Origin of the sequence: Ruthenibacterium lactatiformans (assembly GCF_000949455.1) — a bacterium.
Taxonomy (GTDB): Bacteria; Bacillota; Clostridia; order Oscillospirales; family Ruminococcaceae; genus Ruthenibacterium; species Ruthenibacterium lactatiformans.
Window position 1 is genome coordinate 171,222 of record NZ_JXXK01000002.1, and the last position, 56,403, is coordinate 227,624.

General features: G+C 56.6%; 57 protein-coding genes and 3 pseudogenes (2 of these 60 running past the window's edge). 3 read left to right on the forward strand and 57 right to left on the reverse strand.

Going from position 1 to position 56,403, the window contains the following annotated elements; all coding sequences use genetic code 11:
* Positions 1-77: the 5' end (the start) of a LysR family transcriptional regulator gene (locus tag TQ39_RS02780; RefSeq protein WP_009326080.1), read on the reverse strand. 775 nt of this gene lie to the left of the window's left edge; only the first 77 of its 852 coding nucleotides appear in the window; the start codon lies at positions 75-77; the stop codon falls past the left edge of the window.
* Positions 78-187: 110 nt separating this feature from the next.
* Between TQ39_RS02780 and TQ39_RS02785 the strand changes: the two genes are divergently transcribed.
* A complete protein-coding gene (locus TQ39_RS02785; protein ID WP_050004473.1) occupies positions 188-1,039 on the forward strand; it encodes an aldo/keto reductase in 852 nt (283 codons plus the stop codon).
* A 55-nt stretch (positions 1,040-1,094) separates the two neighbouring features.
* Here TQ39_RS02785 and guaA (TQ39_RS02790) read toward each other — a convergent pair.
* From guaA (TQ39_RS02790) to rpsL, 9 genes and pseudogenes are all read right to left on the reverse strand, one after another.
* Positions 1,095-2,102, reverse strand: a pseudogene (gene guaA, locus TQ39_RS02790) (glutamine-hydrolyzing GMP synthase); the annotation flags it as partial.
* A gap of 86 nt (positions 2,103-2,188) precedes the next feature.
* Positions 2,189-2,384 (reverse strand): annotated as a pseudogene (locus tag TQ39_RS22065) (glutamine amidotransferase-related protein); the annotation flags it as partial.
* Positions 2,385-2,531: 147 nt separating this feature from the next.
* Positions 2,532-4,073, reverse strand: a complete 1,542-nt coding sequence (gene guaA / locus TQ39_RS02795) for a glutamine-hydrolyzing GMP synthase (protein ID WP_009323176.1) — start codon at positions 4,071-4,073, stop codon at positions 2,532-2,534.
* 143 nt (positions 4,074-4,216) lie between these two features.
* Positions 4,217-4,417 carry a helix-turn-helix transcriptional regulator gene (locus TQ39_RS02800; protein ID WP_009323177.1) on the reverse strand — a complete coding sequence of 67 codons (201 nt, stop codon included), beginning with the start codon at positions 4,415-4,417 and terminating at the stop codon, positions 4,217-4,219.
* A gap of 3 nt (positions 4,418-4,420) precedes the next feature.
* Positions 4,421-4,792, reverse strand: a complete 372-nt coding sequence (locus tag TQ39_RS02805) for a DUF3796 domain-containing protein (protein ID WP_050004475.1) — start codon at positions 4,790-4,792, stop codon at positions 4,421-4,423.
* Positions 4,793-4,948: 156 nt separating this feature from the next.
* Positions 4,949-6,151: an elongation factor Tu gene (gene tuf / locus TQ39_RS02810; protein WP_009323179.1), complete on the reverse strand. Its 1,203-nt coding sequence runs from the start codon at positions 6,149-6,151 to the stop codon at positions 4,949-4,951.
* Positions 6,152-6,259: 108 nt separating this feature from the next.
* Positions 6,260-8,386 (reverse strand): elongation factor G, encoded by a 2,127-nt coding sequence (gene fusA / locus TQ39_RS02815; protein ID WP_050004476.1) that lies wholly within the window; start codon positions 8,384-8,386, stop codon positions 6,260-6,262.
* 28 nt (positions 8,387-8,414) lie between these two features.
* Positions 8,415-8,885 (reverse strand): 30S ribosomal protein S7, encoded by a 471-nt coding sequence (gene rpsG / locus TQ39_RS02820; RefSeq protein ID WP_009323181.1) that lies wholly within the window; start codon positions 8,883-8,885, stop codon positions 8,415-8,417.
* Between the two features lie 126 nt (positions 8,886-9,011).
* Positions 9,012-9,440 carry a 30S ribosomal protein S12 gene (gene rpsL, locus TQ39_RS02825; RefSeq protein ID WP_009323182.1) on the reverse strand — a complete coding sequence of 143 codons (429 nt, stop codon included), beginning with the start codon at positions 9,438-9,440 and terminating at the stop codon, positions 9,012-9,014.
* Between the two features lie 376 nt (positions 9,441-9,816).
* Here rpsL and TQ39_RS02830 point away from each other — a divergent pair, with 376 nt between their 5' ends.
* Positions 9,817-10,497, forward strand: a complete 681-nt coding sequence (locus TQ39_RS02830; protein ID WP_009323183.1) for a pirin family protein — start codon at positions 9,817-9,819, stop codon at positions 10,495-10,497.
* Positions 10,498-10,622: 125 nt separating this feature from the next.
* Here the strand turns inward: TQ39_RS02830 and rpoC are convergent, their stop codons facing one another.
* From rpoC to TQ39_RS02885, 11 genes are all read right to left on the reverse strand, one after another.
* Entirely contained in the window at positions 10,623-14,156 is a 3,534-nt protein-coding gene (rpoC, locus tag TQ39_RS02835; protein ID WP_009323184.1) for a DNA-directed RNA polymerase subunit beta', read from the reverse strand.
* Positions 14,157-14,239: 83 nt separating this feature from the next.
* The gene (rpoB, locus tag TQ39_RS02840) at positions 14,240-17,953 is read right to left on the reverse strand and encodes a DNA-directed RNA polymerase subunit beta (RefSeq protein ID WP_009323185.1); all 3,714 of its coding nucleotides are present in this window, start codon (positions 17,951-17,953) and stop codon (positions 14,240-14,242) included.
* 256 nt (positions 17,954-18,209) lie between these two features.
* Positions 18,210-18,629 (reverse strand): RrF2 family transcriptional regulator, encoded by a 420-nt coding sequence (locus TQ39_RS02845; protein WP_050004477.1) that lies wholly within the window; start codon positions 18,627-18,629, stop codon positions 18,210-18,212.
* 208 nt (positions 18,630-18,837) lie between these two features.
* On the reverse strand, positions 18,838-19,926 hold the full coding sequence (gene rpoD / locus TQ39_RS02850; RefSeq protein WP_009323187.1) for an RNA polymerase sigma factor RpoD: 1,089 nt from the start codon (positions 19,924-19,926) through the stop codon (positions 18,838-18,840).
* Between the two features lie 63 nt (positions 19,927-19,989).
* Positions 19,990-21,744: a DNA primase gene (gene dnaG, locus TQ39_RS02855; protein WP_050004478.1), complete on the reverse strand. Its 1,755-nt coding sequence runs from the start codon at positions 21,742-21,744 to the stop codon at positions 19,990-19,992.
* Between the two features lie 48 nt (positions 21,745-21,792).
* Positions 21,793-21,999 carry a DUF6440 family protein gene (locus TQ39_RS02860; RefSeq protein ID WP_009323189.1) on the reverse strand — a complete coding sequence of 69 codons (207 nt, stop codon included), beginning with the start codon at positions 21,997-21,999 and terminating at the stop codon, positions 21,793-21,795.
* A gap of 18 nt (positions 22,000-22,017) precedes the next feature.
* Positions 22,018-23,016, reverse strand: coding sequence for a deoxyguanosinetriphosphate triphosphohydrolase (locus TQ39_RS02865; protein ID WP_040909912.1), 999 nt, complete (start codon positions 23,014-23,016; stop codon positions 22,018-22,020).
* Between the two features lie 135 nt (positions 23,017-23,151).
* On the reverse strand, positions 23,152-23,775 hold the full coding sequence (locus TQ39_RS02870; RefSeq protein ID WP_009323191.1) for an IMPACT family protein: 624 nt from the start codon (positions 23,773-23,775) through the stop codon (positions 23,152-23,154).
* A complete protein-coding gene (locus TQ39_RS02875; RefSeq protein WP_050004479.1) occupies positions 23,759-24,298 on the reverse strand; it encodes a P-loop NTPase family protein in 540 nt (179 codons plus the stop codon). Before TQ39_RS02875 ends, TQ39_RS02870 begins: the two co-directional genes overlap by 17 nt.
* 68 nt (positions 24,299-24,366) lie before the next feature.
* Entirely contained in the window at positions 24,367-24,570 is a 204-nt protein-coding gene (gene rpmE / locus TQ39_RS02880) for a 50S ribosomal protein L31 (RefSeq protein ID WP_009323193.1), read from the reverse strand.
* 179 nt (positions 24,571-24,749) lie between these two features.
* On the reverse strand, positions 24,750-26,462 hold the full coding sequence (locus tag TQ39_RS02885) for a phospho-sugar mutase (protein WP_050004480.1): 1,713 nt from the start codon (positions 26,460-26,462) through the stop codon (positions 24,750-24,752).
* Between the two features lie 224 nt (positions 26,463-26,686).
* On the opposite strand from TQ39_RS02885, the pseudogene TQ39_RS02890 reads away from it, so the two are divergent.
* Positions 26,687-27,733 (forward strand): annotated as a pseudogene (locus tag TQ39_RS02890) (YifB family Mg chelatase-like AAA ATPase); the annotation flags it as partial.
* Between the two features lie 67 nt (positions 27,734-27,800).
* Here the strand turns inward: TQ39_RS02890 and TQ39_RS02895 are convergent.
* From TQ39_RS02895 to TQ39_RS03065, 36 genes are all read right to left on the reverse strand, one after another.
* Complete coding sequence (locus tag TQ39_RS02895) at positions 27,801-28,076, reverse strand: phage holin family protein (RefSeq protein ID WP_050004481.1); 276 nt, start codon at positions 28,074-28,076, stop codon at positions 27,801-27,803.
* Positions 28,077-28,078: 2 nt separating this feature from the next.
* A complete protein-coding gene (locus tag TQ39_RS02900) occupies positions 28,079-28,336 on the reverse strand; it encodes a hypothetical protein (protein WP_009323680.1) in 258 nt (85 codons plus the stop codon).
* A 4-nt stretch (positions 28,337-28,340) separates the two neighbouring features.
* On the reverse strand, positions 28,341-29,264 hold the full coding sequence (locus TQ39_RS02905) for a M23 family metallopeptidase (protein WP_050004482.1): 924 nt from the start codon (positions 29,262-29,264) through the stop codon (positions 28,341-28,343).
* Positions 29,261-29,599, reverse strand: a complete 339-nt coding sequence (locus tag TQ39_RS02910; protein ID WP_156146183.1) for a tail fiber assembly protein — start codon at positions 29,597-29,599, stop codon at positions 29,261-29,263. The genes TQ39_RS02905 and TQ39_RS02910 overlap by 4 nt, the downstream gene beginning before the upstream one ends.
* A gap of 58 nt (positions 29,600-29,657) precedes the next feature.
* Entirely contained in the window at positions 29,658-30,542 is an 885-nt protein-coding gene (locus TQ39_RS02915) for an RNA-directed DNA polymerase (protein WP_050004484.1), read from the reverse strand.
* A 448-nt stretch (positions 30,543-30,990) separates the two neighbouring features.
* Positions 30,991-33,120 (reverse strand): hypothetical protein, encoded by a 2,130-nt coding sequence (locus TQ39_RS02920; protein ID WP_050004485.1) that lies wholly within the window; start codon positions 33,118-33,120, stop codon positions 30,991-30,993.
* A 13-nt stretch (positions 33,121-33,133) separates the two neighbouring features.
* Positions 33,134-33,538 carry a hypothetical protein gene (locus TQ39_RS02925; RefSeq protein ID WP_050004486.1) on the reverse strand — a complete coding sequence of 135 codons (405 nt, stop codon included), beginning with the start codon at positions 33,536-33,538 and terminating at the stop codon, positions 33,134-33,136.
* 33 nt (positions 33,539-33,571) lie between these two features.
* Positions 33,572-34,207 (reverse strand): hypothetical protein, encoded by a 636-nt coding sequence (locus tag TQ39_RS20650; RefSeq protein ID WP_156146157.1) that lies wholly within the window; start codon positions 34,205-34,207, stop codon positions 33,572-33,574.
* Between the two features lie 13 nt (positions 34,208-34,220).
* A complete protein-coding gene (locus TQ39_RS02930) occupies positions 34,221-34,718 on the reverse strand; it encodes a hypothetical protein (protein ID WP_050004487.1) in 498 nt (165 codons plus the stop codon).
* Positions 34,715-35,143 carry a hypothetical protein gene (locus tag TQ39_RS02935; protein ID WP_050004488.1) on the reverse strand — a complete coding sequence of 143 codons (429 nt, stop codon included), beginning with the start codon at positions 35,141-35,143 and terminating at the stop codon, positions 34,715-34,717. The genes TQ39_RS02930 and TQ39_RS02935 overlap by 4 nt, the downstream gene beginning before the upstream one ends.
* Positions 35,140-36,801 (reverse strand): hypothetical protein, encoded by a 1,662-nt coding sequence (locus tag TQ39_RS02940; RefSeq protein ID WP_050004489.1) that lies wholly within the window; start codon positions 36,799-36,801, stop codon positions 35,140-35,142. Before TQ39_RS02940 ends, TQ39_RS02935 begins: the two co-directional genes overlap by 4 nt.
* Positions 36,798-37,202 (reverse strand): hypothetical protein, encoded by a 405-nt coding sequence (locus TQ39_RS02945; RefSeq protein ID WP_050004490.1) that lies wholly within the window; start codon positions 37,200-37,202, stop codon positions 36,798-36,800. Before TQ39_RS02945 ends, TQ39_RS02940 begins: the two co-directional genes overlap by 4 nt.
* A 4-nt stretch (positions 37,203-37,206) precedes the next feature.
* Complete coding sequence (locus TQ39_RS02950; protein WP_050004491.1) at positions 37,207-39,735, reverse strand: phage tail protein; 2,529 nt, start codon at positions 39,733-39,735, stop codon at positions 37,207-37,209.
* Positions 39,736-39,737: 2 nt separating this feature from the next.
* The gene (locus tag TQ39_RS02955) at positions 39,738-40,289 is read right to left on the reverse strand and encodes a Gp15 family bacteriophage protein (protein WP_050004492.1); all 552 of its coding nucleotides are present in this window, start codon (positions 40,287-40,289) and stop codon (positions 39,738-39,740) included.
* Positions 40,286-40,732 carry a hypothetical protein gene (locus TQ39_RS02960; RefSeq protein ID WP_050004493.1) on the reverse strand — a complete coding sequence of 149 codons (447 nt, stop codon included), beginning with the start codon at positions 40,730-40,732 and terminating at the stop codon, positions 40,286-40,288. Before TQ39_RS02960 ends, TQ39_RS02955 begins: the two co-directional genes overlap by 4 nt.
* Positions 40,733-40,747: 15 nt before the next feature.
* The gene (locus TQ39_RS02965) at positions 40,748-41,194 is read right to left on the reverse strand and encodes a hypothetical protein (protein ID WP_156146159.1); all 447 of its coding nucleotides are present in this window, start codon (positions 41,192-41,194) and stop codon (positions 40,748-40,750) included.
* Positions 41,195-41,274: 80 nt separating this feature from the next.
* The gene (locus tag TQ39_RS02970; RefSeq protein WP_050004495.1) at positions 41,275-41,691 is read right to left on the reverse strand and encodes a hypothetical protein; all 417 of its coding nucleotides are present in this window, start codon (positions 41,689-41,691) and stop codon (positions 41,275-41,277) included.
* Positions 41,684-42,049 carry a minor capsid protein gene (locus tag TQ39_RS02975; RefSeq protein ID WP_050004496.1) on the reverse strand — a complete coding sequence of 122 codons (366 nt, stop codon included), beginning with the start codon at positions 42,047-42,049 and terminating at the stop codon, positions 41,684-41,686. The genes TQ39_RS02970 and TQ39_RS02975 overlap by 8 nt, the downstream gene beginning before the upstream one ends.
* The gene (locus tag TQ39_RS02980; protein ID WP_050004497.1) at positions 42,049-42,360 is read right to left on the reverse strand and encodes a DUF6751 family protein; all 312 of its coding nucleotides are present in this window, start codon (positions 42,358-42,360) and stop codon (positions 42,049-42,051) included. The genes TQ39_RS02975 and TQ39_RS02980 overlap by 1 nt, the downstream gene beginning before the upstream one ends.
* The gene (locus TQ39_RS02985; RefSeq protein WP_050004498.1) at positions 42,360-42,734 is read right to left on the reverse strand and encodes a head-tail connector protein; all 375 of its coding nucleotides are present in this window, start codon (positions 42,732-42,734) and stop codon (positions 42,360-42,362) included. The genes TQ39_RS02980 and TQ39_RS02985 overlap by 1 nt, the downstream gene beginning before the upstream one ends.
* 10 nt (positions 42,735-42,744) lie before the next feature.
* Positions 42,745-43,566 (reverse strand): hypothetical protein, encoded by an 822-nt coding sequence (locus TQ39_RS02990; protein WP_050004499.1) that lies wholly within the window; start codon positions 43,564-43,566, stop codon positions 42,745-42,747.
* 15 nt (positions 43,567-43,581) lie between these two features.
* Entirely contained in the window at positions 43,582-44,145 is a 564-nt protein-coding gene (locus TQ39_RS02995) for a phage scaffolding protein (protein ID WP_050004500.1), read from the reverse strand.
* 236 nt (positions 44,146-44,381) lie between these two features.
* Positions 44,382-44,630: a hypothetical protein gene (locus TQ39_RS03000; protein WP_050004501.1), complete on the reverse strand. Its 249-nt coding sequence runs from the start codon at positions 44,628-44,630 to the stop codon at positions 44,382-44,384.
* Positions 44,627-46,369: a phage minor capsid protein gene (locus TQ39_RS03005; protein WP_050004502.1), complete on the reverse strand. Its 1,743-nt coding sequence runs from the start codon at positions 46,367-46,369 to the stop codon at positions 44,627-44,629. The genes TQ39_RS03000 and TQ39_RS03005 overlap by 4 nt, the downstream gene beginning before the upstream one ends.
* Complete coding sequence (locus TQ39_RS03010; protein WP_050004503.1) at positions 46,369-47,871, reverse strand: hypothetical protein; 1,503 nt, start codon at positions 47,869-47,871, stop codon at positions 46,369-46,371. The genes TQ39_RS03005 and TQ39_RS03010 overlap by 1 nt, the downstream gene beginning before the upstream one ends.
* Positions 47,868-49,121 carry a phage terminase large subunit gene (locus tag TQ39_RS03015; protein WP_050004504.1) on the reverse strand — a complete coding sequence of 418 codons (1,254 nt, stop codon included), beginning with the start codon at positions 49,119-49,121 and terminating at the stop codon, positions 47,868-47,870. Before TQ39_RS03015 ends, TQ39_RS03010 begins: the two co-directional genes overlap by 4 nt.
* Positions 49,105-49,491: a hypothetical protein gene (locus TQ39_RS03020; protein ID WP_156146161.1), complete on the reverse strand. Its 387-nt coding sequence runs from the start codon at positions 49,489-49,491 to the stop codon at positions 49,105-49,107. Before TQ39_RS03020 ends, TQ39_RS03015 begins: the two co-directional genes overlap by 17 nt.
* A gap of 398 nt (positions 49,492-49,889) precedes the next feature.
* Positions 49,890-50,300: a hypothetical protein gene (locus TQ39_RS03025; protein WP_050004506.1), complete on the reverse strand. Its 411-nt coding sequence runs from the start codon at positions 50,298-50,300 to the stop codon at positions 49,890-49,892.
* Positions 50,301-50,676: 376 nt separating this feature from the next.
* Positions 50,677-50,856, reverse strand: a complete 180-nt coding sequence (locus TQ39_RS03030; RefSeq protein ID WP_009323062.1) for a hypothetical protein — start codon at positions 50,854-50,856, stop codon at positions 50,677-50,679.
* Positions 50,853-51,137 carry a hypothetical protein gene (locus tag TQ39_RS03035; protein ID WP_009323061.1) on the reverse strand — a complete coding sequence of 95 codons (285 nt, stop codon included), beginning with the start codon at positions 51,135-51,137 and terminating at the stop codon, positions 50,853-50,855. Before TQ39_RS03035 ends, TQ39_RS03030 begins: the two co-directional genes overlap by 4 nt.
* Before the next feature lie 161 nt (positions 51,138-51,298).
* Positions 51,299-51,757: a RusA family crossover junction endodeoxyribonuclease gene (locus tag TQ39_RS03040; RefSeq protein WP_050004507.1), complete on the reverse strand. Its 459-nt coding sequence runs from the start codon at positions 51,755-51,757 to the stop codon at positions 51,299-51,301.
* A 51-nt stretch (positions 51,758-51,808) separates the two neighbouring features.
* Positions 51,809-52,492, reverse strand: a complete 684-nt coding sequence (locus TQ39_RS03045) for a DUF6291 domain-containing protein (protein ID WP_050004508.1) — start codon at positions 52,490-52,492, stop codon at positions 51,809-51,811.
* Between the two features lie 14 nt (positions 52,493-52,506).
* Positions 52,507-53,046 carry a hypothetical protein gene (locus TQ39_RS03050; RefSeq protein ID WP_050004509.1) on the reverse strand — a complete coding sequence of 180 codons (540 nt, stop codon included), beginning with the start codon at positions 53,044-53,046 and terminating at the stop codon, positions 52,507-52,509.
* Position 53,047: 1 nt separating this feature from the next.
* Positions 53,048-53,749, reverse strand: a complete 702-nt coding sequence (locus TQ39_RS03055) for an MBL fold metallo-hydrolase (RefSeq protein WP_050004510.1) — start codon at positions 53,747-53,749, stop codon at positions 53,048-53,050.
* Between the two features lie 12 nt (positions 53,750-53,761).
* The gene (locus TQ39_RS03060) at positions 53,762-54,784 is read right to left on the reverse strand and encodes a hypothetical protein (RefSeq protein ID WP_207641396.1); all 1,023 of its coding nucleotides are present in this window, start codon (positions 54,782-54,784) and stop codon (positions 53,762-53,764) included.
* Positions 54,785-54,868: 84 nt separating this feature from the next.
* Positions 54,869-56,403 carry the 3' portion of an ATP-binding protein gene (locus TQ39_RS03065; protein ID WP_082052100.1) on the reverse strand. Its footprint extends 424 nt past the window's final position, so 1,535 of the gene's 1,959 nt are visible here — the last part of the coding sequence; its start codon lies off the right edge, out of view — the gene reads right to left on this strand; it ends in the stop codon at positions 54,869-54,871.

A 56,403-nucleotide genomic window follows, 5' to 3' on the forward strand; every position in this document is an offset into this window, starting at 1 on the left:
AGTTTCTCCGCCGCCCCAGACAACGTGCCCTGCCGGGAAAAGGCTATAAGCTGCTCCAATAAATAAAGTTCCATCATAGGCCCCTCTCAGTATTTGTTTTAATTATAGCATATTTGGAAATAAATATTGTACTTTCCCAAAAATTCTTGCTATCATGACATCATAAAATTCAAGGAGGTTCTCCCAAATGGATGATATCACTCTGAACAATGGCGTAAAAATGCCCCCGGAGGGTTTTGGTGTCTTTCAGATTCCCGGCCCTACACAGTGTGAGCAGGCGGTTCTGGACGCTATCAGTTTCGGTTATCGCCTAATCGACACCGCCGCCGCCTATATGAACGAGCAGGCGGTAGGTGCCGCTCTGAAGAAATGCGGCGTTCCCCGTGAAGAACTGTTTGTCACCACAAAGCTGTGGGTGCAGGATGCCAGCTACGAAGGAGCGAAGGCGGCAATCCAGCGTTCCCTGGACAACCTGAGTTTGGATTACTTGGATTTATATCTTATTCACCAACCCCTTGGCGACTATGTAGGGGCTTACCGTGCTATGGAGGAAGCCTACCAAAAGAAGGAGCTCCGAGCCATCGGCGTATGCAATTTCTATCCCTCCCGGCTAGCCGATCTGTGCGAAACAGTAGACGTGATCCCCGCCGTTGACCAGGTAGAGCTTCACCCTTTCTTCCAGCAGGAGGATGCCTTGGCACTAATGAAGGAGTACGGTGTCGTTCCCGAAGCCTGGGGGCCTTTTGCCGAGGGTAAGTTCGGCATTTTTACCCACCCGGTTTTAACGAAGATTGGGAGCAAGTACGGCAAGTCCGCCGCCCAAGTGGCCCTGCGTTGGAATGTTCAGCGGGGAGTAGTCGTTATCCCGAAGTCCGTTCACAAGGAGCGCATAGAGCAGAATCTTGATATTTGGGACTTCCAGCTCTCTCAGAAAGACATGGAGGAAATCTCCGGGTTAGATGTGGGGCATAGCGAGATCGTCAGCCACGATGATCCCGGCTTTATCAAAATGCTCCATGGCTTGAAGATACACGACTGACAAGAGCAGAAGAGCAAAATACAGGAGGCCGGCATCCACCGGCCTCCTGTATTTTTCATTCCCACTCAATCGTCCCGGAGGGCTTCGGTGTCAGGTCGTAAAGGACACGGTTCACACCTTTCACTTCGGATGTGATGCGCTGTGTGATTTTCTGCAGCAACGCAAACGGCACATCCTCCACCGTGGCGGTCATTGCATCCACGGTATTTACCGCACGCAGAATGACCGGCCAGTCGAAGGTACGCACTCCCTCATGCACACCCACTGACTTGAAATCGGGCACTACCGTGAAATACTGCCACACCTTGCCCTCCAGGCCCGCCTTTGCAAATTCTTCCCGCAGGATCGCGTCGGATTCCCGCACAGCCTCCAGCCTGTCGCGGGTGATTGCGCCCAGACACCGCACGCCAAGGCCCGGGCCGGGGAACGGCTGACGGTATACCATGCTGTCGGGCAGGCCCAACGCCTTACCACAGGCACGCACCTCATCCTTAAACAACATTTTCAGCGGTTCCACCAGCGCGAAATCCAAATCCTCCGGCAGGCCTCCCACATTGTGGTGCGACTTAACAGCTTTCACTGTTTTCGTTCCGCTCTCAATGATATCCGGATAAATCGTGCCCTGCGCCAGGAAATGGATGCCGTCCAGCTTGCGTGCTTCTTCTTCAAACACACGGATAAACTCCGCGCCGATAATCTTGCGCTTCTGCTCCGGCTCGGCAACGCCCGACAGTTTATTCAGGAAGCGGTCCACCGCGTCCACATAAATGAGGTTGGCGTCCATCTGGTTGCGGAACACCTCCACAACCTGCTCCGGTTCTCCTTTGCGCAGCAGACCATGGTTTACATGCACGCACACCAGCTGCTTGCCGATGGCCTTGATGAGCAACGCCGCCACGACCGAGGAATCCACGCCGCCGGACAATGCCAGAAGCACTTTTTTATCTCCCACCTGTCGGCGGATCAGCTCGACCTGGTCTGCAATGAAGTTCTCCATGTTCCAGTTGGGCTGCGCACCGCAGGCATCGAATACAAATTCGGACAGGACGGCTTTCCGCTGCGCCGCATCCGTGGGCCACGGCGCGCCGCCTTTGTGGCCAGGCTGTAAAAGCGGCAGGCCGCAGCCATAGATATCGCTGCACGCGTCGATCTCCACACCGTCCACCACATGGTTGGGGCCGCCGTTCAGAATAATCCCCTTTACATTGGGCAGCGCATTCAACTCCGCCAGTGTAATATCGTGGGGATAGATCTCACTGTACACTCCCAACGCGCGAATCTCCCGGGCAAGACGCGGGTTTTCCTCGCTGCCCAGGTCCAGAATCACGATCATGTCCTGCTTCATGGATAGAAGCCTCCTCCGGCAATATTTTTTTATTTTACCACGATTCGACGCTTTTCCGCAACCTGCCCGGAAGAAAAGCACCTTTTGGCCCAAGCGCTGCAGCCAAAAGGCCGCAAAGGGCTTTTCTGCGCTCTTTGCGGCCTTTTCTCACTCGAATTCCACCGTCGCGGGCGGCTTTCCCGTACAGTCGTACAGCACACGATTGATGTGCGGCACCTCGTTCACGATCCGGCTGGTAACCGTGTCGATGACCTCCCAGGGCAAGTGCGCGGCTTCTGCCGTCATAAAATCTGCCGTAGTAACAGCACGCAGCGCAACAGCATAGTCATAGGTACGTTCGTCGCCCATCACGCCAACGCTGCGCATGTTTGTCAGTGCCGCAAAATACTGGCCAAGGCCCTGCGCCACGCCTGCCTTTGCGACTTCCTCGCGGTAAATGGCGTCCGCATCCTGCAAAATTGCGATTTTCTCCGGCGTCACCGCGCCGATGATGCGGATGGCAAGGCCTGGTCCGGGGAAAGGCTGGCGGCTGACCAAATGCTCCGGGATTCCCAGCTCGCGGCCCGCGTTGCGCACTTCGTCCTTGAACAGGTCGCGCAGCGGTTCGATAATCTCTTTGAAGTCCACATAGTCCGGCAGACCGCCTACGTTATGGTGGCTCTTGATGACCGTGGATTCACCGCCCAGGCCGCTTTCCACCACATCCGGGTAGATTGTTCCCTGTACCAGAAAATCCACTGTTCCGATTTTTTTCGCTTCCTCTTCAAATACGCGGATGAACTCTTCGCCGATGATCTTTCGTTTTTGCTCCGGTTCCTCCACGCCCGCCAGCTTGTCATAAAAACGCTGCCGCGCGTTTACACACACAAAGTTCAAATCGTACGGTCCCTCCGGGCCGAACACCGCGCACACTTCCTCACTTTCATTTTTTCTCATGAGGCCGTGATCCACGAACACACAGGTAAGCTGCTTGCCCACAGCTTTTGCCAGCATGACGGCCGCAACAGAAGAATCCACGCCGCCCGAAAGTGCACACAGCACGCGCCCGTCTCCGATTTTTTCCCGCAACATGCGAATGGACTGTTCCACGAAAGAATCCATCTTCCAATCGCCCGTACAGCCGCACACATTATAAATGAAATTCGAGAGCATCTTTGTACCCTCCTGCGTGTGCAGGACCTCGGGATGAAACTGCAGCGCATACAGACGCTTTTCCGGCTGCTCCATCGCCGCGGCCGGGCAATTTGCACTGTGTGCAGAGATAACAAAGCCCGGAGCAACCGATTCGATATAATCCGTGTGGCTCATCCAGCATACTGTGCTGGATGAAATATCCGCGAAGAGCTTGGACGCAGGATCGACAAACACCTCTGTTTTGCCGTATTCACGCACAGGTGCTTTACACACATGGCCGCCCAACAGATGCATCATAAGCTGGGCGCCGTAGCAGATACCCAGTACAGGGATGCCCAAATCAAACACCTCTGTGCTGATGGCAGGAGCCCCATCTTCATAGGCGCTGTTGGGTCCGCCTGTAAAGATAATTCCCCGCGGTCGCTTCGCTTTTATAACATCCAACGCTTTCGTATAAGGAACGATTTCGCTGTACACATGGCACTCGCGCACGCGCCGCGCGATCAACTGATTGTACTGGCCGCCAAAATCGACGACGATCACTGATTCGGACATAAATTCCTCCCCCAAAATTCTTCCCACTCTGTACAATGTTTTTTCTTAGTATAGCACATCAGGCATGAAATTGCGTGCAGAAAATAACCGCGTTTCCCACCGGATTCCTAGTTATTTTACCAAATCTCACGCAGCTTCATCCGTCATTCAAACTCAAAAAGCGATTCAATGGGCGCACGCACGGCACGCGAGATCTCAATAGCCAACTTCAGAGATGGATTGTACTTTCCGGCTTCCAGACGAATGATCGTTTCTCTCCTGACATGCACACGGAATGCCAACTCCTCTTGCGTCATTCCCGCAAGCTGGCGGTACTTTTTCAAATTACAAACAAAGCCGTCCACGGTTCACGCCTTCCTGTCCAGGTAATAAGTAAGAGCTGGAGCCGCCACAGAGCACACCGAATACCCCAAAGCCCCGAACAAAAGCACCGTATCCCGGCCAATCCCCTGCCTGTCCAGCAAAAACAGAAGCAAAAAACTGAGCAGTGCAAACAGGCCTCCCACAATACGCATAGCGCGCGTTTCATTTTCCACAAGGCGCTCATCTGCCGGCTCTTTATACAGCAATCCCCAGAAAAACCAGGCAAAAAATGCGAAGAAAACAAAAAACAGATAATTCCGTCCGCCCCCGTGCTTCGGCAAGAAGCCGAGGAAGCCCAAAAAACCCATGCAGCCCATCCAGGGCTTGACTTGAAAATTGCGGTGTGCCTTTTTCATTTCAACTTCCCCCTAAAAGTGATATATTTGTACCTTTCAGTGATAAATATATCACTTTTTCATTGAAAAAGCAAGCCGCTGAAATAAAAACTCCCCGGTGGTTTTTCTACAATAAAAAAGCGCCCGCTTCTCAGCAGGCGCTTTTTTCAGAGATAATTACTCGTTGATCTTCGTAACAACGCCGGAGCCAACGGTACGGCCGCCTTCGCGGATAGCGAAACGGAGACCTTCCTCGATAGCGATCGGGGTGATCAGCTCAACATCCATGGAGACGTTGTCGCCGGGCATGCACATCTCGGTGCCTTCCGGCAGCGTGATGACACCGGTCACGTCCGTAGTGCGGAAATAGAACTGCGGGCGATAGTTGTTGAAGAACGGAGTGTGACGGCCGCCCTCTTCCTTTTTCAGGATATAGACCTGGCCGGCAAACTTGGTGTGCGGATGAATGGAACCGGGCTTGGACAGAACCTGGCCGCGCTCGATCTCATTGCGCTGGATGCCGCGGAGCAGAGCACCCACGTTGTCGCCAGCCTGAGCGAAGTCCAGCAGCTTGCGGAACATCTCAAGGCCGGTAACGGTGGTCTTACGCTTCTCTTCGACGAGACCGACGATCTCGACTTCCTCGCCAACCTTGATGACGCCACGCTCCACACGACCGGTAGCAACAGTGCCGCGGCCGGTGATGGTGAACACGTCCTCAACAGGCATCAGGAACGGCATATCCTCTTTGCGGTCGGGAGTGGGGATATAGCTGTCCACAGCCTCCATCAAATCGAGGATGCACTTGTACTCGGGGGCGTTGATGTCCGTGGAGCTGGACTCCAGAACCTGCAGAGCAGAACCGCGGATGATGGGCGTGTCGTCGCCGGGGAACTCATACTCGGTCAGCAGCTCACGGATCTCCATCTCGACGAGATCCAGCAGCTCTTCGTCGTCCACCTGGTCGCACTTGTTCATGAACACGACGATATAGGGAACGCCGACCTGACGGGAGAGCAGGATGTGCTCACGGGTCTGGGGCATGGGGCCGTCGGAAGCAGACACGACCAGAATCGCGCCGTCCATCTGAGCAGCGCCCGTGATCATGTTCTTCACATAGTCGGCGTGGCCCGGGCAGTCAACATGGGCATAGTGACGGTTGTCCGTCTCGTACTCCACGTGAGAGGTGTTGATCGTGATGCCGCGCTCGCGCTCCTCGGGAGCCTTATCGATGTTGGCATAATCGGTGAACTCGGCGTCGCCCTTCATGGCCAGCACCTTCGTGATGGCAGCGGTCAGGGTCGTCTTGCCATGGTCAACGTGACCAATGGTGCCGATGTTGATATGCGGTTTGTTACGCTCAAATTTCGCTTTCGCCATTGTTATTGTCCTCCTTTGTTTTGAGACCGTTTCTTAAGGCCATTGTACTAAATGCACCCTAAAAAATCAAGTGTTTTATTTGTTTGCCAGAGGCTGGCGGAAAGAGGCTTAGCCCTCTTTCTTTGCACGGCCCGCCATGATGCTCTCGGCGATGCTCTTGGGCACGTCGATGTAGTGGCTGGGCTCCATGGAATACTGGCCGCGGCCCTGCGTTTTGCTGCGCAGGTCGGTGGCGTAACCGAACATGTTGGACAGCGGAACGAGCGCATCGATCTGCTGCGTGCCGCTGCGGGACTCGGTGCCCTGGATCTGGCCGCGCCGGGCATTGATATCGCCGATAACGTCGCCCATATACTCGTCGGGCACGATGACGGCAACCTTCATAATCGGCTCCAAAATAACGGGATCCGCCTTACGCATAGCCTCTTTGAAGGCCATGGAACCGGCGATCTTAAACGCCATTTCGGAGGAGTCGACCTCATGGTAGGAACCATCGTACAGCGTGACCTTGACGTCCACAACGGGATAGCCTGCAAGCACGCCGGCCTGCATGGCGCCCTGGATGCCCTGGTCGATGGGGCCGATGAACTCTTTCGGGATGGCGCCGCCAACGATGGCGTTGACGAACTCATAGCCCTTACCTGCTTCGTTCGGCTCGATTTTGATCTTGACGTGACCGTACTGGCCTTTACCGCCGGACTGACGCGCGTACTTGGTGTCCTGGTCGGCGGGACGGCGGATGGTCTCGCGGTAGGCAACCTGCGGGGCGCCCACGTTGGCCTCCACCTTGAACTCACGCAGCAGGCGGTCGACGATGATCTCCAGATGGAGCTCGCCCATGCCCGCGATGATGGTCTGGCCGGTCTCTTCGTCGGTATAGGTTCGGAACGTGGGGTCCTCCTCAGCCAGCTTTGCCAGCGCGATGCCCATTTTTTCCTGGCCGGCCTTGGTTTTCGGCTCAATGGCCACACGGATAACGGGCTCGGGGAACTCCATGCTCTCCAGGATAACCGGATGCTTTTCGTCGCACAGCGTGTCGCCCGTGGTCGTGTTCTTCAGGCCCACAGCCGCCGCGATGTCGCCGGCGTAGCAGATATCGATATCCTGACGGTGGTTGGCGTGCATCTGAAGGATGCGGCCCATGCGCTCGCGGTTGTCCTTCACGGAGTTGTACACCGTGCTGCCGGCTTCGACAACACCGGAGTAAACGCGGAAGAAACAAAGCTTACCCACGAACGGGTCGGTCGCGATCTTGAACGCCAGCGCCGCGAAAGGAGCATTGTCGTCGGAAGGACGGGTCTCCTCTTCCTCGGTGTCGGGGTTTACGCCCTTGATGTCCTCGATGTCGGTCGGAGCCGGCATGTAGTCCACGATGGCGTCGAGCAGCTTCTGCACGCCCTTGTTTTTATAGGAAGTGCCGCACACGACCGGAACGATCGTATTGGCGATGGTCTCCTTGCGGATGGCCGCTTTCATCTCGGGGATGGTGAGCTCCTCACCGTCGAGATATTTCATCATCAGCTCTTCGTCGTTTTCGGCGATGGCTTCGATCAGTTCGCTGCGGTATTTCTCAGCCAGCTCCTGCATATCCTCGGGGATCTCCTCCACGCGGATATCCTTGCCCAGGTCATCGTAATAGACGTAGGCTTTCATCTCAAGCAGGTCGATAATGCCCTTGAACGTCTCCTCCTTGCCGATGGGAAGCTGCAGGGGGATGGCGTTCGCCTTCAGGCGGTCCTTGATCATGTCCAGCACGTGATAGAAATCCGCGCCCATGATGTCCATCTTATTGACGTAGATCATGCGGGGGACATGATACTTGTTGGCCTGATGCCACACGGTCTCAGACTGAGGCTCAACACCACCTTTTGCGCACATAACGGTAACGCTGCCGTCCAGTACACGCAGGGAGCGTTCCACCTCAACGGTGAAGTCCACGTGGCCCGGGGTGTCGATGATGTTGATTCTGTGTCTGTTCTTTTTGGCAAGGGCCGGGTCGTTCTGATACTCGGTATGGCTCCAATAGCATGTGGTGGCAGCGGAAGTGATCGTGATGCCACGCTCCTGCTCCTGCGCCATCCAGTCCATCGTCGCAGCGCCGTCGTGCGTCTCACCGATTTTGTGGTTGATGCCTGTATAGAACAGGATGCGCTCGGTGGTCGTGGTCTTGCCTGCGTCGATATGGGCCATAATGCCGATGTTTCTGGTCATTTCCAGAGAAACGTCTCTTGGCATAGTTTCCTCCTAAAAGTTAAGACACAGATTAATATCTGTAATGAGCAAACGCCTTGTTGGCCTCTGCCATCTTGTGGGTATCCTCACGCTTTTTGCAAGCGTTGCCGTTGCCGTTGACGGCGTCCATGATCTCGCCGGCCAGACGCTCACGCATGGTGCGCTCGCTACGGGCACGGGCATAAGTGGTGAGCCAGCGCAGGCCCAGTGTCTCGCGGCGCTCGGGGCGCACTTCCATCGGCACCTGGTAGGTGGAACCACCCACACGGCGCGCCTTGACCTCAAGCACCGGCATGATGTTCTCCAGGGCTTTTTCAAAGCTCTCGAGCGGGTCGTTACCGGTCTTTTCCTTCACGATATCGAACGCATCGTAAACGATTTTCTGCGCGACGCCCTTTTTGCCGTCGTACATGATGTTGTTGATCAGACGTGTCACCATTTTGGAATTATACAAAGGATCCGCCAAAACGTCACGCTTTGCAATATTACCTCTTCTGGACATCTTTCTTCCCTCCTTCATAAAATGATATCATCGGTACTCGAAAGTAATAAAACTCCCGTACTGTCCCGCGAAAAGGTTACTCTATATGAATAAGCCTTCAAGGGGCATTGTACATTTCAGTGTTTTTTACTTTTTCGCGGCACCGGCCTTGGGGCGCTTCGCACCATACTTGGAACGGGCCTGGCCACGGTTGGCAACACCCTGGGTATCGAGCGTACCGCGGATGATGTGGTAACGCACGCCCGGGAGGTCCTTAACACGGCCGCCACGAATCAGTACGACGCTGTGCTCCTGCAGGTTGTGGCCGATACCCGGAATGTACGAAGTAACTTCGATACCATTGGAGAGACGAACACGAGCGACCTTACGAAGAGCAGAGTTCGGCTTTTTCGGGGTCATGGTACGAACGGCGGTGCAAACGCCACGCTTTTGCGGGGAGTTCTGGTCCGTGTAAGCCTTCTTCTGGGAGTTGTAGCCTTTCAGAAGGGCAGGAGCCGTCGATTTCTTCACCAAGACCTCGCGGCCTTTGCGCACGAGCTGGTTAAAAGTAGGCATGATTTTCCTCCTTTCAAAAAATAATATCCGGGGAAAAAACTTCCCCTGTATGTGAAAGCGGCAAACCGCTTACCACCAAGGTTTCGGGGCGTCCAGGCTCGACAAAACGCGCCTGCGGCGCAACATTTATATTTTACACGGTTTGGATGGTCCTGTCAACAGAAAGCACCGGTGAAATTCAGCATTTTGCATGATTTTTACACGTTTTTTTCTGCATGTCCCCTTTTGCGCCTCAGATAAGGTAATTTTACCACATGCCGTCCCCCCGCTGCAATACTCTGTGACAGTGTTGCCGAAAAAAACGCGCACCAAACATACTGTCTCCGTTTGCCGCGCCGCTTTTTGGGCAACCTATGAAACAGAAGGAGGCATTCCCATGCTAAAAAAGATCAGCCGGGCGCGGCTGGACGCCCTGCGGCAGGGCTGGCTGGAAAGCCGCCGCCACCTGCCCGCCGCCCGTTTCGGCCCCCTTACTGCGCTGGACGACAGCCTCATTCGCCCGCACACGGGCTTCAACACACATCCTGACAAGAATGAGGTACTGCTTTATTATATTGCAAACGGTGAGCTGACCCACGGCGACAGCCTGAACAATCACAGTGTCCTGCGCCGGGGCGAAGCGCTGTGCCTGCACACGGGCACCGGGCTGCGGCACAGTGAGCTCAACCAGAGCAGCGCGCCGCTGCGTCTGGTCCGGATGGCTTTTTCGCCTGCACGGCCGGGCGGCGCACCCAACTATGGAGAGCAGCGCTTTTTGTGGGAAAATCGTGTGAACCGGTGGCTTTTGCTGGCCTGCGCCGCTCCAGAACCGGACAGCGGTCCACTGTTCCTCAGCGCGGATGCCAACGTCTATGCGGCAGACCTCACCTGCGAAGCCCGTCTCGCTTTTCCCATTGAGCCGGGGCGGCAGGTATATTTGCTGGTTGTGGAAGGTGCTGCCGAAGTGAACGGCATCGTGCTGGAGGACGGCGACGCGCTTTCTGCTTTTGGTGAACCGCTGCAGCTTTCCGCCCTTCCCCGCGCCCACATTCTTCTCGTAGAAGCGCCGCAGTATTGAGAGCGTTTCTCCCCGGCAGCGGCACACGCTCTGGCGCGGAAGCGCATTCCCTTCCGCCCGTCATCCACACACAAAAGACGCCCGCCGTTTGGCGGGCGTCTTTTGTGCTGTTTGGGAATGGGCCTTTACAGGTCCACCTCGTCCCCTGCCGCCAGCTCGGCTTCCACTTCGGGAATACCGGTACCGGCCGGGATAAGCTTGCCGATGATGACATTTTCCTTAAGACCCATGAGCGGGTCCACTTTGCCTTTGATGGCTGCATCGGTAAGCACGCGGGTGGTCTCCTGGAAAGAAGCGGCCGAGAGGAAGGAATCCGTGGCCAGGGACGCCTTGGTGATGCCCAGCAGGATACTGGTCGCACGGGCGGGCTTCAGGTCCGTCTCACCGGCGGCAACACGCGCCGCGATCTCCTCATTGGCGTCGCGGAACTCGGATTTGTCCATGGACGAACCGACGATCAGCTTCGTGCTGCCCGCGTCCTCAATGCGCACCTTACGCATCATCTGCAGGACGATGACCTCAATGTGCTTATCGCAGATATCCACGCCCTGCAGGCGGTAGACCTTCTGCACCTCGCTGATGAGGTAGTTCTGCACGGCAATGGGCCCCTTGATGGCCAGGATATCCTGAGGATAGGCAAAACCTTCGGTGAGGATATCGCCCGGCTCCAGCTGCGCACCGTCCGCAATACGGATGCGCTGACCGAAGGGAATCAGGTAGCTCTTTTCAGCGGGCGCGCCGTTTTCGTCCACGCCCTCCACCACAACGTGCCGGTTTTTCTTGGAATCGTCGATGTGCGCAGTACCCGCAATTTCTGTCATGATAGCCAGATTCTTGGGACGGCGCGCCTCGAACAGCTCTTCAACACGCGGCAGGCCCTGCGTGATATCCTCCGCCGACGCAATGCCGCCCGTATGGAACGTACGCATGGTGAGCTGAGTGCCCGGTTCGCCGATGGACTGGGCAGCGATAATGCCCACAGCCTCGCCCATACCGACCAAGCGGCCGTTGGCCAGGTTCGCGCCGTAGCACTTGGAGCATACGCCGTGCTTGGAATCGCAGCACAGCACGCTGCGGATCTCCACTTCCTTGATGCCTGCGGCAACAACGGCCTTCGCGTCGTCTTCGCTCATCATCTTGTCCTTGGAGACGAGCACTTCGCCCGTGGCCGGATCAAGGATGTCGTTCACCGCAAAACGGCCCTGGAGACGTTCCTCCAGCTTTTCGATCATCTCGTTGCCTTCGCGGATGTCGGAAACCATGATGCCCTGTGCCGCGCCGCAGTCCTCCTCGCGGATGATCACGTCCTGAGAGACGTCTACCAGACGGCGGGTCAGATAACCGGAGTCCGCAGTACGCAGAGCGGTATCTGCCAGACCCTTTCGGGCGCCCTTGCCGGCGATGAAGTATTCCAGAATATTCAGGCCCTCGCGATAGTTCGCGCGGATGGGGATCTCAATGGTCTTACCGGACGTGTTTGCAATCAGGCCGCGCATACCGGCCAGCTGGCGGATCTGAGCCATGGAGCCGCGGGCGCCGGAGTCTGCCATCATGAAGATGGGGTTGCGGGCATCCAGGTTTTCCTGCAGGGCGCTTGCCACGTCCTCGGTGGTCTTGCTCCAGACCTTGATCACGCCGTTATAGCGCTCCTCGTTGGAGATCAGGCCCTTGTTGTACTGCTTGGTGATCTTGCCGATCTGCTCCTCGGCAGATGCCAGCAATTCAGCCTTCTGGGGCGGGATCACAGCGTCCGAAACGGCTACGGTGACCGCGCCCTTCGTGGAATATTTGTAGCCCTGCGCCTTCACACGGTCCAGCATCTCGGCAGTGACGGACGTGCCGTGTACCTGGATGCAGCGGTCGATGATCTGGCCCAGTTTCTTTTTGTTGACGAGGAAATCCACCTCGAACAGGAAACGGTTCTCCGGAATGGAGCGGTCCACATAACCAAGGTCCTGGGGGATGGGCTGGTTGAAAATGATGCGGCCCACTGTGGTGTCGATGATTCGGCTGCGCTCTGTGCCGTCGATCTCCATGGTACGGCGCACCCTGATCTTGGCCTGCAGCGTGATAACGCCTTCCTGATAGGCCATGACGGCCTCGTTTTCGTCGCGGAACACCTTACCTTCGCCCTTGTCTCCGTCGTTGACCATGGTGAGGTAATAGCTGCCCAGTACCATATCCTGGGTAGGCACTGTGACGGGCTTGCCGTCAGCTGGCTTGAGCAGGTTGCCGGAAGCCAGCATCAGGCGTTTGGCCTCACGCTGCGCTTCCTCGGAAAGGGGCACGTGCACAGCCATCTGGTCGCCGTCAAAGTCCGCGTTGAACGCAGTGCAGACCAGCGGATGCAGCTTGATGGCGCGGCCTTCCACCAGCACCGGCTCGAACGCCTGAATGCCAAGGCGGTGCAGCGTCGGCGCGCGGTTGAGCATAACGGGATGGCCCTTGATGACGGCTTCCAGCGAATCCCACACCTCGGTGCGGGTGCGCTCCACCATCTTGCGGGCGGATTTGATGTTGTTGGCAATGCCCTTTTCCACAAGATCCTTCATGACGAAGGGCTTGAACAGCTCCAGCGCCATCTCCTTGGGCAGACCGCACTGGTACATCTTCAGCTCCGGGCCGACGACGATAACCGAACGGCCGGAATAGTCCACGCGTTTGCCCAGCAGGTTCTGGCGGAAGCGGCCCTGCTTGCCCTTGAGCATGTCGGACAGGCTCTTGAGCGGGCGGTTGTTGGGGCCGGTCACCGGACGGCCGCGGCGGCCGTTGTCGATGAGGGCGTCCACCGCCTCCTGCAGCATACGCTTTTCGTTGCGCACAATGATATCCGGAGCGCCCAGCTCCAGCAAACGCTTCAGACGGTTGTTGCGGTTGATGACGCGGCGGTACAGGTCGTTCAGGTCGGACGTGGCAAAACGTCCGCCGTCCAGCTGGACCATCGGGCGGATATCGGGCGGAATGACCGGGATGACGTCCATGATCATCCACTCCGGACGGTTGCCGGAGATGCGGAACGCCTCCACGACTTCCAGCCGCTTGAGCAGGCGCACGCGCTTTTGGCCGCCTGCTTCCTCCAGTTCCTGATGCAGCTCTTCGCTGAGCTTTTCCAGGTCGATCTTCTCCAGCAGCTCCTTCACGGCCTCTGCGCCCATTGCCGCCTTGAACTCGTCCTCGTAGCGCTCACGCATGTCGCGGTACTCTTTTTCGCTGAGCAGCTGCTTTTCCTCCAGAGGTGTGAAGCCGGGATCGGTCACGATATATGCGGCAAAGTACAGCACCTTTTCCAGCAGGCGAGGGCTGATATCCAGCATCAGGCCGATGCGGGACGGGATCCCCTTGAAATACCAGATATGCGAAACGGGCGCGGCCAGCTCGATATGGCCCATACGCTCGCGGCGCACCTTGGCGCGCGTCACTTCAACGCCGCAGCGGTCGCAGATCTTACCCTTGTAGCGGATGCGCTTGTACTTGCCGCAGTGGCATTCCCAGTCCTTCGTCGGCCCAAAAATGCGCTCACAGAACAGGCCGTCGCGCTCCGGTTTCAGGGTGCGGTAGTTGATGGTCTCGGGCTTTTTCACCTCGCCGTAGCTCCAGGCACGGATCTGATCCGGGGAGGCAAGACCGATCTTGATTGAATCAAAAGCGTTAAACTCCATGAAACGAACCCTTTCTTTCTCAATTTTTGAAGCGTGCCCCGCCGCCCCGCGCGGTGCGCGGCGGGCGGCGGGCCGGATGCGGATCAGATATCCTCGGGCAGATCGGCAAACAGGTCATCCGATTCCAGATCTTCCGGATTGGGTTCCTCATCTTCTTCTTCAAATTCGGCGTCCGCGTCGGCGTCTTCGATGCTGTAGTCGCCGGCGAGCTCGCTCTCCACCATCACGTCGTCGCCGAGCGCGAGGTCGGAATTGTCAAAGCCCATATCGTCGTCATCGTAATTCTGCTTGATGTCCACCTCGTTGCCGTCGGCGTCCTGCACGCGCATATCGAGGCCGAGGCTCTGCAGCTCCTTCATCAGCACGCGGAACGCCTCGGGAATGCCGGGCTTCGGCACGGGCTGACCCTTGACGATGGCTTCGTAGGTTTTAACACGGCCCACCACGTCGTCGGACTTCACCGTCAGGATCTCCTGCAGGGTATAGGCGGCGCCGTAAGCTTCCAGCGCCCACACCTCCATTTCGCCAAAGCGCTGGCCGCCGAACTGGGCCTTGCCGCCCAGAGGCTGCTGCGTTACAAGGCTGTACGGGCCGGTGGAGCGGGCGTGGATCTTATCGTCCACCAGATGGTGCAGCTTGAGGTAATACATATAGCCCACGGTAACGGGGTTGTCAAAACGCTCGCCGGTGCGTCCGTCATAAACATAGCTCTTGCCGTCCTCGCGCTTACCGGTCTCACGGAACATCGCCCGGATGTCCTCCTCGTGGGCGCCGTCGAACACCGGCGTCATGACCTTCCAGCCCAGCGCCTTGGCGGCGTAGCCCAAATGGACCTCCAGGACCTGGCCGATGTTCATACGGGAGGGAACGCCCAGCGGGTTCAGCACAATGTCCAGCGGCGTGCCGTCCTCCAGGAACGGCATATCTTCCTGCGGCAGAATGCGGGATACAACGCCCTTGTTGCCGTGGCGGCCGGCCATCTTGTCGCCCACGCTGATCTTGCGCTTCTGGGCGATGTAGCAGCGCACCACCTGGCGCACGCCGGGCTGCAGCTCGTCGCAGTTCTCGGGTGTGAACACTTTCACATCCACGATGATTCCGTACTCACCGTGCGGCACACGCAGGGAAGTGTCGCGCACCTCGCGCGCTTTCTCTCCGAAAATGGCGCGCAGCAGGCGCTCCTCGGCCGTCAGCTCCGTCTCACCCTTGGGCGTGACCTTGCCGACGAGGATATCACCCGCGCCTACCTCGGCGCCGATGCGGATGATGCCGCGCTCGTCCAGGTCCTTCAGCGCGTCCTCGCCCACGTTGGGGATGTCGCGCGTGATCTCCTCGGGCCCGAGCTTCGTCTCGCGGCTTTCGATCTCGTATTCCTCGATGTGGATGGAAGTGTACACGTCCTCGCGGACGATCTTCTCATTGATAAGGACGGCGTCCTCGTAGTTGTAGCCCTCCCAGGTCATGAAGCCGATCAAGGCGTTCTTGCCCAGGCTGATCTCGCCGTTCTTCGTGGCGGGGCCGTCGGCCAGAACCTGGCCCTTGATGATCTTATCGCCCTTGCTGACGATGGGGCGCTGGTTGATGCAGGTGCCCTGGTTCGAGCGCATGAATTTGATGAGCTCGTATTCGTCCGTCGTCGTCTTGGACGTGCGCACCGTGATCTTATCGGCAGTCACACGCTCCACAATGCCGTCGTTTTTCGCCAGCACGCACACGCCGGAGTCGCACGCGGCCTTGTACTCCATGCCGGTGGCGACGATGGGCTGCTCGGTGACGAGCAGCGGTACCGCCTGACGCTGCATGTTCGAGCCCATGAGGGCGCGGTTTGCGTCGTCGTTCTCCAGGAACGGGATCATAGCCGTAGCTACGGACACAACCATCTTCGGGCTGACGTCCATGTAGTCCACGCGCTCTTTGTCGACCTCAAGGATCTCATCGCGCCAGCGGCTGGAAACACGGGGACGGACAAAACGTCCCTCGCTGTCCAACTGCTCGTTGGCCTGCGCTACGATGAACTCATCCTCCACATCGGCGGTCATATAGACCACTTCATCGGTAACAACGCCAGTGGCCTTGTCCACCTTGCGGTACGGCGCTTCGATAAAGCCGTACTCATTGATCTTGGCGAACGTGGCCAGATAGGAAATCAGGCCGATGTTCGGACCTTCCGGCGTCTCGATGGGGCACATGCGGCCGTAATGGGAATAGTGTACGTCGCGGACCTCGAAGCCTGCGCGGTCACGGGACAGGCCGCCGGGGCCGAGAGCCGACAGACGGCGTTTGTGCGTCAGCTCTGCCAGCGGGTTGTTCTGATCCATGAACTGAGACAGCGGCGAGGAGCCAAAGAACTCCTTGATGGATGCCACCACCGGACGGATGTTGATGAGCGCCTGCGGCGTCACCACTTCCATGTCCTGGGCCTGCAGCGTCATGCGCTCACGGATGACGCGCTCCATGCGGGAAAAGCCGATGCGGAACTGGTTCTGCAGCAGCTCGCCCACACTGCGGATCCGGCGGTTGCCCAGATGGTCGATGTCGTCCACCGTGCCCACGCCGTGGCCCAGGCCGTTCAAGTAGTTGATGGATGCGAAAATATCATCCACGGTGACTGTTTTGCTGATGAGACGGTCACGGTTTTTCTCCAGCAGCTCCCTCTGCTCGTCCACATCGCTGGTCTCGTCCAGGATGGCGCGCAGTTCGCTGAAATTGACGCGCTCGTTGATGCCGCATTCGGTTGCGTCAAAGGAGAGGAAATCGTTGGCGGCAACCGTGCCGTTGGAGATGACCTTGATCTCCTTGTCGTCCAGCGCCAGATACACCAGGCTCACGCCCGATTTTTCGGCGGCCATGGCAGTTTCCGCACTGATCTTTTCGCCGGCAGCGCACAGCAGCTCGCCCGTCAGGGGGGCCACGATATCACGGGCGGCCACAAAGCCCTGAATGCGGCGGCCGATGGCCAGCTTCTTGTTCATCTTATAGCGGCCGAAGCGGGAAAGGTCGTACCGGCGCGGGTCAAAAAACAAACCGTTGATGTGGCTGGACGCGCTCTCCACCGTGGGAGGCTCGCCCGGACGCAGCTTGCGGTACGTCTCCAGCAGGCCTTCTTCCTCGCTCTTGGTGGAATCTTTTGCGATGGTGGCCTCAATGCGCTCGTCCTCGCCGAAGAAATCACGGATCTTCGCGTCGTCACCCAGGCCCAGCGCACGGATGAACACCGTCACAGGGATCTTGCGGTTCTTATCGATGCGCACATAGAAAACGTCGTTGGCATCCGTTTCGTATTCCAGCCACGCGCCGCGGTTGGGGTTCAGCGTGGCGGTGAACAGTTCCTTGCCCGTCTTGTCGTAGCTCTTGCCGAAATACACGCCCGGGGAACGGACGAGCTGAGAGACGATAACACGCTCGGCGCCGTTGATGATGAAGGTGCCGGAATCCGTCATGAGCGGAAAATCGCCCATGAAGATCTCCTGCTCCTTCACTTCGCCGGTCTCCTTGTTCAGCAGACGCGCTTTCACGCGAAGCGGGGCCGCATAGGTGACGTCGCGCTCCTTGCACTCCTTGATGGAGTACTTGGGCTCGGAATCCAGCCGGTAGTCGATAAAGTCGAGCACCAGGTTGCCGGTGTAGTCTTCGATCGTCGAAATGTCCCGGAAGACCTCTTTCAGGCCCTCTTTGAGAAACCACTGGTATGAGTTCTTCTGCACCTCGATCAGGTTCGGCATGTCGATGACTTCGTCGATGCGCGAGAAGCTCATGCGTTCGGTTTTGCCAAGTTGTACGGGCTTGACTTTCACCATAAGTTGCGACCACTCCTTAATTCATCTATATTAAGCCTTGCAAAAAATGACGCAAAACGGCTTTGGCACCCCTCCGATTTTCAGCAACTTGCACAAAAAAATTGTAACAGTTTTGCGTTCAGAGACATACCAAGCCATTATGATACATTTAAGCATTATAATACGGTTTTTACAAGCCGTCAAGGGGAACCCGGAAAAAAGAGGAAAAGAAAAAACCACACTTGGCACGCACGGCGCCGTGTGTGATTTTCGCTTCTTACTTGGCGGCCGGTTCCTCCAACAGCATCTGGAAGTTGACGGCAGCGAGCTGCTCGTTGATGCTTTTGCTGATATCGTGAAATACCTTTTGGAATGTACAGCAGCCGGACGCGCCGCGGTTGCACTCCCCCGCGCCGCCCTCGCCCACACAGCGGGAAAGCCTATACGGCCCTTCCACCGCGTCAATGACGTCCTTGAGTGTGATCTCGCTGGCGGGGCGTGCCAGCTCATAGCCGCCGCGGTTGCCCTTGTAGCTTTCCACAATGCCGCTGCTCACCAGCTTGCCCAATATCTTCAGGGAAAAGCGCAGCGTCACGCACATTTCTTCGCTGATGCCGCGCGCGTCGCGCCGCGTGCCACACTTTGCAAGGCAGTAGACGATGCGCACCGCGTAATCGGATTCCTGTGTGATATGCATAAACCGCTCCTTGAACTATACCGTTTTACTGTATTTAAAGGATACCGCAACCGGGCGCTTTTGTCAAGCGCGTTTCCTGTGCCGCAGCGGCGGTGCAAAAACAGCGCGGCTCCGGTTTTGCCGGGCCGCGCTGTTCAAAGTCCACTCTATCCATTCTATATGTACGCCCGGTCCTGCCATTGAGACAGCGGCAAAGGCGGGGGCCGCATCAGTCCAGGAAATCGCGCAGCTTCTTGGAACGGCTGGGGTGGCGCAGCTTACGCAGCGCCTTGGCCTCGATCTGACGGATGCGTTCGCGCGTGACGTTGAACTCCTTGCCCACTTCCTCCAGCGTACGGGGACGGCCGTCCTCCAGGCCGAAGCGCAGGCGCAGCACCTTTTCCTCCCGGGGCGTAAGGCTTTTCAGCACGCCGGAGAGCTGCTCCTTCAAAAGCGTGTGGCTGGCCGCCTCGGCGGGGACGGGCGCATCCTCGTCGGGAATAAAATCACCCAAGTGGCTGTCCTCTTCCTCGCCGATGGGCGTCTCCAGGCTCACCGGCTCCTGCGCTACGCGCATGATCTCCCGCACCTTATCCACGGGCATGTCCAACTCCTCCGCGATCTCGTCTGCCGTCGGCTCATGGCCGTTGCGGTGCAGCAGCTGGCTGGACACCTTTTTCACCTTATTGATCGTCTCCACCATATGCACCGGGATGCGGATGGTGCGCGCCTGATCCGCAATGGCGCGTGTGATAGCCTGGCGGATCCACCATGTGGCGTATGTGGAAAATTTGAAGCCCTTGGTATGGTCAAACTTTTCCACGGCCTTGATAAGGCCCAGGTTGCCCTCCTGGATAAGGTCCAGAAACTGCATGCCACGGCCCACATAGCGTTTGGCAATGGAGACCACAAGACGCAGGTTCGCCTCGGACAGGCGCTGCTTCGCCTTTTCGCCCTCAGGGCCGCCTGCCTGTATCTTCAGCGCCAGATTGATCTCCTCTTCCGGAGAGAGCAGCGGCACGCGTCCAATCTCCTTCAGGTACACCTTGACAGGATCGTCGATGTTGACTCCCTCGGCGGACAGCGCACTCTCCAGCACGTCCACAGTGTCCTCCGTCAGCGTGAATTCCTCCACGTCGGCGTCCGGTTCGTCCACGATCTCGATGTTGTTCGCATCCAATGCCTCATAGAGCTTATCCACAAGCTCCACTTCAAAGCCGATTTCCTCCAGCGCGTCGTTGATTTCCTTCGTCGTCACCTTCTGGTTGCGCTTGCCCAGCTCCACAAGGTTCATGATGATGTTCTTTTTTTCTCCCATGTTGTGTACTCCCTACTCTATTCCTGTGATTCGGCCGCGCGGCCGCGCATTGCGTGCGCCGCGCTATGTTTTTTTATCCTTTAAAGCCTGCAGGTAATCCGCAAGCTCGGCGGCTGTTCTTCCGCCCGCCGTACTGCTGACGGGCTGGCTGTGCTCGATACGGTCCAGATACAACTCTACGTCTTGAGCGCTCAGCCCGATGTCGTAGTTCTGCGCGAGAACGCGGCTGATGAGCGAGACCGTTTCCTCCGGCAATTCTTCGCTGAGGGCCGAGAGGTCCAGATATTCACCCTTTGCGCCTTTCTCGCATAAAAGCGTGTATGCCCGGCCCAGGCCCGCGTCCAGAAACGTGCCGCCGCTCACCCGCGGCGCGGCCAGCCGGATATAGTCCGGATTCTTGAGGATCGCCGCCACGAGCTGCTGCTCGGCAAACGCGACGCCCAGCGCCTTTTGGCCGCCCTGGCTGTACGGCACATTGATGCGCCCGCCCGCGCCTTCTTCCAAAAGGCGGCGCTCCCGTTCCTTTTCCGCCCGCCGCCCGCGCGCCCGGATGGCCGCGTCCAGCTGGTTGAGGATGGCGGGCTTCGCCACATCCGTTTCTTCTGCCAGCCGCCCGGCGTACACATCCCGTTCCGTGGGCGTGATGCGGCCGGCCAGCACGCCGATCGCGTCCTTGATATAATTCAGCCGGCCATCCGGTGTGGCGATGTCGTATTTCCCCTTTGCCTGCAAAAGCTCATACTCGATGGCGTTGTTGGAGCCGTTCAGAAGCATCTCAAACCGTTCCGCCCCAAATTTTTTGATGAATTCGTCCGGGTCCTTGGCGTCGGGGATATTAAGCACCGATATTTTGAGCGGCGAGGCCGACAGCAGGCTGATAGCTCGCCGTGTCGCCTTCTGCCCGGCTTCATCGGAATCGTAGCAGAGCACTACCTCATCCGCATATTCGGACAATATCTTCACCTGCTCCGCTGTCAGCGCCGTGCCGCAGCCTGCCACCGCCGTGGTAAAGCCAGCCTGATGCATGGAAATCGCATCCAGATTGCCCTCGCACAGGATATACCGCCGCGTCTGGGATTTTTTTGCAAAGTTGAGTGCAAACAGCGTGCGGCTCTTCTTGTACACCAGCGTCTCGGGGCTGTTCACATATTTGCCGCCGGGCTGCTCAGGGTCCAGCTTGCGGCCGCTGAAAGCAATAACGTTGCCCCGCAGGTCAAAAATAGGGATCATAACGCGGTGGCGGAAAAAATCGAAAGTGCCGCCCTTTTCACTGCGTTTGATGAGGCCCGCTGCCAAAAGCTCGTCCTCCGCATAGCCCAGGCTTTTCAGATGATCCCGCGTCTCTCGGAAGCTGTCCGGCGCGTATCCCAGGCCGAAGCGCTTGATGGTCGCGTCGGAAAGGCCGCGCCCGCGCCAGTACGCCCGTCCGACGCGCCCGGCGTCCGAATTCAAACGCGAAAAATAGAAGCGCGCCGCGTCCTTGTTGATGGAGATGATCCGGCTGCGCAGGCGGCCGGTCTGGTCATCCTCCTCCGGAAGCGCCATACCGGCGCGTCCCGCAAGGAATTTGACGGCCTCTATGTAATCAACATTGTTGATTTTTTTGATAAAGGTGATGACGTCGCCGCCCGCGCCGCAGCCAAAGCAGTAAAACGACTGCGTCTCGGGATATACGACAAAGGACGGCGTTTTTTCATTGTGAAACGGGCACAGCCCGGTATGGGTGCGGCCGCGGTGCCGCAGCTGTACATAGCTCTGCACCACGTCCACGATATCGCTGCGCTGCACCAGTTCTGTGATATAATCGCGCGGGATCATCCTGCCGCCCCCTTCCGTTATCTCCTGCGCCGCGCCGGCGCCATTGCATTAATATTTCACGTCTTCGCCGCCATGACCCGTGTACGATGAAACCACAGGCCTGCCGGACGCATCCAGCAGCGGCGTAAGCCCTGCGCCGTAGCCCTCGCCCATGAACAGGTACTCCACTCCTGTCTCCCTGTCCCGCAGGATACGGAAATAGGCGCCAAAGCCGCTGCCCTGCTTATAGATCACTTCAAACCGTTTTTCGTCCATAACGCTCCTTTCCCCGCATCACAGTATCTGCCACTTCTGCGGCACGAACAGCGATTCGAACGTGCTGGTGGCGTATTCGTCGCTCATACCGGAGATATAATCCGTCACGGCGCGGTCCACGCCCTCCTGCCACATGATATACAGGAAAGCCTGCGGCATATGCGTGGGCGTATCCTTAAAATATGCGTACAGCTCACGGATGAGCTTGTCCACTTTCTGCTCTTCCTTTTTCGCCACCTTGTCCACATACACGGTGCTGTACATAAAGTCGTGCAGCGCCTCGTAAGCGGCGGCCCGCTCGGCATCCATTCCGATATCTTCGGCCCCGTGCTCCACGATGGCCATGATCAGCGAGGTGATCCGTTCAGATTTCGTGCTCCCCAGCACGGAGGTGATCTCCGCCGGGATATCCTCGTTGCGCAGAACGCCCGCCGTCACCGCGTCCTCGATATCGTGGTTCATATAGGCGATATGATCCGCAAAGCGGACAACGCGCCCCTCCCTCGTAGCGGCCCACTCACCGCGTGTGTGAGTGACGATGCCGTTGAGCACCTCCCACGTCAGGTTGAGGCCGCTGCCATCCTTTTCCAGCTTCGTCACCACGCGCACACTCTGCTCGTAGTGCTTGAAGCCGCCGGGGCAGAGCCGGTTCAGCGCGCGCTCACCCGCATGGCCGAAAGGCGTGTGGCCCAGATCATGCGCCAGTGCAATGGCTTCGGTGAGGTCCTCGTTCAGGCGCAGGGCCCGCGCAATGGTCCGCGCGATCTGGCTCACTTCAAGCGTGTGCGTCAAACGCGTGCGGTAATGGTCGCCCTCCGGCGAAAGGAACACCTGCGTCTTCTGCTTCAGCCTGCGGAATGCCTTGCAATGGATGATGCGGTCCCGGTCCCGCTGAAAGCAGGGCCGCAGCGGGCATGGTTTTTCGGGTACGGCCCGCCCCCGGCTGTTCTCGCTCAATGTTGCAAACGGAGACAGCGTTATCCGCTCAATCTCCTCCGTGCGCTCCCGTACCGTCATCAGCCAGCCCCCTTTTCCGCACAGCGTGCCCCACATGCTTTCGGCCGCCGCTGTCTTTCATGGTTCCAAAAATTCGGCGTCATATACACTATACGACAAAGGCTCCGGTTTCCCTTTAAAATTTTAAGAAAATTTTCAGAAAGGGGCAAAATAGGGTTTGGAAAACATAATATCCGCGCTGCCCCGGCAAAGCTCCTGCAATTTCGGCAAAAGCTGCGTTTCACCGCCTGCCAGCATCACAAAGGGCAGCGTTACCCTGTCGGCGAACTGCACCTCCTCCAGCCGGGCGCCCGCGTCGGCCAGCAGCCGCTGCGCCAGCTCGTACAATGGATATTCCACCCGCAAAACGCCCCGCACGCACACCTGTACCGTCACCTGCTTTGCCGCCGCCAGAACGGCGTTTGCCGCCGCTGTATAGGCGCGCACCAGCCCGCCAGTGCCCAACAGCGTACCGCCGAAATAGCGCGTCGTCACAACGATGCAGTCCACGAGGCCCGCGTGGCGGATGGCCTCCAGCGTGGGCAGGCCGGAGGTCTTGGCTGGCTCCCCGTCGTCGGAATAACGCATGCGCGCGCCGTCCCGCAGAATGTATGCGTAAACATTGTGGTTGGCCGTACGGTGCTTTGCCCGTATCCCGTTCAAAAAAGCCAGCGCCTTTTCCTCTGTGTCCGCAAAGGCCGCGTGGGCGATAAATTCAGATTTTTTCTCCTCGATGCGCGCCTGCGCCGTGCCCTGTATCGTCTTATATGCTTCCATCATCCGCCCCCTCCAGCCGCCGCAGGAGCACTTGCGCGTCCCGCCGGTTTTTCAGTGTGACGCACCTCACCTCCGGGTGCGCAGCCAGCAGCGCCTTCACATGTGTGCCGTCCCGCTTCGGGAAGTCCCACACCCAGCGCAGAAAGCTCAGGTCGAACCGCTCCGGGCACCCCGCGCCCATATCCGGGCGCACGCGGCCGTGCGTTGTCCATACGCGCCGCAGCACGCCCGCCAGGCACACGGCCCGGGAATAGTCCAAATAAACCGCGGCCTGCGCGCGGGAGAGCCGCAGTTCCAGCGAGCTTCCGAAGTTCCCGTCGATGATCCACGCATCCTTCGCGATCTCGTTTTCCACCGTGCGCCGCCACGCCGCACGCTCCATGGCCACCCAGCCGGGCTGCCAGTACAAGCCGTCCAGATGCACCACCGGAAGGCCCGTGGCCGCCCCCAAACGGCGCGCCAGCGTGCTTTTGCCCGCGCCGCCGCAGCCCAGGATCAGGATTCGTTTCGCTTCGCCCAATTCCATTCTTTTTCTCCCAAACAGCAACAAAACAAAGGGCGGTTCGCTTGAAACCGCCCTTTGTAAGGAACCTATTATTCGCCCAGATTGAAACGCTTTTTAAAGCGGTCCACGCGTCCGCCGGTATCAACCAGCTTCTGCTTGCCGGTGTAGAACGGATGGCACTTGTTGCAAACCTCGACGTGGATCTCCTTCTTCGTGGAGCGGGTCGTGAACGTGTTGCCGCAGGCACAGGTGATCACCGCTTCCTCGTACTTCGGATGGATGCCCTCTTTCACTTGTATTCACCTCTTTCTGGTTTATGACATTGGGGGCCATGCTTAATACATGCGCCCATCACAACCTTCAATAGGAGGCTACCAGCGTGCGCCATCCTGTGCGCACGGAGCAGCCATCGGAACGATTGCCCTCATATTTTACCACGTTCCCGAGGGAAATGCAAGCGGTATTTGTCCGCTTATTTCAGAAGCGGCTCCACAGCGGCGGCCAGCGCTTTTTGCTGTGCCTCGGCCTCGGCAAGGTCTTTGCCCAGCGTGGTAAAGTAGGTCTTGATCTTCGGTTCGGTACCCGAGGGGCGCACCACTACACTGGCGCCGCCCGCCAGTGTGTAGATGAGCACGTTGGCCGCCGGCAGCTCGATGGGCTCCGTTTTGCCCGTGGCTACGTCCGTTTTGGTGCGTGCCTTGTAGTCTGCCACCGTTACGACCTTGTATCCCGCAAATTCCGCCGGCGGGTTCTCCCGCAGCTTTGTCATGATGCCCGCCATGGTCTCCATGCCGGACAGGCCCGGGAATTCATAGCTGTTCACTTTGTTCAGGTAACGGCCATACTCGGCGTAAATGCGCTCCAGCTCCTCCTTGATGGACGAGCCGATGCTGCGGTAATAGGCCGCCATTTCGCAGATGAGCATGGAGCCTACGACGGCATCCTTGTCACGTACATAGCTGCCCGCCAGGTAGCCATAGCTCTCCTCAAAGCCGAAGATAAAGCGCTCCACCTCGCCTGCGGCCTCCAGCCCGGCGATCTGGTCGCCGATCCATTTGAAGCCCGTAAGCACGTTTCGGCATTCCACCCCGTAATGCGCGGCCACAACGTCCGCCAGCGGCGTGGAGACGATGGATTTAACGCACACCGGGGCTTTGGGCATGGTGCCGTTCTCGGTGCGGCCCTTGCAGATATAATCCAGCAACAGCACGCCCACCTCGTTGCCGGAAAGCAGCTGATAGCTGCCGTCCTTACAGCGCACGGCAATGCCCACGCGGTCGGCGTCCGGGTCGGTGGCAAGCATCAGATCCGCGCCGGATTTTTCCGCCAGCGCAAGGCCCAGGGCCAGCGCCTCACGAATCTCGGGGTTGGGATACGGGCAAGTGGGGAAATTACCGTCCGGATACTGCTGCTCGGGCACAATGGTGATATCCGTAATGCCGATATCCCCCAGCACGCGGGTGACAGGCACGAGGCCCGAACCGTTCAGCGGCGAATACACCAGCTTCAGCCCCGCGGTTTTGCACAAACCCGGGCGAACGCTCTGGGCCTTGATGTTCTCATACAGCGCCTCGATGGTGTCCTGGCCGATGTACTCGATGCCGCCCTGCTCCAGTGCCGCGTCGAAATCCGCCAGCCTGATGCCCGCGAAAATATCGGTGGCCTGCATCTCGGCATAGACCGCGTCGGCGGCTTCGCTGGTCATCTGGCAGCCGTCCGGCCCGTAGGCCTTATAGCCGTTGTATTTGGCCGGGTTGTGGCTGGCCGTCACCATGATGCCGGCGTCGCAGTGCAGATAGCGCGTGGCAAAGCTGAGCGCCGGAACGGGCATCAGCTCCTTGTAAAGATACGCCTTGACGCCGTTGCCTGCCAGCACGCGCGCGGCCTCCCGCGCAAACACGTCGCTTTTGATGCGGCTGTCGTAGGAGATGGCAACGCTTTTTTTGCCGCCCTGCTTGTTCAGATAATTTGCCAAACCCTGCGTGGCCTTACGCACCATATAGATGTTCATGCGGTTCGTGCCCGCACCCAGCACGCCGCGCAGGCCCGCGGTGCCGAACTCCAGCTCCACCGCGAAACGGTCCTGTATCTCTGCGTCAATGCCCTGAATGCTGAGCAGCTCGGGCTTCAGGTCCTTATCCTCCAGTTCGGCGGCAAGCCACCGTTCATATTCCTGCTGATACATCAATATGCCCCCGCTTTCCGGGAAAGCTGCGCTTCCCCTTTTCAGTCTCAGGCGGCCGAAGCGCCGCGCGGCGTGCCGCCTTTTATACTTCTTATCATAAGCCATGGGCCTGGGCCTGTCAATTCGCACTTGTACAAAAATGACGCGCAAGTTATACTAAAAACACACCCATATGGGCGTACCGGCGCGAAGTGCGGCGGAAAACGGCGAAAGGCGGCGGAAGGATGTTTGCAAGGATCAACAGCCTGGGCGTATATGCGCTGAATGGCTTCAGTGTGAGCGTGGAGGCGGATATCAGCGGCGGACTGCCTCAATTCACCATCGTGGGCCTGCCGGACAGCGCTGTGCGCGAGGCCACGGACCGCGTGCGCAGCGCGCTGAAAAACCTGTCCTTCGTCTGGCCCGTCAGCCGGATCACCGTCAATCTCGCTCCCGGCGATATCCGCAAGACCGGCCCTGTGTACGACCTGCCTGTTCTTCTTGCCATTCTGGCTGCCTCCGGGCAGCTGCCCGTCCCCGGCCCGGAGGACGCCTTCATCGGCGAGCTTTCGCTGGACGGCGGCGTGCGCAGTGTGACGGGCGTGCTGCCCATGGCGCTGGCCGCGGTGCAGCAGGGCGTGCGCCGCCTGTTCGTTCCCGCCGAAAACGCGGCCGAGGCCGCGGCAGCCGGCGCGCTTTGTGTTTACCCTGTCCATACGGCGCTGGACGCAGTGCGCCATTTGACGGGCGAAGCGCCCATAGAACCGGCACAGCCCGCGGCCTTTGCACCCGGCGGGCCCCGGGACGTACCGGACTTTGCAGATGTCCGGGGCCAGCTGGAGGCCCGGCGCGCCATGGAGATCGCCGCCGCCGGCGGCCACAATATTTTATTGATCGGCGCGCCGGGCACGGGAAAATCCATGCTGGCCAAACGTCTGCCGGGCATTCTGCCGCCGCTCTCCCGCACGGAGGCTGTGGAGACGACGAAGGTATATTCTGTGGCGGGCATGCTGCCCCGCGGCAGCGGGCTTGTGAGCCACTGCCCGTTCCGCGCGCCGCATCATTCGGTAAGTGCGGCGGGCCTTGTGGGCGGCGGCAGCACGCCGCGTCCCGGCGAGGTGAGCCTCGCACACAACGGCGTCCTGTTTTTGGATGAGCTGCCCGAATTTCACCGCGACGCTCTGGAGATCCTGCGCCAGCCGCTGGAGGACGGCACGGTCACCGTCAGCCGCGTGGCGGGCAGCGCGTCATTCCCCAGCAGCATCATGCTGGCCGCCGCCATGAATCCCTGCCCACAAGTTGCATAAAAAATAAGCCCCCGGCCAGGAAAAATCCTAAACCGGGGGCTTTCGTCATATACTATTCGGTTTTGCCAAGCTGTTTCACAGCCTGATTGATGCCCGTGGCCGCAAGTCCGGACACCACGCCGACAGCCGCCGCCGTGATGGGGTCCGTTGCCGGGAACTCCGGCATGCCCGCGTACAGGGCTACAAGGCCCAGCACAAGGCCAGCGCCGCCGCAGATGACCGGTATGTACTTGTTGTCCAGCGGTGTGGTTTTCACGCCTGTACCGGCGAGATAGCACAGCACGGTGATGGCTGCGACGGTGCCCAGCCCAAATACAGAAATATCCATAATTATTTACCCTCCATCAATTTTTCAAGGTCGCTGATACGGTGATTTGCGACCTTGATTTGTTCCTCCACAACGGGCATGCGCCGGGCAAAGCCGTTGTGCTCCCGCACCTCCCGCGTCAGCTCGTCCAGCTTTGTGTCCGTCACAGCCTGCGCTGTGGTGATTTTGTTCTCTGTGCGCCGGGCGGCCGCCGTATTGGTAATCACTACGCCCACCAGAGACAGCAGGCCCGTGATAAGCGCGACGATGATGTTCTCCATCGCCTTACACCCCCAACGCAGTTTTGGCCGATTCAATACGCTGCAGGTATGCTCCCGCCTGCTCGTTCGCGCGTTTTTCCCCAGCTTCCGCCCGGTCAGCGCGTTGCGTCTCTGCGTCGGCGCGCTTGTCCGCTTCATCCGCGCGGCGGGCCTCGGCATCCGCGCGGGCGTTTGCCGCTTCAAGCTGCGCTTTCAGTTCCTCTGCGCCGCCGCCCGCATCTCCCTGCGCTACGCAGGCCGCGAACGCGTCGCCCGGGGAAAGCGTCACCAACCGGCAGCGGTCGGCCAGCACGGCGGCGTAACGCTGCACTCCCGCCACGAAGATGCGAACCCAGCTGTACCCGCCGGAGCTTCCCACCTCGGCCTGCACCGGGTAGCATGTCCCCTCAATCAGCTTGCCGCCGTTGTAGGACTTGTCCACCGCATTCACATCGGGCGCGGTGAACACCTCGCATTTGCCGCTCGTCACCTTCAAGAATTTCATGTCGTTGTCCTCCTTGTCCGTTGCATCCGTATAAGTTCCAACCGCGTTTCGAACGCCTGCATAGCCTGCCGGGTCTATGGCCGTGCCGTAAGCATTACGCACTTCAAAATGCGTGTGCGCGCCGAAGCTGTACCCGGTGTTTCCCATCGTGCCAAGCGCCGTGCCAGCCTGTACCCGCTGCCCGGCCCGTACACGCAGGCTGCCCGCCGCCAAATGGCAGTAGTAATACTTGCGCCCATCATTTCCGTCAATGCGCACATAATAGCCCCACTGCCACGTCAGGCCGCCCGCGCTTTTGGACACGGCACCCGCAAAGCCCACCGTGCCGCCCGCGACGGCGTGCACTGTTTTATCGTCATCCCCCACAATGTCAATACCATTGTGGTTCGGTCGGGCCGCCAGTCGAAAGCCGGACGTCACCCGGTTCCTGCCTTCAAAAATCATTTTTCTTTTCCCTCCGCGTTTCCCGGCCATTTCGGCCATTCTATGGTGTACGGAAATCCCGGCTGCTCCGGCACGTCCCGCAGCGCTTGTCGGTATGCGCTCCAGACTTCCTTATCTGTCGGTGCATCTTGCAATACGGCAAAATCGCATTTTGCGAGCAGTTCATTTCTTTTTTCTCTAATCTGCGTTGCAAGCGTCTTTTTTTCGTATTCCTTTGCAGCAGAAAGCCACGACGCCGTATCGTTTCGGATGCAGTCTTCGAGTTCCTCGCGGTAAGTCACAGGCATTGTGTACTCGTCCCATTGCCAGCCTTTTCTCCCTTCCTGCATCTCCATTTCGCGCACATTCTCAAAAAGCGCGACGCAACTTGTTTTTTCCGTACTTTTGCGGATTTCAAACGTCCCCACTGGTGCAGCATCTCCGGTTGTGAGCATTTTTCATTGCCTCCTTACAATGTGATATCGAGACGAACGGGTCAAACCGCGTTCGTCTAAAGTTGTAGCTGTCGCACTGCTTCAATGTCCCCCAGTACGACAGGAGCTGTGACGCCCGGTGTTGTGTGAGCTTTCGTCCGGCAGCGTACCGCGCGGCGCGTGATATGCGATACATGATGTGTTTTCCCATTATCACGTATCCTCTCCCAAATCGCATACCTAAAAATGGCGCGAGCCTTTCTTTTATTTTTCTTACTTTCCAGACGCCTTTAATGCGCAGCCCTATCGTTCTCAAGTAATTTTCAATCAGGTACAAGGCTCTTTCGAGAACACGCCTGTTCCCTCCTACGATAATTCCGTCATCTACATACCGCACATATCCGCATCCCGGCGCGAATTCCTGCGTAATCTTGTAATCCAAGCCCTGCAAATACAGAACCGCCAGATATTGTGATGAATAAAACCCAATTGCAAGGCCGCGCCCTTGTTTTCCGCTACTTTTGATAATCTCCCATAAAAGGCGAAGCGTCGGTTTGTCTTTCGTGATGCGGTTTCGTAGCATCCATATCAGCGGCTTGTGCGGGATGCTGTCGTAATATTTCGATACGTCGAACTGTGCATAATACTTGTTTTTCTTATCTGCGAAAAGGCGTTTCGTCCGTTTGATTGCGAGGCGGCAGCCTTTCCCGGACATATTCCCGCAATCGTAAAAATAGTTTCTTTTTTCAATCGTCTTCCCGATGACATTAAAAACCGCATGGTGTACAAACTGGCTGTGCAAGTCCGGTATCGTAATGTGCCGTACCTTTCTTTTCGCACCGTCGCGTACATAGAATTCGCGCATTTTGTGTGCCTTGTACGTGCCTGATTCAAGAACTGTTTTAAGCCGCCACGCGGTTCTCGGTATGGATGACCTTATTTCTTGGCCCTCCGGCTCTTCGTTTACCTTTCAGCGTATCGTGTATCGCAATCTTGCAATTTTCATACGTTGCGATCTGCTGCATGTGTCCACTTTTTACTCTTGGCATTCATCTGCACCTTTTCCGGCCGCCCGCTCTCGCTACTAGGCCGGTTCCTTTTCGGTTTCATTTTCGCAATGGAGGATATAGGCCGCTTTTTGAGGTTTTCAAGCAGATAAGGGAGCGCGACGCCCTGTTCCAGTTCGCGTTCGAGGGAGTGTTCCACCAATTCCCGTACCAAGCGCCAGCATTCGAGCCGTTGGCAAAGTTGCCACGAGACAGCAACGCCGCATATAGCCTATACCCCTTTTTTCGCATTTCAAGCCGTCTGCATCAGTCCGGCGTCACAGGGGTTGCGACCCCCGTACCCCCAAAGGGGTTTCTGATGAGGGAGCGCGACGCCCTGTACCAGTTCGCGCTCGAGGGAGTGTTCCCCCAATTCCCGTACCAAGCGCCAGCAACCGAGCCGTAGGCAAAGTGGCCACGAGACAGCAACGCCGTTACGCCAGCCCCAGCCCGTGGCCTATAAAAATAGTCGCCAACAGGTGCTGTGGTTGTTGCGCCATTTCCGACTGCGTCAGGCTGTATTACTAGTGGGCACTTCTTAGATACAGCAAGGTGTTTGACCGTGCCTTCTGCTGTCGGCAGTGTCAGCCCTGTGTTTATCCAATCTTCTCCGATTGCGCCCGTTTGTGTGGCGTCCGAAGGCGCAACCCATACAGTTTCGTCGCTCGCGCGCAAAATGTTCGCAATCCACATATACGCGCCCGTTTGCAGCGCCGCGCCGCGGTAATAACTGATCGCCTTGCCGTTTGCTCCAACGTACCCGCTTCCATGTCCAACCGGTGCGCCATCAAAAACCGCAGAAGTGCTATATACAATATCGCCCTGCGCCACATCCACTGGCGCTCCGTCAAATACCAGCCGCTTGAGCGTCGCGTCTCCTTCGTAGTCTGCAATCTCAATCAGTTTCCTGTGTTTCATTTTCTGGTTACCGCCGAGCGATGTGCCAAGGCCAATGGTCTGAGAGCCCGCTACAAAATTAGATGCGGCAGCAGCAAGCACCACCACGCTATTTGCGGCAGCTTCCGTTTTTTGTGCCACGTCATTCTCGTTATAACGTGCCTCCGTAAATCCGTTTCCGGTGACTTTCTGCGAGTTCATTTCCGCAAATTCAACAGTCAGCAGCAATTTCTCCGCCCCGTCTGCCCAGTAGTCTTCTGTCAGCATGCCCTGCGCCGCGTTCATCGTGTTGTAGTTGTTGAGTGAAACTGAATCGCATTGTATATCGCCAGATTTGCACTGTAATCCGCCGCTGCCGTCATTTGCGACAAAGCATGATGTCAGCATGTACGGCGGCGAATAGTGATAGCCCGGAAGTTTTCCGTCTGCAACGACAAACAGAATCCCGCCACCTGTCTGCGGTTCAATGCTGTACCAAAATTCAGGCCGGTACGCCCCAAGGTTCGCCGATGCATCATAACCCGGCTCCCCTTCAAATGCCGTGATCTTTGCTTTTTCCGTGGCCGTTCCCGGTATCCAGTTGCACAGCCGCATCTCAGACCACGGATAGATATTGTCAAAATCGTTCACGATGCCAGCATCGAATGTCCCCATGTGCGCAGCAGCGGTCTTTCCCTCGGCATTGTACAGACGCGTACATGCAGAGTTGATGCCGTCCCAAAGAGCGCCATACCGGTGCACACCAACACCAAAGCTCTGCGCCGCATCTTCTGCGCGTTTTGCGGCCGCCTCTGCTGTTGCGGCCTTCTTTGTGACCTCTTCGAGCTGTTTTTCGCCTTCTGCCGCGACCGCGTTTTTCTGTTCCGTCCCTTCCGTGGTGATTTTCGCAAGCGCAGTGTCTTTTGTGTCCGCAACTTTTTTTACCGCTGCGTCAGACGCCTGCGTACCAGCATTTTCTACTGCCTGCACTGCATCTGTTTCAGCCGTTTCAATGGCTGTGAGCGCCGCATTTGATGCATCTTCGGCAGATTTAGCGGACGCGGCCGCAGCCTGCGCCGATGCATCTGCGGCGTTCGCAGATTCTGCCGCTGCCACCCGGTCTCCTCTTGTTTCTGCAAGTATCTGGTCAATGATGGACGGCGTGGTGCCGCCCTCGCCATCTTCCGTCCCCGAATGATCTGCCACGCGATATGTCAAATCGTGGCTGATACGCCGCACGCCGCTGGATACGCCCGTAAATACAATATGACCCGAAACCGTATGCGTGGCCTTTGCCGTTGCCTCTGGCGGCACGTTGATGTAGCCATCTTTGCCAAGCAGCACACGAACGGGTTCTTCACCCGGCGGGCAAAATGTCGCCGTGATGTCAAGCCCGTCCCAGGCATCGCCCGCAGTGATGTGCAACTGCTCAATTCCATAGCTCCCGCGCGTGCCGAACATCAGATAGCGCTCGCCTACCAAGGCGGCTTCATATCCGTTCAGTTCTATTTCATGGAGCATGACAGCGCCCCCTTTACAGTCCCAGCGCGGCAAGCTGCTGCTCGATGTAGGTGCGCTGCTCCAGCTCGGCCACAAGGTGCATTTCTTCAACGACCTGCCCGGTGGCAATGTCTGTTTTGCTCACGCGCTTTTTGCCGATGCTCGCCACAAGGCAATAGTGCTGGTATAGCGTGTCATAAAGGACATCTCCCTTTTTGATTCCACGGCCCGGGTCATCTGCATCGGCAATTCCTTGCATTTTGATTTCGGCCGTTGCAGTCTCATCCATAAAAGCAGCTTCAAACTCCGCCGCTGTCATGGTATCCTCCGCCATGTGAATTTCCATGCGGCTGCGGACGTTCGGGCTACCGCTGGGATAGACTACCGTTTCATTTAGCGCATCATATTTTCTCCCGTTTTTCAGTGTGATTATTAGCATTGTATATGCCTCCTTGAAATATTCCCAGACGCATCAAGCCGGGATTTGAATGAGATTGTTCAGGTTGATGTTATTACAATATGCGTTGTACCCCCAAAGCAAAAATCCGATGTAGTAACTTCCAGTGACGCTAGAAAGGTATTCAATAGTAGTGTTGTTTACTGGCCAACTGTATGTCCAGTCATAATGCTGGTCTCCACTACGGAATACATCCTTACCTGGAGCGCTGATTAAGCCCGTATCTTCTAGATTGCTGAATGGAAGCGGATTGCTGGGGACACTTGACAACAAAACGAGTTTCAGGTTGATATTCCATAAAAATCCACTTGTATCCCTTGTGGTATTAGAACCAGTACCACTGAGATAAAATGAAAACCTGTCTCCGGCTTTTACGTTGATTTTGTTTCCTGTATGGCACAATGTACCAAAATATGTATTACTGTTGTAGCCATTACTGCTAATGGCCGTGCCAAGTGCCCACTGTCCGGACACGTTTGCCATGTAGTAATTAGCCCATCCTCCGCTCGAACCCGTTCCGCCATTTACCCACAAATCAGTTTGTCGTTTCCAAACCTCCACATTATTTGCTTTAAGGCTTGATAAAGAAACACCATTCTCTTTGACCGCTCCGCTTCCGGGTATTGAACTACCGTTAAAAATCAAAGGCATGTTTGCACCGCCTTTACGTATAAGTGATGGACAGCGTAGTGCCGGACAGGCTCATTGATATATTGCTGGCCCGCCGTGCATTGGAAAGCCTGTCGTCGTTGCCTTGGCACACGGTGCCCGCCGCTGTGCCGAAGTTCTTGTTGAAGGCAGTATTTTTTGTGAAGGCGGGTTCGGCTCCGAGGGCGGCCCGTGCTTCAGCAGCAGTTGCTTTTCCTGTGCCGCCGTGTTCGATTCCAATTACTGAACTACCGTCTGCGCCGATTGCATTCAGCAAAGCCAGCAGTGCAGAAAATGCGTCCGCGGGGCTGGGGTCTGTTACGTCAGGGCATAACACGGAGGCCAATGCGTCTGGAAGCACCGCGGCCTTGCTGTATGGTGTGCCCTCGGTTATCGGCGCATCGTTGCGTGTCAGAGTGATGTTGAAAGCTTCTCCGGCCTGTAGTTTTTGCAGGTCACTTGCGGTAATGGTTGCTGTGTACCGTCCCGGCGCGCCAGGTACTCGGTCCGTCATAATCCTGTCTCCTCTCCGGCGTATGCTGCGCCGCTGTATTGATAAGCGTTTTGAATACCGCAGATGCGGTCGTGCACTTGCAGGAGCGCTTTCTCTATGGCGTTCGCCCCACGGTAGGTCAAGAAGTTCATGTCCACCGGAAAATCCACCGGAGCGAGAATCCCCATAGTAGACAGTAAGGTCGTCACGTTCTCCAAATACACGGCCATATTTGCTGTGCGTATCCATTTGTCTGGGTCATATGCCTCTGGCGGCGCCCAGTCGGTTTTCGGCGCCACTGCTGTTTGTAGATCGAGCTGAGGTAGCAGTGCAGCCAGTTCTTCCACCGCCTGTCCTACCCGGTTGAGGTCCTCGGCTTGATATATCCCCTTAGAGTTGCCCAGCAGGACGTCTGTTTCCGTGCGGTCAATCACAAGATCTATCAAAATATTACCTCCTCGGCAGCAAACATCTGGCCAGCATACCCAACTGCGGTTTGTGCGGGCAGCTCCAGCCCTACCACGGTAATTGCGGCGGTCACTGCACTCCGAGTGATGTCCTGCTCCATCCGGGTGACGAACCCGTCAATGTTCCGGCCCCAGTTGCTGTAGCTGACCACTCGTTCGCCGGCCTGTTGCCCATTCACTACGATTTCTTCGGTCAGGGTTTGTCGTAGCAGATAGAATGCATACAGCCGCTCCAACGCCGCTGCGGCGTTCTCAACAGTCAGCAGCGTGGCCTGCTCCACCCGCACCACATTGCCGCGTTCTGCTGCGAGTGCCTGCGGATTTGCCTTGGCCAGCGTGCGCGTGGTGTGGATGTACTTCTTGCCGGTCAGGGTGACTTCGCCCTCGGCGGTGATCGTCACCCAGTTGGCGCCGCTATCCACCAATGTGCCTCCCGTGATAGCATAACCATAGTGTGGTGCGTCCCAAGTGTACATCACAGCCTCTCCGGATATCGGTTCTGAGCGCAGGAGTTCTTCTGTCTCGTCCCCGGCAGCGTAGCTGTGTGCGACCACCTCTACGCGAGCAACCCGGGAGGCGGTTTCAACCACGGCCCCGGGAAAGATCCGGGATGCCGGGATGGTGGATGCCACTCCGTCTGGTCGTGGTATGAACCGCACCGCGTATCCTCCCTGCGTAGTAACCATGGCGCCAATGGAAAGCGCCACTTGCTGGAGTGCTTCCCGGCGCGTGCAGATGGGCAGGTATCCGCTGATGGTGGCGGCGGTGAAATCCTCGGCCAGGCTGTATTCGATGGTTCCCAGGATGTCGGTTAACAAAGCTGCCACAGGGGCTTCCTCGTAGATGCCTCCGAAGAAGTCGTCGTCCAGCCGCCCGAGGATGGATTGAGTGGTGAAAGTGTAGAAGTGCGAGCCTTCCCGGGTCGAGGTGCGTATGTAGTGCGCGGCCCGCAGGCCGCCATCCACGTACAGCTCAATTGCCTGGTGTTCCTGCGGTGCGTAGTCTCGCCCGTGTCGGTCGTTGAACTCCAATGTGAACTCATCCACCGAAAGTTCAGTCATCCCCGGGTCGACCTCGGCCAGGTACTGTACTCGGGTGAGTTCAGTTTCGTCCAGTGTAATCAGTTGGCCAATACGTAACTGGGTGAGCTTGGCGAAGTGCCCGGGGTGGTTTGTCGCCAGCAGTTGAATGTTGATGCGGTCGAAGCTCTCTACCGTCTGTGTAAGTACCCACTGTGGGTCGTCAGGCTCTGCTGTCGTGTCAGCCAGCAACGTGGTGCCGCTATACCACCGCACCCGCAGTTTACTGCAATACTGCCCGGTGGACGGGCTGAACGTGAACGTCAGACCGGTTGCGGTGTACGGAGCGGTGAAGGTAATGTCTATCTCGGGGGGCGTCTCAAACATGCAATCATCGTCGCTCCGGTTGAGGCTCCAGCAGGCCGTGGGCTCCCCGTCGGTCACTGTCCGGCTGCCGTCCAATACCCATTCTCCCGGCTCCAGTGTAGCTACTGCTACATCATCCACTCCCGCCATCAGCCGAGAGCTACTGCAGAAGCCCTGTCCGCCGATCCAAGCGGCTGTGCCGGCGTCCTGTGCCCCTACAGGATAGTCGAGGTATTTCGCATACACACTCATTTGGGCCGCCTCCTCGGGCTCATGGCGACGAATGACAGCTGTATCTCGCCCCATTGCGTGTGGTCTGGGTCAAGCCTGATGAGAGCCTGCTCGCCGCTCGTAATATACATGCGTTGTGTGATGGTGCCCTGATTGTATGGGAATGTACACACATGAGATACGGTCGGCTCGCTCAAAATGTCCCACAGAGCGTCCAGATCCGCCGCCCCGACGCCGTTTGCCCGTGCACGGATGGTCATCTTGTAGTTGTAAAAAGTACCGATGACGTCCCGGAACATCTCACCGTCGGCGGTTCGTCCGGTTTTTTCGCTGTCCAGGATGGAAAATGAACGGCTGTGGCTGGTCACCAGCACGTTATACGCCTTGCCGTCAAGAAGAAAAGTAGGAGGTTGTGCAGCCATATCCTCACACTACCCCCTTTACAAGTCTCGTTCCTCTGCGGTGCTGCTCACGTTCAATGACCGGGTGCAGCACTCTTGCCAGCTGGGCAAGGTCTCCGGTGAATTTGATGGTGATATCTCCGCCGCCCTGCTGCGTCATCACTTCGGACAGTGCCTGCTTGATGGTCTCCAGCGGGGCTTCGATGTTGGTGCCGCTGCTCTGGTCGCCCAGAACGGCCATAAACTCACGATTCGGCGGAATGACCGCGCCCTGGGCAAGGTAGGGGATTTTTCCGATACTCGGGAAGTTAAAGCCTATCGTGTTCCCGGTAAACGGGTTTGTGAACGATATGCCGTTGACCTTCTCAATGACCCAGTTGATGGAGTCGATCAGACCATTCAGGATTCCTATAATTGCATTAATGGGTGCGAGTGCGATGGCCTTTAGAGCACCAAAGATACCGGCAAAGATTTCTTTGACTCCTTTCCATGCGCGTTCCCAGTCTCCCGTAAACACGCCGCGGATAAAGTCGATGATGCCATCGAATATCAGTTTGATGCTGTTCCAAATGTTTTTTACGTTCGCAAAAAACGCGTTCAGCAGATTGCCCAGGATGCCAAAGCTTTGGCTCCAGTCAGTCACGAAGATATTTTGCAGAAATGCATCGATCTCCTGCAGTTTCGCCTGTATCTGGTCACCCCATTTGGCGATAACGGCAATGAAGAGGATGACGAGCCCAAGCAGGATTGTCGGCCACAAACCAATAGCCGCAACGATGGTAGAGAGCAGCGTGCCTATGCCGGAGACGACATGGGGCAATATGCTTGTGAAAAGAGTGCTGATGCAGGAGCCAAGCCCAGACAGCAGCATGGGCAGAAGTTGGGCGCCGAACATACGGAGCAGCTGTAGGCTGGAAAAAATCACCAACCCCATCAGTAGTGATGGCAGCAGCGGCTCAATGAGGCCGCCGAGGGAACGCAGAAGGCCAGCCCAATCAATGGTCTCGAGCATATCCAATATCCCTTCTCCGATTTTTCCCCAATCCACACTTTGAATAGCCTCTGCAAGAGCATCGATAAAGCCGATCGCAAAACTGCTTATCTGTGCGCCCAACATTGCCCAATCGAGGTTCGCGAGAAAAGTGCCGAGTGTACGTATCGCAATCGTGAATTTTGATGCGAAGAGTGCGCCAAGCTGTGCGCCGTCCACCTGGTTCAGAAGGCCGTTGACAAAGCCGGCCAGCTTGGCCCCGAGCCCATTCCAATCGAATGTGGTGAGAAAGCTGAATGCAAACGATATCCCGTTCTGCAGCATCCCGCCCAGTTTCTGCCCCCAGCCATAGGCGTCCCAGCCGGCAATAATACTGTTGAGCTTGTCCGCAAGCATTGTACCGGCTCCGGCCCAATCGCCGCCCTTGATGGCATCCGTCAGGCTGTCGAGGAACGGATTGCTTGCCTCGTAAGCAAGGCTTGGCGGTGATGCGCTGCCACCACCAGAACCGGAACTGGTATCCAACGTGTTGATAGTGTCGAAACCGGCCAGCGCTTTTTTTGCGGCATTTGTACCGGCGGCCACTCCGCCCATGGCCTTCGCAGTGGATTTCAGGCTTGCAATGCTTTTCCCGCTGAAAAATGCGAATAGCCTGCCGATGTACGACAGCGCGATTGCTGCGGCATTTGCAATAGCGGTCAGGGCTGGAGTGAGCGCTGAGACGAGCGGCGCAGCAGCATTCAGGGCGGCTCCCTTGAGGTTGGAAAGGGCAGATGTAAATGCGCCGGATTTCGTGAGCGCATTGTTCATTCCGGTCACGAAGCCGCGCAGTGCTTTGGAGATCCCATTAAATATCAATGCACCGAGCGCAATTTCACGCAGCCGGCTGCCGAAATGTCCCACTGCCTTTCCACCCAGCTTGGTTCGTGCTGTAAGGCGTTTGAAACCGTCGGAAAGTCGGCTGACAGCGCGGTGTGCCTTGCCCGCAAAGGAAGAAATACCCTGCACAAAGCTCGACATGGCGCTTGCAGCTCTCGCCTTTATTTGCTGCGCGCCCATTGCGGCATTGATTCCGTCCAACCGTTCGCGCAAAACCTGTTGCGCTGCGGCCATATGCTGCGTGCTCTGTGCATGCGCGTCTACTGCGGCCTTTGCCGCGCTTACCGCCGCCTCCTGTTTCGAAAGCGTTGCAGCGAGCGCTTCTGACTGCTTTACCGCCTCCGGGTTGTTGAGCATTGCGTTGTTTGTTGCCATGTTTGAGAGCGTCGAGGGCTTAAAGTTCTGAAACCCTGGTGTGGCTTTGATTTTGGCAAGTTCTGTCTGTTTTGCGGTTTCCAGCTTTGTGTTGACTCTATCAAGCTCCGCAGCGGTATCCGCAGCAGCCTTTTGGGCTTGGCGGAGATTGTCCGCCAGTTTTGTATCGCTTTTTGCAGCCGCCAGTTTTTGGTCGAGCTTAGCTATTTCCGCGGCGGTGCTTTTTGCGTCTTTTTGCAATACAGCAAGGTCTTTCAACGCCTGATCTTTGCGTATTTTGGTGTCTATTACGATTCTTCCGTCCGCCATGCTCACACCCCCAATCGTTCAAAAAATGCCTGCTCCTCCGAGGTCAGCGTTGGTGCAATGCTTATCAGGTCCGGGTTGTCCCGGACAAATTCCTGCTCGTACTTTTCCAGCTTTTGGCCCTTTATCCGTTTGCTTCGTATGCCCACAACGGTAGCAAAAAGCCCCCGCCCGATGCTGCTGTATGCTCCGATAAACTCCCACCAGTGCAGGTAATCGCACCGGCGGCAGGAATATCCGAGCACCGCATCGATGGCGGGGGCGATCAATCCCGCGTCCTTTGTCCAGTCGACAAGCTTTGGCTTGGGCGGCTGGTTTTCAGGCGTGGGTTCACCCAGATTGATAAATTCCATTGCTGCTTTGAACGCTCCATCCCAATCCTGTATATCCTTCCACTCGGGATAGAGTATACGCACGCATGCGGCAGCCCTTTCGGGCATTGTCAGATCCAGGTCATCCAATGCAGCCAGTGCATCCAACACGGCGCGAAAATCCGAGCGGATGGGCGTTTCTTTTCCGTCAACAGTCGCGGTCGTGGGCAGGCTCCACGCGCTCACCGCTGTTCGGGCGCAAGGCCGATGGCCTTACCCTCGTATTTTCCGGTATGCGCTTTAATGCGGGCTTCGCTGTTGGCCTGTGCAGTTTTCTGTGCCTCCAGAATAATAGGTTCAACAGCCTGCAGAACGTGGTCGAGTACCATGCTGCCGTCCTCGCAGATCGCAAGGCTGCTGACCTGCTGGAAGAACACTTCCGAAACTGGCGTGCCGAAAGCATGGTCGATTTGCGCTTTCACCTCGCGGTCAAGCATGGCCAGACCGTCCGCCGTGTCGTATTCTCCTTCTGGAGTGCTTGCCAATTCGCGCACGCGCTTCTCGGCGTCCTTCCACCGGGGCAGCAGCCCCGGGTCGGAAGGGTTAAAATGGATTGTGCCGAGGGTATTCCCGTCGGTGTCGCAAACTTCAAAACTCTTGAGCCCAAGGTCAATTTTAAGCATTGCCATTACGCATCCCTCCTGTTATGCTGCGGTGGTCGGCGTGAAAGTAGGAACGCCGTTTGCGACAGTAGCTGTGCCGAGGACTTTTTCATTGCTGAGATACACGTTCATCGGCATGCCGACATAGGTGCTTCCGCCAAGGCTCTGCGGTACGATCGTGCAGTTGGTGTGCTTTTCAGCGGTGAATGCGGATGCAGTGCCGAGAAAGCAGTGCACATGAAGAATGGTGAACTGGCCCAGCTCTGCAATGGCGTTGCGGCGCTCGATGTCGAGAAGCTTTGCGCTCAGTTTCTGCCCACCGCGGATGGTACAGGGGTCAAGGTCGAGCTCAGGCTTTGCGGGGCTTACCTCCGTGTCGGTAATGCCGAGAATGTCGGTCGTCTGGTTCGTGTCGTGATTGAATGCTACGCTTGCATCCTCTACGCCGCGGCCAAGAAGCTCCCACTCTTCGGTTTCACCGGTCCCCATATTTACAAAAATCATTTCGAGCTTACGGTCGGCCTTAAGGCCGTTCGCAAGATTGATAGCAGCTGCGGTATCCGCCATGGTTATGCCTCCTCTAAAATCAGTTGAATTTGTAATTGATATTCTGCGGTGTTTGCGCCGGCAGTAACGATAACACCAGCGTTTGATGTGCTGACGCGCTCGACATGGTATCCATCGATGCCTGTTGGGTATCGGCGTGTCCGGTTTTGTGCGCGGATCCATCTGGAAAGTCCTGAAAAGAGCTCCGCAGAAGCGATATTGGTCCCCATGTGAGCTCCGAACGGCAGACGGGCCAGAAACACCATGTTATACGTGGCGATATCGTACCCGCACACATCTTCCTTATGAGTTTCACTCGCCAGCGTGAGCGTGTACTCTACCGCCCGGTCGCCAAGATAATTGACGTTGAATCGGTCATTTTTGTCTATCAGTGGGCATTCACGCAGCCATGTGCGTGCAGCCGTCAGTGCGTCACCCATTACCGCCACCTCCTACGATAGCCTGAACTCCGCTGACGATATCCTCCTTATGCTCTGTCATGGCCCGTTCGAACCAGTAAGCGCCGCGTTCGGGCGCTTCATTGAAGTTATACTGAGGGTTATAGTACATCCGTCTGGCGTATGGCGTGTCGTACACTATGGTTCCCTGCCCGATAACGGACGCCGCCAGCGCGCTGTCTTTCAGCATGCCGGTCTCAAACGGTACCTTTGGGTCACAGTATCGGATGACTTCACTGTCCACGAACGTTTGAGCCGGGCCTCCAAGGGCGAGCCCGTGGCGCTCAAGAATGAGGCTGGCGCTGTCAAATTCCAGGCTTGCGTCAAATTCTATAGGCATCAGCTCGCCTCCACATACCAGTGTGGAGATGGACGGCCGCGGTTGTCATGCCAGTCGAGCACCGTGGCTGTGATATCTCCGCAGGTGATCTTGTCGCCGGTAGCGATCTCCAGAGGGGAGCCGGAAACAGCTTCCTCCGGGATGCGGCATTGATACACGCGCACAGGATGCAGACCGGTTGCACCGGCAGACGCTTTGTTCTTTCCGTACCAACTGCACCCTCTCAGCGTGCGCGTGATTTCGACATCGGTATCTGTATCGCTGTCGTAGCCGAAATGGGTTATAGTTACGGTTTTATCGGCGCCAAGCATCAGCAACACCCCCGGTACAGCAGCCCGTAAGGGTCTGTGCCAAGAGAATCGGACAGGATATCATACAGCGCACCGGCAGCGGCGCGTCCGGCGGCGCCAACGGCGGCATAGCTTTCGCTGTATCCGTCATTGCTCGCCGCGGTAAGGAGCCCGCCGGCGCTGCGTGAGCGCGCATTGCTTTGCTGCAGCATCGCATCAGCCATCTGGGCGCAGGCGTCGGCCAGCTCCGTTTCAAGATCGGCGGCGTGGCCCTCGGCACGGCCGAGGGTCAGCTCGTCGATTTTTCGGGATGCACGCGGCCCCCACAAGCCATACTGCTCTGCGCTCATAGTACCACCCATGGCCGAGTAAGTGTCATAATCACAGTACAGCATAGACGTCTCCTTACGCGTGTTTCTTGATCTGAAGGACTTTCTTTTTGGTGACGGCGTGGGCGTAGATTTTGCGGCCCTGTACGGCAGATGCCCCGATATACTTGCCGGAGCCGGACAGATCCTGCAGGTGAACGTTGACGCCCCACTCGTTTACGCGGGTACACCAATCAGGATGCCCGGCAATGAAATCCGTGGTTTCAGAAAGGGTGGTGTCCTCGAAGACATTGAAGCCTGCAATGCGCCCCTGCGCACCCGTCTGGACTACCGCGTCGCCCAGCTGAGTAGCCCTGACAAACTCGGGACTTTTCAGAATCAACGCATAGGTCTCGGGAGACACAAGCAGCCAGCGGCGGTTGTCATTGGGAATATGTGCCTTGCTCATGGCAGTGCGCACATCCACGATTGTGCCATAGATGGTTTCGGGGGAAAGGGCAGAGGTGTCACCGAATGTGGTTGCCTGAGCCTCCAGCACGGTCGTGGCATCCTTTTCGATTTGCAGCGCCATGCTGTATGCCGCAGAATCGAGCCGGTCAGCAACCAGGTTATCGGGGACGGCTGCAGCGTCAAAACCGTCAATGATCTCATTCACGGCCTTGTCCTTGTCAACGGTGACATCAATGTACGAGGTATCGCCATGGGTAGCGCCGGCGCCGTCGGTTTTGCTGTAATCCGCCACGGCTACTTCGGTGTCCCGAACAGGGACCTTTACCTTGCCAGCCTTGGGATTGCCTTCGTAACGGTTATTGAAAATTACACCGTCCTTTTTCACCAGCGTCGCGCGCAGCTTCGCGTCCACCAGTTTAGAATAACGGTCCTGAAGTTCGTGTGCCATTGTTCAAATCTCCTTTTACAGTTTGAGGTCAGGATTGAGAGCGGCGAAGGCCGCAGTTACGCCGTCAGACGGTTCGGCACTGCCGCCTTGTCCGTGTTCCGCACCGGTATCGACGTGTACGCCGGTGCCGTCCTGACCGGGGTTCGTATCCGTGGCGTCAAACAGCCACGGGTCGGATTTTTTCAGAGCTTCCAGCTGGTCGTCAAAGCCCAGCAGCTTGTCGCCGTCCAGCTTTACAGCGTCCAGGTCAAGCAAAGCGCGTGCGGCCTTGCCGTTTTTCGCCTTGCTGTTGGCGAGCGCGATGTCGATGGCGCTGGCCTTGCGCACGGCCGCGATATCGGTGTCGTATTTGGTCTGCAGCGTGCTCAGCTGATTTTTAAGGCCCTCTACATCCTGGCCGTCAAATTTCTTTGCGGCCTCCTGCAACCCCTTGATCGTGTCATTCGCGGTCTTCAGCTCATCGTTTTTGCTGTTGAAATCAGCACGGGCCACAAACCCCTTGCCGATCTCGGCGCTGATCTGCTTGTCGATGTCCTCGGTGTAGTGGTCGCCGAGGATGGTTTTCAACCACTCCAGCATAAAAACTCCTTTCAACCCGCCATCCTTTTTTATCCGGCCAGTCCCGGTATGTGCGGGGCGCGTATTGTATCCCCGGCGCAAGGGGTAGTATGGAGCCCTCTCCGGCCTCGTGCAGCTGGTTAGGGCATAACAAAAGGCCCGTCGCCGAGGCGTGGGCCTTGTGCTATTGAATTTGGGCATGAAAAAACCACCGCCCATGAGTGGAGTGGTGGTTTCGTCTTATAATTCAAAAGCGGTTATTTCTTCAGCCGCTCGATGTTGGCTTTCACGGATTTGTAGTTAATTTCGCCGGGCGCGATCAGCTCAAAATTCGGACATTCGTGGTATTCCTCAAATCGGATACCCTCCGGGATTTTTTGGGGGTATTTTTTGCAGGAATGCTTGCCCCGGTGCCACAGCTTACAGCCATTGCACATAGGTACGGAAGCAATTCCCCAGCAATCCTGGCTCATCATGGAGGGGCTGAATTTCTCTTCGTTGCTCACGGCTTTATCACCTCAGCTTTAATATATACCTTATCACCGGACGTGTCAACGGAAAGGAGTCTGTACTTCAGTCCGCGCGCGAACAGGACCTCATCCTGCAGCTTGTACTGCGGGTGAGCAAGGTCTCGTATGTACAAAGCACCCTGATACCCAGCGGGCACATGCAACTCAATCACTGTGTCGCGGCCCGGTAGTCCAAGTTGCCGGAAGCTGGTCGAAGTAAATATGCGATTGGGTATTGTCTGCCCAATGAAATTTCCAATCGTATTTTTATCAGGCTGCGCTCCATTGTCAAATTCCAAAAAGCTCAGCGAAGTCTCGCGGTACAGCGTGATGCTGTTCGGAATAGTACCTTTAGCCAGAGCACTGTCCAGAATGGAGATTTTTTCCTGTGTTGCGGCGTTGATTCGCCCGTGGCGGATCGCGCTGTTAATTGCCGTTGCGTCAAACCCCGTGTACTGCGTAAGCTGCGCCCGCTCCGCCTCGGTAAGAGCGGGAAGCTGCGTTCGCATCGCATCTTTTGCCTGCAGGGCGGATGCACCCATTCCCAGTTTTCTGGCCGCCCATGAAGCGTTGCTCGCCTGGCTCCGTCCAAACCCGCTCACGCTTTCCCGCGCGCTGTCTGCACGGCCGCCTGTGGCCTGCACAAAGGCTTTCAGCTTCTGGCGGGCGTGCTTCAGCTGCACAGCGGCCTGCGTAGCGTCTACGCCTGCCGCACTTTCAGCCAGGTATTTTCTCTTGGCTGCCCGCACCCGGCGCTCAAGCGCCCGTTGTTGCTGGTTGATCTCGTACCGGGTGTACATTTTGCCGTTGTACCCGATATTCCGTGCATTCAATTCAGCCAGACGCTCCGGCGTATAATTGGGCACTGAAATGCCCGGCCAGAATGGGTGGAAGTTGTGCCTGCAGTTCCAGCCGCACAACCCTTCGCCCGTGCCGTAGCCGGTGGCGTCTTCAAAGCTCTCGTAGCGTTCCCCGTTGTATTCAACAGTGCTGCCGCGATGATATACTTTGCCTTGCCACCAGGCGTGGTCACGAGGGCCGTGGCTGCCATCACTGCGCGCGCCGCTGTGTGCGCTCACTTCCACAAATCCGCAGCCCATTTCGTCAGCCCGGGCTATTTGCAGCTTGCATGCTGTCTGGTTTACACCCGTAAGCACTGCCCGCCGCACAGCCACCTCCAGTGTGTCCCTGTGGCCTGTCGGGTACGTGATATATTTCATATCCTGCGACAGTCCATCCACAGCACGTTTTATGGCTGTCTTGTAATCAAATGCCCCGGAAGACACCTGCAGCCATGCGCGGTCGAGTGCATTTTCAAACTGTCGTGTGACCGTATTCGCTGTCGTGCGGGTAAAGTTTTGCCACGTTCCCCGCGTCTGCCGATATCCGGCGTTCAGCAAGTTGAGCAGTGCGGATGAGGTGTTTACGTTGGGTGGGTCAAGCCCCATGGCCTGGTAAAGTGCATCGTCGCTGGCCAGCGTCCGTGTTCCGGCCTCCTGCAGCAGGCGTCGGATTTCCGTATCGCTTTTGCCGCTGTATTTTGCCAGCAAGCGGACAATATCAGTGCGCAGCGCCCGGGTTTGCTCCAGTCTCCACAGCTGCCAGGCGGCTGTTTCCGTTACAGTATCCATCTTTCCAATGCGTCTGGCTATATCGCGCAGAATGTCGTCTTCCACGCGCTGCCACAAGGATACCAGGGTATCCGGTAACGTGTCCAGATATTCCGGTGTGAGCATCAGCCGTCACCGCCAAAGCCCAGCGTTTCGCCGCCGTCGGTTTCGTTTGCCGCCTCCTGCACGGCCCGTTTGGCGTCGTCCTCACTCATCCCGCGCCACTCCATGTTGTATCGGTATTTAGGGATAAAACCGTCCATGGCATCATCCTTATCGCGTTGACGCCGCGTCTCCGCATCGGAGATATAGCTGTCGTCAAAATTGATGGTGATAGCCGTATCAGGGTCGATATCGGCGCCAACAAGGTTTTTGCCCACCCACAGGATAGAGTGCAGGATTTGCAGCAACGCCGCTTCAATCTTGATTTGATGGCGGTTGGCATGCTGTACCATGTCCTGCCGGTCTCCGGTGTACTGTGTTGCAGTGGCGATATTTCCGGCATTGAATTGATAGTGGTGTGTTCCGAGGCCAACCTTGAAACTGAAATAGTCCAGGGCGTCCTGCACGGCCTGGCTATTCGCTTCGATACGGAGGTCCGGGTTGTATTCGTGCCAATCTGGTGCCGCGTCAGGGTCAAAGCCTCCGGGAGATACAAAAAGCTGTTGGCGAATGTCATCGGGTGCAAAGCGGTGTTCCTTGCCTTCCGCGTCAATGACCGTTTTGAACATATCTTTGTTGTAGAAGACTTTTTTTCCGCCGAGATAGAGATCCCGGCAGTAATTGTCAAAAGCCAGATCGCAATGTTTGGATTGATCCAGCGCCTCGGAGAATACGCTCATGCCAAGCCCGGACCCACCGGGCAGGTTTTTAACGATATTGGGAGAGAAAACCGAAAACCATGGAACGCTGCTTCCTGTAGTAAAGCTTTTCAGCACGCCGGCGGGGAGAGGGGCGGGCTTGTAATCGGCGTTTTCCGTATCCTCGTTCTCGCTGGTAAAATATTCGTTGGTGATTTGATACTGCTGTCGTCCGTCCCGTAAGACAAGCCGGTGAGTTTGCAAGTAAATGCAGCTCTTGCCGCCCACAGTGACCTCAGATGCAAAGGCGACATCCACAATACGTCCATGCCGGATCGTGATTGGGAGGATGCATTCAGCCGGGTCATAGTCCAGGCAGATTTTGGCGTCAGGTGAAAGTACAGCCATACCGTCCTTGACGACAAGGTTTTCAAGGCTCAGCACAAAGGCACCGGTGCCGGAGCGAAATGCCAGTTCCACGAGTGTGTTGGCGTTGGACCAGAACTCAATGCTTTTCAGGATACCTCCGGTCTGCTGCGCGTCAACACCCAGAAGCCAGGATGCGGTATTTTTGTCCGTGACGGTCACGGTGGTTTTATCGTTGAGCAGCAGAGCGGCCCAATCTTCGCAAGCTCGCTTAGGCATTCCAAGGCGGTACATAGTCCGCGCATGGTGTGTTCCGTCAAGCCCGCATTCGTTGATGCGGTGAAAGCTCGGGTGATATCCGGCCCACCATTGACGCCATTCGTCGATGTAGGAATAATACTGGCTCTGGATACCCCATTTTTTGGTTTTGTTCAGATATTTGATGAATTGCGTAATGTTCATGTTTCCGTCCCCAAATAGCGTTTATAGTCGCGTTCGATGGTGTATTCAAAGCCGTCCAATGTGTCCACGTCTGTGGAGCCGTCATCAAGACGCTCATCCTTGCCCGGATGTTTCCCGCTCCATAGGGCCGTGGAAAGCGCATCACGGACGCTGCCGGCCTCCGGCATATACCAAAAACGGCCGCCGCCCATAAGGGCTGCAGTCGTTCGTATTCGGTCGTTGATCTCGATTTTTTTTGCATTATATACACGCTCGGCCAGCCAGCGGAAACGGGTCGGCAGCAAAGCGGCGCGCAAGCTGTTTTTCAGAACTTGTTCCGCACTGTCGCAGAAAACGGCGTGTATTTCCCCCCAGCGTATGAAAACAGCCTCGACGAACTGTACAAAGCGTTTTTGCAGAAATACGACGTCTGTACCCTTTGCGGCAATGCGTTCGCTGCAGAGCGCCACAACACCGCGGTATCCCGGCAGAACGCCCGTCGCCACAAAGGCATGTTGTGAACCGTTGCCTCCGAAGTCCACGCCGATGTAGACGCGGAAAGGCCGCAGCTCGTGCTCAGCAGGCCACAGAAAGCGATTATCGTTGGATGCAATACTGTCGGCAAATGGGCGGTAAATGATGCCTTCTGCAGCCGCCCATTGGCCTAGGATGAACCGTGTATAGTATACGGTCCCTGCGTATTCCGTTTTGAGGTTCGCCACAAATTCGGACGGCAAAAATGGGTTATCGTCGATGGTGGATGTTTGGCAGTAAACATCGGCGTCACTGTCAATGAACTGCTTGACAAAATGGTGAGGGTCTGCGGGGTTGGCCGTACCGTCAAAGTAGCTGTGCCCACAGCGCAGTCGACTTTTGAGCATCTGGAATACTTCTTCATTCCAGGTAGTCATTTCGTCGCCATAGGCGTATTCGATGGTCATGCCCTGGATTCGAGCGACGTGTTTTTTATTATCCGCACCAAGGATATGGACCCGCCGCCCGAACAGGAGCGCCGTATTATCGCTGCTGATGGTACCAACAAGGCACTCGCCCCATATCTCACGCATTGGGTCAAGGATATTGCGGGAAAGTGTGCCCTGGGTGTTCCCGAGCATCACCGCAGCTCCTTGCCCACGAAGTGCCAGCAGACGTTTGGGAACAACGACGGCGTAATCCAGCCAGCTTTTGCCGCTGCCCGTCGCGCCGACTTTGATGTTCCAGCGGTGGCTGCAGCTTTGGAGGTACTCAATTTGCTTACTCGATAACGCCATCGATGCCCTCCAGAAGTTCCGCGGCGCGGGTGAGCTGATCGGCGCCGGTATCCTCGCGGGGTGTTTCCTCGCCCAACAGTTTGACGATTACCGTTGCCGCTCGCGCATCGCCTGCGGTTGCGGCCTCAGTCAGCCCTACGATCATTGCCATTTGATTGTCGATATCCTCCGGGTCGATACAGCGGCGCGCCAGTTTATTCCAGCGGCGGCGGTCTGCGACGGGCAGGGAAAGGTATACGTCCGCTGCCTCTTTCAGGCTCCGTTTGCGGCGGCGCGCTGCCCCGGAGGCAATGCCGCCTTTCTGTTGGATCGCTCTCTGTTCGCTCTCTGTTCGTTCAGTGAATGGAACAAGATTTTTTTCATTCGACACGTCACCACCTCTCTCGGAATATATGATTAAGGCCCGCACGTTGCCATGCGGGCCTTGGAACTTCTGCCGGGCCTGTTCCCCGGCCGTCAACCGAATCCCTTTTTACGATACTCGTATCGGTGTCCTTTCTCAATCTGCAAAGCAGAAATACAAATATGGGTTTGGTGGATGCCGCACCCTCATGCAGGCAGAACACCCATGGGAGGCTCCGGCCTGGTGGAAAACAAGCCGGAGCTTTGAAAGGGCAGCAGACTACTGGTGCCGCCGTCTGCCGGGGCGGCGAGAGAATAAGGAGGGCGGCTGCCACGCCGCATCGAATCGCTCGGCTTTTGTCTCGCTTTTCGACATTTTCATCATACACCAGCAAGCTTGCAATGTGAATAATGCAAAATAGGGCGTTATAGGGCAATATGAGAAATCGCTCTATCGTGTATTCTTTTCGCTCGATAAACTGCCGCGTCATCCGCTTCTTGGTACATCCCCCATGCAACCTCTCGCCATGGAGTGGGCCTGCAATGATCTCCGTCCATGTACCGCAATCGTACAACCTCACGTTCCAGAGGATCTTTCAAAGCATGCACAGCGTTCTTGAGTATAAAGATTTCCTTCTCATTTTCGGCAATAATCGGGCGAATTTCTTTCTCGTACTCTATGTATCGTTCTACCGCCACAGCTATATGGCTACCGCCGCCCCCTGTATGCTGACTTCCATCGTATTCTCGCGCTGATGGAATCTCAGCTCCGGCTTTCATCCGTGCCAGGCGTTCACGGCGGTTTTCGTTTTCTTTTTTCAGCGACAGATATTTCATCAGCCGCTCTTTTTTCTCCTCAGCCTCCGTGATTTTCGCCTCCTCGTGCTATCTTTTCAGTATCCAGAATGATTCCCGGTATAGCGGCCGAGTATCCGCATTTGAGAGCAGCATTAGAGTGGCCCACCCACGTGGCGATATATACTCCACACGGCCCTGACGTGGTAAATTATCGGCCTTGAACTCTGTGTACCCTTTGCGATATGTCATCGCTGGATAAATTACATCTACAACAGCATCTGCAGTTGCATTTTCTATATACGCAACCGGTGGAACCGCCAGCGGGCGAACGGATTTCATCGCCCATCCCTCCCCGCGGCAATGCAGGCCAGCGTGGCCACAACCGCCAGTGCGACGGCCAAGACCGCCAGATTTATCAAGATTTGCATGGGTCATCCTTCTTTCGCATCGTTTTGTATACCATAGCAATTCCATCAATATCTTCATCCGTTAAGATGCATGAAAATTCTGCAAGCTCCATGCACTTAGCCACCCAGAGCGAGACACGGTCTGTGGATTTCAGGTCTGCATAAATCTGCCGTTCAAATTCACTCATGCTGTACGCCCTCCTTCTGCATTTTCGCGCAACCGCTCCACAAGCTCTTTATCTGTCATGCTCTGCCTCCATTTCCTTCCACCGCAATAAAAAAAGTGTTCTGTAGGTTCCCATTCGTCAATGAGTGGTTGCACGATAGCGCCTGCTGAAGTCTCAAGATCACAAACATGGTCTCCCTCGCCACAGTACAAGAAGTGTTCGCAATTGAAGCAGCTTTTTGCTACATCCTGCCTTCTCCCAAGTCGCGTGCTTTCTGAGTGGCAATGTTTTTTCTTACTCATGGTCAGGATGCTCCTTCCGCACGACTTCGACGATATAATCGCCCGAAGTATTCCCGGGCTCACATTGGATAATCGTTGCGCAAATGTCCTCCTGAAGACGATTTACATCGCGGTTTATATACTTCGTACCCCAAATTTCGATTACGCTATCTTCTCTGGATTTAACCATGATGTAATCCCTCCACTACTTCCTCCTCCGGTTCGAGATCACCTGATACATGCACCACCAGACGCTCCAGGTTTCCGTACCACTTGGCCACGCGCAGCTCTACGATAGCACTGTCGTCGCGGTAGGCTACACCGTTCAATGCGTCGGCCACAGTTTTCGCGATATTGTCCATGTCCGGTTTACATGTGGGACGGAGGATATTTTGGTTGCACAGTGCAGCCTTTTTCTTCGGATAGGATTTGGGGATTGCAAAATATGCATCTACCTCCAAGACAATCGGCGGTGCGAATCGAACACCGGCATGTCTCTGCTGGTAACAGAGCATGATTTTGTTTTCATACGAAGCCGTGCCGGCGGGGGTGTACATGCGGGCATGTCCGCCCACAACACTGGCCCGGGGGCGCCCTTTGCCCTGTGGTTTTCCCGGGACCTCAAAAATCACTCTTTCCATACTGTCCTCCTTGACGATACCCGCCCGGTGGTTGGCCGGGCGGGCGCTGTATTATATCTTTCCGGGGCGGCGATCAGGCTGGTGACGCTGCGACTCAATGCTGCTCACGATGTAATCGGGAGAACTGCATCCTTTTTCGTAGGCGATGGATATAGCGTCCAGGACCATTCCCAGCTCCATACCATCGGCGGCAGCAAGGACCTTTCGTTCCTGCTCGGGCTTTATGTCCTTCACCACCTCGCGGCAAAAGGCGACGATCTCCTGTTCTCTCTCTGACCAACCATCGTCGAACCCGTCGTCGTTCGCGTATGCGTGCGCGCGTATACGACGATTGTTATTGTTATTGTCTTTGTTATTGTATTTGTATTTGTATAGCTGGACTTGCTGGTCGGTGCTGGATTTGCTGGAAAGTGCTGGTTTTTTGCTGGCTTTTTGCTGGACAAAGCGTCCGTTTTCGTCTTTTTCTGCGGATGCAGCCCTGATGCGTCCGGCCTCCCGGCGCTTTTCAACAATTTCCTGCCGGCGGATTTCAGCGCGCATCGAATTGTCTGCGATAAAAGAGAATGCCATATATACGTTCCCATCCTTTGGGAAATCGGGCTGAGTACCATCGCGGCCATACACCAACAGCGCCATAACCAGAGCGCCGACCTGTTCCAGAGACAACAGCCCAAGCTGTTCAATATACGAATAAAACATCGGGATGTATTTTGATTTTTCGGCGTCGTCCGGCATTGTTCGTCCTCGCTTTACTCGTTATCGTTGCCGCTGGCGGAATCGTCCGCTGCATCCGCCTGTGCGGCCGTAGGAGCGCTGTTTCCATCGGCTTCGACATTCTCATCGGCAAGAATTTCCCCGTCTCCTATGACCTCAAATTCGGGGTCCTGCGCGATGCTGTCATTCGTGCCGCCGCCTTGCATTTTATTCGCTAACTTTTTTGTTTCCGACAAATTGATAAACACTACCTTCATCCAGAGTGCGCTTATTTTTTTGCAAATCCTCCGAAAACTCATAAGGAGACTGTCTTTTATAACAAGACCGCCGCCTTTCCCGAAATCCTCTGTAAGGTCGCCATCGTTAAAAACAAACGAAATCGAGCAATCGCGTGAATTGTATCCCACGGGATTATCCAGCATGCTGATTTGCCCATCCATGCTGGTATCTGGGCTAATGATGATTCTTACCGGATACTTGTCCCGAAGAAATTTATACGTAAACCCATTTTCGGCGCAGACATTCTCTAATTTTTTCAGTTGGGCGTCCAACTGATCGTGCTCAATGTATGCCATATTATATTTCCTCCTCTGCAATGATGATTCTTTTTCCGGTGGCCGCGGCGACGGCCCGGCGCATAGCGTCGGGGTCGCCGTGCCTGCGGCTTATATGGAGCAATCGGATGTCCTGCACGCGGCTCAAGTCCTGGTGTGTTAGAAAAGCGATACACTCCTGTAAACTCAGGTGGTTGTCGATTATACGCTGTGCCTGATATGCGTTGGTATCCGCCATGCTTTCGGTTCCCATGTGGTTGCATTCAATCAGAATGTGGTCAAGCGGCGGAAAAGTATCTTCGGCGCGGCTCGTATCTGTCAAAAATACTAGGCGCTCACCGGTGCGAATGGATTCCAATAACCACCCCAACGGCTCTGCGACATCGTGGTATGTCGACATTGGGAGCACGGCAAATGTCCCAATGTCAACCCGCTGTCCGTGCTGTACCCGATGATACCCAGCGCTTTCATGTATTCCTAAGAATCCGGCCGTCCCCTCGCTGCAGTAAACCGGGATGCCGCGTGCCATCACGTCGTGAACCGCCCGTGCATGGTCGCCATGCTCGTGTGTGATGAGACAGGCGTCTACCCGGGAGAGTGTGAAGCGGCTCCGTCGCATCAGCTCACGCATTGAGATACCGCATTCCAACAGGAGTGTGGTGGTTCCATCGCCCACCAGATATGCATTGCCTGTGCTACCGCTGGCCAGTGTCTTTATTTCCATACAGCCTCACCGTTAAAACGGAGCGGTGGTAACGGGCGGAGCCGCCGGGGCCGCCTGCTCTACTTTGCTGGTTGGCTCCACTGGTGCAGGTGCAGGCTCGGAGCGGGGCGGTGCCGCAGGCGGCATTTCTACTTCTTGCGGGCCGGATGGGAGAGCATCCATATCAGGAATTTCACGATATTCGGCGTCGATGGTGTTGTCGGATTCCGATACCGCCATGCTTTTGTAGTAGGCGGACAAGGAAAGTTCATTTGCAAAATCCTTCGGGATAGGCTTGACCGCATTGTTGCGCATTTTACGCAAAATCATCCGCTCACGGCTCCCCTCCATCCAAGCGGGGGAAATGTATGGCTTCAGTTCAGGAATGTCGAGGATCTCGTCGATGTCCCTTCCATCCATCAGAGCTTTCAGCTCGGACTTACGCGCATCAATTTGCTGTTTCTGCTGTAGCGTGGCCTTGTAACGGCTTTCTGCAATGCCGAAGGTTTCGTTCATCATGTTGTTGTTGATATGGGCGACCAAGTTCGCACGGACTTCAGCGCGCTCACTGATGAAATAGCGCACGGTGCCGTCCGTGAAGCGTACAGGATAGACGACGCGGGCATATTTTCCAGTGCCGCAGCGTTTCCAGGTGGGCGGCTCTACGTCGATTCCGTGGTGTACGGGATAAGTAAATTCATCATCTACATGAACATCCCAATATGGATATACCTCTTCGACGCCATGGCCAAAGTTTCTCAGAATGACGTCGTTGCCATCTCCCTCAATGCCCATTTCGATGGAGGTTGTCCAGTTCCCATCCGGCTGCTTTTTCTTGCGCGTCTGGAAATAACATTCCCGCGGTCTCGAAAATGCGTTCAAGCGGAGCGTAGCCACCTGCTGCAAAATTTGCATGATTTCACTTTTTTGAAGCGCGGAGATTCCCTCAAGGCCCGCTCCAACGGCTGTTTCGTGCATCATTGTCAGCGCGTTTTCCATGCATAGATGTTGATAAAGGTCCACCGAACCACCATTGGAAATCTGTTTTTCCACCAATGGGATGTATGCGGCCCCTGTTTTCTGTACGATAGTGCGATAATCCGGCATTTTTGCGATTCCGTTATTTTCCGCCATGATACTTTAATCCCCTTTCAGCCCCAGTTTTTCGCCGGGGATCACATTCAAATTGATGACCTGCATTTCATCCGGCAGTGTTAAATCGGTAACGCTCTCCCGGTTATCCAGGAACAGCGGGAGCGAAATGTCCGCCGCCCGGCTGAATGCCTGCACGATCTCCACGTTCGCCTGCATTTTGGACGCGGTATTCAGAGCACCGTATGGAACACCGTCCACCATTGCCTCGCAGACCTCTCGCAGACCGCCGTTTTTCTGCTGCTCAAACAGTTTGAAGCGCACCGTGGGAAAATGCTTGTTGACGCGCTCGGTCAGAAGTGTCACCAGCGTGCGGGTATATTCCTCGCACATAGACAGCCCGCGCTCCGCTTCCTCCAATTGATGAAGAGTGTCACGCTGTTCTGCTTCAAGCTCCTGGATACGGGTTTCGAGCGCCGCGTTGCGGTCGATTTCAGCCAGCCGTGAGGTCATTGTATCGGATTGGGCCTGCATGTCTGCCAGTTTCTGGCGCTTTTCCTGAACAACCTGTTCGGCCGCTTGGGCGCTGGCTTGGATTGCTTGCCGCAATTCTTCAGCCTTGGCTTTCAGATTCGTTTCCTCCGCATCCAGTTCCGCGAAAAGTCCCATCTGTGTTACAGGAGGCTTTTCCGCGATCACCATATCATAGGCTGCGGCTGCCGCCTTGGCGGCACGCTCACATGTATCCAGGTCCTCGCGCAAGCGTGCCGCTTTTTTCTCCATTTTCTCGACGTCCTGAGCGGCTTTGGCACCCTTGGCCGCAATATCCGACAACCGTTCAGATTTGGAAACATTAAAATTCTCCTGCGCCTCCTGCACCAGTTCCGCAGGCAATGCCTGTCCGCAGGTCGGGCATGTCTGCGCAATGTCAGGCACGGTCCCGTTCACTTCCACCCATTCAACCCGCAGACGGTCACGTTCAGCAGCTAGGAAGTCCCGTTCCCGATTCAGGGAACGAAGTTCCGCAGCAAGCGTTTCCACCCGGCACATTGCATTTTGTTTTTCACGGGTAGCGTCATCAACACGGCGGTTGTGCTCTTCCAGCCATCCCGCATTACCGGACGCCTCCAGCACGCGGCGCTTATTGGGGATCATCTCCAAATACTGCTGTACTTTTTCAAGTTCCTGCTGGTTATGCCGCTGTACAGCGTCCGCCGTCGTGTGCTCGATCTCGTACTGCAGTTTGGCGATTTCAACATTGAGCTTGCTGCGCTCGTTTTTGACGGCCCCGGCGTCGGATACGGGGTGCAGCTGCTTTCGGTTTTCGTCGATGCGCGCGGGTAATGCCGACAGGGAATCCTTATACCGCTTACGGCGTTCTGTGCAGATCCGGGAAAATTCATCCACTGAATGCGTCCCCAGCATGCTTTCCAAATCGGAAAGCTCTGGATTGGCAGTAAATACGTCCGCCGGCTGCAGGCTGCCGAACTGCTCCAGCAGAAGGCGCCGCCGCTCTTTATAGTCCTTTGTCTGCTCCGAGAACCAGACTGCATTGAGCAGCAGCGGAAGCAACTTTTCCGGGA

Excerpts from the sequence above, each read along its gene's own strand:
- TQ39_RS02785 (WP_050004473.1), top strand. The coding sequence starts at position 188 with ATGGATGATATCACTCTGAACAATGGCGTAAAAATGCCCCCGGAGGGT.
- guaA (WP_009323176.1), bottom strand. The coding sequence starts at position 4,073 with ATGTCCGAATCAGTGATCGTCGTCGATTTTGGCGGCCAGTACAATCAG.
- TQ39_RS02805 (WP_050004475.1), bottom strand. The coding sequence starts at position 4,792 with ATGAAAAAGGCACACCGCAATTTTCAAGTCAAGCCCTGGATGGGCTGC.
- tuf (WP_009323179.1), bottom strand. The coding sequence starts at position 6,151 with ATGGCGAAAGCGAAATTTGAGCGTAACAAACCGCATATCAACATCGGC.
- fusA (WP_050004476.1), bottom strand. The coding sequence starts at position 8,386 with ATGCCAAGAGACGTTTCTCTGGAAATGACCAGAAACATCGGCATTATG.
- rpsG (WP_009323181.1), bottom strand. The coding sequence starts at position 8,885 with ATGTCCAGAAGAGGTAATATTGCAAAGCGTGACGTTTTGGCGGATCCT.
- rpsL (WP_009323182.1), bottom strand. The coding sequence starts at position 9,440 with ATGCCTACTTTTAACCAGCTCGTGCGCAAAGGCCGCGAGGTCTTGGTG.
- TQ39_RS02830 (WP_009323183.1), top strand. The coding sequence starts at position 9,817 with ATGCTAAAAAAGATCAGCCGGGCGCGGCTGGACGCCCTGCGGCAGGGC.
- rpoC (WP_009323184.1), bottom strand. The coding sequence starts at position 14,156 with ATGGAGTTTAACGCTTTTGATTCAATCAAGATCGGTCTTGCCTCCCCG.
- rpoB (WP_009323185.1), bottom strand. The coding sequence starts at position 17,953 with ATGGTGAAAGTCAAGCCCGTACAACTTGGCAAAACCGAACGCATGAGC.
- TQ39_RS02845 (WP_050004477.1), bottom strand. The coding sequence starts at position 18,629 with ATGCATATCACACAGGAATCCGATTACGCGGTGCGCATCGTCTACTGC.
- rpoD (WP_009323187.1), bottom strand. The coding sequence starts at position 19,926 with ATGGGAGAAAAAAAGAACATCATCATGAACCTTGTGGAGCTGGGCAAG.
- dnaG (WP_050004478.1), bottom strand. The coding sequence starts at position 21,744 with ATGATCCCGCGCGATTATATCACAGAACTGGTGCAGCGCAGCGATATC.
- TQ39_RS02860 (WP_009323189.1), bottom strand. The coding sequence starts at position 21,999 with ATGGACGAAAAACGGTTTGAAGTGATCTATAAGCAGGGCAGCGGCTTT.
- TQ39_RS02865 (WP_040909912.1), bottom strand. The coding sequence starts at position 23,016 with ATGACGGTACGGGAGCGCACGGAGGAGATTGAGCGGATAACGCTGTCT.
- TQ39_RS02870 (WP_009323191.1), bottom strand. The coding sequence starts at position 23,775 with ATGATGGAAGCATATAAGACGATACAGGGCACGGCGCAGGCGCGCATC.
- TQ39_RS02875 (WP_050004479.1), bottom strand. The coding sequence starts at position 24,298 with ATGGAATTGGGCGAAGCGAAACGAATCCTGATCCTGGGCTGCGGCGGC.
- TQ39_RS02885 (WP_050004480.1), bottom strand. The coding sequence starts at position 26,462 with ATGTATCAGCAGGAATATGAACGGTGGCTTGCCGCCGAACTGGAGGAT.
- TQ39_RS02895 (WP_050004481.1), bottom strand. The coding sequence starts at position 28,076 with ATGGATATTTCTGTATTTGGGCTGGGCACCGTCGCAGCCATCACCGTG.
- TQ39_RS02900 (WP_009323680.1), bottom strand. The coding sequence starts at position 28,336 with ATGGAGAACATCATCGTCGCGCTTATCACGGGCCTGCTGTCTCTGGTG.
- TQ39_RS02905 (WP_050004482.1), bottom strand. The coding sequence starts at position 29,264 with ATGATTTTTGAAGGCAGGAACCGGGTGACGTCCGGCTTTCGACTGGCG.
- TQ39_RS02910 (WP_156146183.1), bottom strand. The coding sequence starts at position 29,599 with ATGGAGATGCAGGAAGGGAGAAAAGGCTGGCAATGGGACGAGTACACA.
- TQ39_RS02915 (WP_050004484.1), bottom strand. The coding sequence starts at position 30,542 with ATGCGCGAATTCTATGTACGCGACGGTGCGAAAAGAAAGGTACGGCAC.
- TQ39_RS02920 (WP_050004485.1), bottom strand. The coding sequence starts at position 33,120 with ATGCTCCATGAAATAGAACTGAACGGATATGAAGCCGCCTTGGTAGGC.
- TQ39_RS02925 (WP_050004486.1), bottom strand. The coding sequence starts at position 33,538 with ATGCTAATAATCACACTGAAAAACGGGAGAAAATATGATGCGCTAAAT.
- TQ39_RS20650 (WP_156146157.1), bottom strand. The coding sequence starts at position 34,207 with ATGCCTTTGATTTTTAACGGTAGTTCAATACCCGGAAGCGGAGCGGTC.
- TQ39_RS02930 (WP_050004487.1), bottom strand. The coding sequence starts at position 34,718 with ATGACGGACCGAGTACCTGGCGCGCCGGGACGGTACACAGCAACCATT.
- TQ39_RS02940 (WP_050004489.1), bottom strand. The coding sequence starts at position 36,801 with ATGAGTGTGTATGCGAAATACCTCGACTATCCTGTAGGGGCACAGGAC.
- TQ39_RS02945 (WP_050004490.1), bottom strand. The coding sequence starts at position 37,202 with ATGGCTGCACAACCTCCTACTTTTCTTCTTGACGGCAAGGCGTATAAC.
- TQ39_RS02950 (WP_050004491.1), bottom strand. The coding sequence starts at position 39,735 with ATGGCGGACGGAAGAATCGTAATAGACACCAAAATACGCAAAGATCAG.
- TQ39_RS02960 (WP_050004493.1), bottom strand. The coding sequence starts at position 40,732 with ATGGCAATGCTTAAAATTGACCTTGGGCTCAAGAGTTTTGAAGTTTGC.
- TQ39_RS02965 (WP_156146159.1), bottom strand. The coding sequence starts at position 41,194 with ATGGGGACCGGTGAAACCGAAGAGTGGGAGCTTCTTGGCCGCGGCGTA.
- TQ39_RS02970 (WP_050004495.1), bottom strand. The coding sequence starts at position 41,691 with ATGGGTGACGCACTGACGGCTGCACGCACATGGCTGCGTGAATGCCCA.
- TQ39_RS02975 (WP_050004496.1), bottom strand. The coding sequence starts at position 42,049 with ATGCCTATAGAATTTGACGCAAGCCTGGAATTTGACAGCGCCAGCCTC.
- TQ39_RS02980 (WP_050004497.1), bottom strand. The coding sequence starts at position 42,360 with ATGCTTGGCGCCGATAAAACCGTAACTATAACCCATTTCGGCTACGAC.
- TQ39_RS02985 (WP_050004498.1), bottom strand. The coding sequence starts at position 42,734 with ATGCTGTACTGTGATTATGACACTTACTCGGCCATGGGTGGTACTATG.
- TQ39_RS02990 (WP_050004499.1), bottom strand. The coding sequence starts at position 43,566 with ATGGCACACGAACTTCAGGACCGTTATTCTAAACTGGTGGACGCGAAG.
- TQ39_RS02995 (WP_050004500.1), bottom strand. The coding sequence starts at position 44,145 with ATGCTGGAGTGGTTGAAAACCATCCTCGGCGACCACTACACCGAGGAC.
- TQ39_RS03005 (WP_050004502.1), bottom strand. The coding sequence starts at position 46,369 with ATGCTCACACCGGAATATCTGGACACGTTACCGGATACCCTGGTATCC.
- TQ39_RS03010 (WP_050004503.1), bottom strand. The coding sequence starts at position 47,871 with ATGAACATTACGCAATTCATCAAATATCTGAACAAAACCAAAAAATGG.
- TQ39_RS03015 (WP_050004504.1), bottom strand. The coding sequence starts at position 49,121 with ATGGCGTTATCGAGTAAGCAAATTGAGTACCTCCAAAGCTGCAGCCAC.
- TQ39_RS03025 (WP_050004506.1), bottom strand. The coding sequence starts at position 50,300 with ATGAAATATCTGTCGCTGAAAAAAGAAAACGAAAACCGCCGTGAACGC.
- TQ39_RS03030 (WP_009323062.1), bottom strand. The coding sequence starts at position 50,856 with ATGAGTGAATTTGAACGGCAGATTTATGCAGACCTGAAATCCACAGAC.
- TQ39_RS03035 (WP_009323061.1), bottom strand. The coding sequence starts at position 51,137 with ATGAGTAAGAAAAAACATTGCCACTCAGAAAGCACGCGACTTGGGAGA.
- TQ39_RS03040 (WP_050004507.1), bottom strand. The coding sequence starts at position 51,757 with ATGGAAAGAGTGATTTTTGAGGTCCCGGGAAAACCACAGGGCAAAGGG.
- TQ39_RS03045 (WP_050004508.1), bottom strand. The coding sequence starts at position 52,492 with ATGCCGGACGACGCCGAAAAATCAAAATACATCCCGATGTTTTATTCG.
- TQ39_RS03050 (WP_050004509.1), bottom strand. The coding sequence starts at position 53,046 with ATGGCATACATTGAGCACGATCAGTTGGACGCCCAACTGAAAAAATTA.
- TQ39_RS03055 (WP_050004510.1), bottom strand. The coding sequence starts at position 53,749 with ATGGAAATAAAGACACTGGCCAGCGGTAGCACAGGCAATGCATATCTG.